This window comes from Paenibacillus sp. J22R67, assembly GCF_059692175.1.
The window spans coordinates 115,344-173,014 of the sequence record NZ_JCAUAX010000004.1 but is presented as its reverse complement, the minus strand read 5'-3'; the positions used below and the strand labels follow the sequence as shown (position 1 = coordinate 173,014).

General features: G+C 47.4%; 51 protein-coding genes (2 of these 51 cut by a window edge). 6 read left to right on the top strand and 45 right to left on the bottom strand.

Annotated features, from left to right (window positions below; translation table 11 throughout):
- Positions 1-37, bottom strand: the 5' end (the start) of a protein-coding gene (locus AC58VC_RS17090; protein WP_497369960.1) for a helix-turn-helix transcriptional regulator. It extends 932 nt beyond the left edge of the window; 37 of the gene's 969 nt are visible here — the first part of the coding sequence; its start codon is at positions 35-37; its stop codon lies beyond the left edge, outside the window.
- A 143-nt stretch (positions 38-180) separates the two neighbouring features.
- On the opposite strand from AC58VC_RS17090, the gene AC58VC_RS17085 reads away from it, so the two are divergent.
- The gene (locus AC58VC_RS17085; protein WP_497369959.1) at positions 181-660 is read left to right on the top strand and encodes a hypothetical protein; all 480 of its coding nucleotides are present in this window, start codon (positions 181-183) and stop codon (positions 658-660) included.
- 58 nt (positions 661-718) lie between these two features.
- Complete coding sequence (locus AC58VC_RS17080) at positions 719-1,195, top strand: GyrI-like domain-containing protein (protein ID WP_497369958.1); 477 nt, start codon at positions 719-721, stop codon at positions 1,193-1,195.
- Positions 1,196-1,277: 82 nt separating this feature from the next.
- On the opposite strand, the gene AC58VC_RS17075 is transcribed toward AC58VC_RS17080, so the two are convergent.
- From AC58VC_RS17075 to AC58VC_RS17050, 6 genes are all read right to left on the bottom strand, one after another.
- Positions 1,278-2,522, bottom strand: a complete 1,245-nt coding sequence (locus tag AC58VC_RS17075; RefSeq protein WP_497369957.1) for an MFS transporter — start codon at positions 2,520-2,522, stop codon at positions 1,278-1,280.
- A gap of 135 nt (positions 2,523-2,657) precedes the next feature.
- Positions 2,658-4,136: a sulfatase family protein gene (locus tag AC58VC_RS17070; RefSeq protein ID WP_497369956.1), complete on the bottom strand. Its 1,479-nt coding sequence runs from the start codon at positions 4,134-4,136 to the stop codon at positions 2,658-2,660.
- A gap of 27 nt (positions 4,137-4,163) precedes the next feature.
- Entirely contained in the window at positions 4,164-5,000 is an 837-nt protein-coding gene (locus tag AC58VC_RS17065; RefSeq protein ID WP_497369955.1) for a carbohydrate ABC transporter permease, read from the bottom strand.
- Complete coding sequence (locus AC58VC_RS17060) at positions 5,000-5,941, bottom strand: carbohydrate ABC transporter permease (protein ID WP_497369954.1); 942 nt, start codon at positions 5,939-5,941, stop codon at positions 5,000-5,002. The genes AC58VC_RS17065 and AC58VC_RS17060 overlap by 1 nt, the downstream gene beginning before the upstream one ends.
- Before the next feature lie 84 nt (positions 5,942-6,025).
- Positions 6,026-7,507 carry an ABC transporter substrate-binding protein gene (locus tag AC58VC_RS17055; protein ID WP_497369953.1) on the bottom strand — a complete coding sequence of 494 codons (1,482 nt, stop codon included), beginning with the start codon at positions 7,505-7,507 and terminating at the stop codon, positions 6,026-6,028.
- A gap of 163 nt (positions 7,508-7,670) precedes the next feature.
- Entirely contained in the window at positions 7,671-9,056 is a 1,386-nt protein-coding gene (locus AC58VC_RS17050; protein WP_497369952.1) for a response regulator, read from the bottom strand.
- 91 nt (positions 9,057-9,147) lie between these two features.
- On the opposite strand from AC58VC_RS17050, the gene AC58VC_RS17045 reads away from it, so the two are divergent.
- Positions 9,148-10,809 (top strand): sensor histidine kinase, encoded by a 1,662-nt coding sequence (locus tag AC58VC_RS17045; RefSeq protein ID WP_497369951.1) that lies wholly within the window; start codon positions 9,148-9,150, stop codon positions 10,807-10,809.
- Positions 10,810-10,889: 80 nt separating this feature from the next.
- On the opposite strand, the gene AC58VC_RS17040 is transcribed toward AC58VC_RS17045, so the two are convergent.
- From AC58VC_RS17040 to AC58VC_RS16930, 23 genes are all read right to left on the bottom strand, one after another.
- The gene (locus AC58VC_RS17040) at positions 10,890-11,342 is read right to left on the bottom strand and encodes a hypothetical protein (RefSeq protein WP_497369950.1); all 453 of its coding nucleotides are present in this window, start codon (positions 11,340-11,342) and stop codon (positions 10,890-10,892) included.
- Positions 11,343-11,378: 36 nt separating this feature from the next.
- Positions 11,379-12,344, bottom strand: a complete 966-nt coding sequence (locus AC58VC_RS17035) for an ABC transporter ATP-binding protein (RefSeq protein ID WP_497369949.1) — start codon at positions 12,342-12,344, stop codon at positions 11,379-11,381.
- Complete coding sequence (locus tag AC58VC_RS17030) at positions 12,337-13,320, bottom strand: ABC transporter ATP-binding protein (protein WP_497369948.1); 984 nt, start codon at positions 13,318-13,320, stop codon at positions 12,337-12,339. Before AC58VC_RS17030 ends, AC58VC_RS17035 begins: the two co-directional genes overlap by 8 nt.
- A gap of 14 nt (positions 13,321-13,334) precedes the next feature.
- Positions 13,335-14,207, bottom strand: coding sequence for an oligopeptide ABC transporter permease (opp4C, locus tag AC58VC_RS17025; protein ID WP_497369947.1), 873 nt, complete (start codon positions 14,205-14,207; stop codon positions 13,335-13,337).
- Positions 14,208-14,222: 15 nt separating this feature from the next.
- A complete protein-coding gene (locus tag AC58VC_RS17020; protein WP_497369946.1) occupies positions 14,223-15,176 on the bottom strand; it encodes an ABC transporter permease in 954 nt (317 codons plus the stop codon).
- Positions 15,173-16,906, bottom strand: coding sequence for an ABC transporter substrate-binding protein (locus tag AC58VC_RS17015; protein WP_497369945.1), 1,734 nt, complete (start codon positions 16,904-16,906; stop codon positions 15,173-15,175). The genes AC58VC_RS17020 and AC58VC_RS17015 overlap by 4 nt, the downstream gene beginning before the upstream one ends.
- A 207-nt stretch (positions 16,907-17,113) precedes the next feature.
- Positions 17,114-18,025 (bottom strand): ArsR family transcriptional regulator, encoded by a 912-nt coding sequence (locus tag AC58VC_RS17010; protein ID WP_497369944.1) that lies wholly within the window; start codon positions 18,023-18,025, stop codon positions 17,114-17,116.
- 253 nt (positions 18,026-18,278) lie between these two features.
- The gene (locus AC58VC_RS17005) at positions 18,279-18,509 is read right to left on the bottom strand and encodes a hypothetical protein (protein ID WP_497369943.1); all 231 of its coding nucleotides are present in this window, start codon (positions 18,507-18,509) and stop codon (positions 18,279-18,281) included.
- Between the two features lie 6 nt (positions 18,510-18,515).
- On the bottom strand, positions 18,516-18,701 hold the full coding sequence (locus AC58VC_RS17000; RefSeq protein WP_497369942.1) for a hypothetical protein: 186 nt from the start codon (positions 18,699-18,701) through the stop codon (positions 18,516-18,518).
- Between the two features lie 99 nt (positions 18,702-18,800).
- Entirely contained in the window at positions 18,801-19,094 is a 294-nt protein-coding gene (locus AC58VC_RS16995; RefSeq protein WP_497369941.1) for a DUF2325 domain-containing protein, read from the bottom strand.
- A gap of 169 nt (positions 19,095-19,263) precedes the next feature.
- A complete protein-coding gene (locus AC58VC_RS16990; RefSeq protein ID WP_497369940.1) occupies positions 19,264-20,241 on the bottom strand; it encodes an aldo/keto reductase in 978 nt (325 codons plus the stop codon).
- Positions 20,242-20,265: 24 nt separating this feature from the next.
- Positions 20,266-21,651: an LLM class flavin-dependent oxidoreductase gene (locus tag AC58VC_RS16985; RefSeq protein WP_497369939.1), complete on the bottom strand. Its 1,386-nt coding sequence runs from the start codon at positions 21,649-21,651 to the stop codon at positions 20,266-20,268.
- Between the two features lie 32 nt (positions 21,652-21,683).
- Positions 21,684-23,912 (bottom strand): SfnB family sulfur acquisition oxidoreductase, encoded by a 2,229-nt coding sequence (locus AC58VC_RS16980; protein ID WP_497369938.1) that lies wholly within the window; start codon positions 23,910-23,912, stop codon positions 21,684-21,686.
- 13 nt (positions 23,913-23,925) lie between these two features.
- Positions 23,926-25,305 (bottom strand): LLM class flavin-dependent oxidoreductase, encoded by a 1,380-nt coding sequence (locus AC58VC_RS16975; RefSeq protein ID WP_497369937.1) that lies wholly within the window; start codon positions 25,303-25,305, stop codon positions 23,926-23,928.
- Between the two features lie 17 nt (positions 25,306-25,322).
- The gene (locus AC58VC_RS16970) at positions 25,323-25,988 is read right to left on the bottom strand and encodes a methionine ABC transporter permease (protein ID WP_161409806.1); all 666 of its coding nucleotides are present in this window, start codon (positions 25,986-25,988) and stop codon (positions 25,323-25,325) included.
- Entirely contained in the window at positions 25,981-26,751 is a 771-nt protein-coding gene (locus AC58VC_RS16965) for a methionine ABC transporter ATP-binding protein (RefSeq protein ID WP_497369936.1), read from the bottom strand. The genes AC58VC_RS16970 and AC58VC_RS16965 overlap by 8 nt, the downstream gene beginning before the upstream one ends.
- 18 nt (positions 26,752-26,769) lie before the next feature.
- Positions 26,770-27,657, bottom strand: coding sequence for a MetQ/NlpA family ABC transporter substrate-binding protein (locus AC58VC_RS16960; RefSeq protein WP_497369935.1), 888 nt, complete (start codon positions 27,655-27,657; stop codon positions 26,770-26,772).
- Positions 27,658-27,703: 46 nt separating this feature from the next.
- Positions 27,704-28,987, bottom strand: a complete 1,284-nt coding sequence (locus tag AC58VC_RS16955) for an acyl-CoA dehydrogenase family protein (RefSeq protein ID WP_497369934.1) — start codon at positions 28,985-28,987, stop codon at positions 27,704-27,706.
- A gap of 45 nt (positions 28,988-29,032) precedes the next feature.
- Positions 29,033-30,190, bottom strand: coding sequence for an FMNH2-dependent alkanesulfonate monooxygenase (gene ssuD / locus AC58VC_RS16950; protein WP_497369933.1), 1,158 nt, complete (start codon positions 30,188-30,190; stop codon positions 29,033-29,035).
- Between the two features lie 96 nt (positions 30,191-30,286).
- Positions 30,287-31,744 (bottom strand): 4-hydroxyphenylacetate 3-hydroxylase family protein, encoded by a 1,458-nt coding sequence (locus AC58VC_RS16945; RefSeq protein WP_497369932.1) that lies wholly within the window; start codon positions 31,742-31,744, stop codon positions 30,287-30,289.
- A gap of 186 nt (positions 31,745-31,930) precedes the next feature.
- The gene (locus tag AC58VC_RS16940; RefSeq protein ID WP_497369931.1) at positions 31,931-32,530 is read right to left on the bottom strand and encodes a TetR/AcrR family transcriptional regulator; all 600 of its coding nucleotides are present in this window, start codon (positions 32,528-32,530) and stop codon (positions 31,931-31,933) included.
- 323 nt (positions 32,531-32,853) lie between these two features.
- Positions 32,854-34,596, bottom strand: coding sequence for an ABC transporter ATP-binding protein (locus AC58VC_RS16935; protein ID WP_497369930.1), 1,743 nt, complete (start codon positions 34,594-34,596; stop codon positions 32,854-32,856).
- 419 nt (positions 34,597-35,015) lie between these two features.
- Complete coding sequence (locus AC58VC_RS16930; RefSeq protein WP_497369929.1) at positions 35,016-35,219, bottom strand: Ger(x)C family spore germination C-terminal domain-containing protein; 204 nt, start codon at positions 35,217-35,219, stop codon at positions 35,016-35,018.
- Between the two features lie 14 nt (positions 35,220-35,233).
- On the opposite strand from AC58VC_RS16930, the gene AC58VC_RS16925 reads away from it, so the two are divergent.
- Positions 35,234-35,566 (top strand): GerAB/ArcD/ProY family transporter, encoded by a 333-nt coding sequence (locus tag AC58VC_RS16925; protein WP_497369928.1) that lies wholly within the window; start codon positions 35,234-35,236, stop codon positions 35,564-35,566.
- Positions 35,567-35,680: 114 nt separating this feature from the next.
- Here AC58VC_RS16925 and AC58VC_RS16920 read toward each other — a convergent pair whose 3' ends face one another.
- Complete coding sequence (locus tag AC58VC_RS16920) at positions 35,681-36,253, bottom strand: beta-class carbonic anhydrase (RefSeq protein WP_497369927.1); 573 nt, start codon at positions 36,251-36,253, stop codon at positions 35,681-35,683.
- A 418-nt stretch (positions 36,254-36,671) separates the two neighbouring features.
- Here AC58VC_RS16920 and nfsA point away from each other — a divergent pair, with 418 nt between their 5' ends.
- Together nfsA and AC58VC_RS16910 are read left to right on the top strand one after the other, a co-directional pair.
- On the top strand, positions 36,672-37,409 hold the full coding sequence (gene nfsA, locus AC58VC_RS16915; RefSeq protein ID WP_497369926.1) for an oxygen-insensitive NADPH nitroreductase: 738 nt from the start codon (positions 36,672-36,674) through the stop codon (positions 37,407-37,409).
- A gap of 13 nt (positions 37,410-37,422) precedes the next feature.
- Positions 37,423-37,722 (top strand): hypothetical protein, encoded by a 300-nt coding sequence (locus AC58VC_RS16910; RefSeq protein WP_497369925.1) that lies wholly within the window; start codon positions 37,423-37,425, stop codon positions 37,720-37,722.
- Between the two features lie 215 nt (positions 37,723-37,937).
- On the opposite strand, the gene AC58VC_RS16905 is transcribed toward AC58VC_RS16910, so the two are convergent.
- From AC58VC_RS16905 to AC58VC_RS16840, 14 genes are all read right to left on the bottom strand, one after another.
- On the bottom strand, positions 37,938-39,281 hold the full coding sequence (locus AC58VC_RS16905) for an ABC transporter substrate-binding protein (RefSeq protein ID WP_497369924.1): 1,344 nt from the start codon (positions 39,279-39,281) through the stop codon (positions 37,938-37,940).
- A 40-nt stretch (positions 39,282-39,321) separates the two neighbouring features.
- The gene (locus tag AC58VC_RS16900; RefSeq protein WP_497369923.1) at positions 39,322-40,293 is read right to left on the bottom strand and encodes a carbohydrate ABC transporter permease; all 972 of its coding nucleotides are present in this window, start codon (positions 40,291-40,293) and stop codon (positions 39,322-39,324) included.
- A gap of 30 nt (positions 40,294-40,323) precedes the next feature.
- Positions 40,324-41,187, bottom strand: coding sequence for a carbohydrate ABC transporter permease (locus tag AC58VC_RS16895; RefSeq protein ID WP_497369922.1), 864 nt, complete (start codon positions 41,185-41,187; stop codon positions 40,324-40,326).
- Complete coding sequence (locus AC58VC_RS16890; protein WP_497369921.1) at positions 41,184-43,442, bottom strand: DUF5696 domain-containing protein; 2,259 nt, start codon at positions 43,440-43,442, stop codon at positions 41,184-41,186. The genes AC58VC_RS16895 and AC58VC_RS16890 overlap by 4 nt, the downstream gene beginning before the upstream one ends.
- Complete coding sequence (locus AC58VC_RS16885) at positions 43,439-45,580, bottom strand: YIP1 family protein (RefSeq protein WP_497369920.1); 2,142 nt, start codon at positions 45,578-45,580, stop codon at positions 43,439-43,441. The genes AC58VC_RS16890 and AC58VC_RS16885 overlap by 4 nt, the downstream gene beginning before the upstream one ends.
- A 48-nt stretch (positions 45,581-45,628) precedes the next feature.
- Complete coding sequence (locus AC58VC_RS16880; RefSeq protein ID WP_497369919.1) at positions 45,629-46,531, bottom strand: carbohydrate ABC transporter permease; 903 nt, start codon at positions 46,529-46,531, stop codon at positions 45,629-45,631.
- Positions 46,528-47,520: a carbohydrate ABC transporter permease gene (locus AC58VC_RS16875; protein ID WP_497369918.1), complete on the bottom strand. Its 993-nt coding sequence runs from the start codon at positions 47,518-47,520 to the stop codon at positions 46,528-46,530. Before AC58VC_RS16875 ends, AC58VC_RS16880 begins: the two co-directional genes overlap by 4 nt.
- Positions 47,510-50,497, bottom strand: a complete 2,988-nt coding sequence (locus tag AC58VC_RS16870; RefSeq protein WP_497369917.1) for an extracellular solute-binding protein — start codon at positions 50,495-50,497, stop codon at positions 47,510-47,512. Before AC58VC_RS16870 ends, AC58VC_RS16875 begins: the two co-directional genes overlap by 11 nt.
- A gap of 21 nt (positions 50,498-50,518) precedes the next feature.
- Positions 50,519-51,628, bottom strand: a complete 1,110-nt coding sequence (locus tag AC58VC_RS16865; protein ID WP_497369916.1) for an ABC transporter ATP-binding protein — start codon at positions 51,626-51,628, stop codon at positions 50,519-50,521.
- A gap of 86 nt (positions 51,629-51,714) precedes the next feature.
- Positions 51,715-53,040: an LLM class flavin-dependent oxidoreductase gene (locus AC58VC_RS16860; RefSeq protein WP_497369915.1), complete on the bottom strand. Its 1,326-nt coding sequence runs from the start codon at positions 53,038-53,040 to the stop codon at positions 51,715-51,717.
- 25 nt (positions 53,041-53,065) lie between these two features.
- Entirely contained in the window at positions 53,066-54,391 is a 1,326-nt protein-coding gene (locus AC58VC_RS16855; protein WP_497369914.1) for an ABC transporter substrate-binding protein, read from the bottom strand.
- 17 nt (positions 54,392-54,408) lie between these two features.
- A complete protein-coding gene (locus tag AC58VC_RS16850) occupies positions 54,409-55,761 on the bottom strand; it encodes an LLM class flavin-dependent oxidoreductase (RefSeq protein ID WP_497369913.1) in 1,353 nt (450 codons plus the stop codon).
- Between the two features lie 24 nt (positions 55,762-55,785).
- Positions 55,786-57,186, bottom strand: a complete 1,401-nt coding sequence (locus tag AC58VC_RS16845) for an LLM class flavin-dependent oxidoreductase (RefSeq protein ID WP_497369912.1) — start codon at positions 57,184-57,186, stop codon at positions 55,786-55,788.
- Between the two features lie 295 nt (positions 57,187-57,481).
- Positions 57,482-57,671: the 3' portion of a sulfatase family protein gene (locus AC58VC_RS16840; RefSeq protein WP_497369911.1), read on the bottom strand. Its footprint extends 1,334 nt past the window's final position; 190 of the gene's 1,524 nt are visible here — the last part of the coding sequence; its start codon lies beyond the right edge, outside the window — the gene reads right to left on this strand; the stop codon is at positions 57,482-57,484.

The window sequence follows — 57,671 nt, the reverse complement described above, 5'->3', positions numbered from 1 at the left end:
AACGCATGATCAGGTTCACTCGTTCTGTTTTATTCATAATTTTATTATATCAAAAATGCAGCATAAAATATCAGCACTGACGGAACATTTTCTGTTTTCGATAAACAGTATCAATTTTTGATACATTTGGCAAATAGAATCAGTCTTGTAAAGAATAAATCCCACAAAGGAGAGAACAAAATGACGAACTACTCCATCAAAACAATCTCAGAAAACTACAAAATGACTGCTTTCGGTGTTTCATTTGATGACTACAACGACTGGGGAGGCAATGCAGCAAAAACTGCAGCTAAAAAAGCTGAAATCACTGAAAACGGCAAGCTTGCTGAACTTCTCGCACTCGCTGACGGGCAAGAATATCAAATCAACTACAACCTCGACCGCAAGCCTTGGCGCGGCTTCGGCGTAATGGGTGAGTTCAACGTGGAAGGTGCGGTCGTCCTCGATTTCCTCGCTGGCGATTACCTCGTCGTGCCCGGGATAGGCGCTGACAAAGACCGCCTCGCTGACGAAATCACAGGCAAAGTTTTCGGCGGTCTGATCCAAGAAATCACAGAATACAAATACGTTGGTCCTGGTAATTCGACGTTCGTGAAAGCAAATGAAACAGGTGAATTCTACGGCGAAATGTGGCTTCGTGTAAATAAAGTCGAAAAATAATCCTTATCAAAGCTGACTAAATCAAAAAACCAGAAGTTATATTAAAAGGAGCACTCACATGGCAAATTACACGCTTGAACACAAGAAATCATTCACATTGACCGCTTATGGTTTTTCAATCCAGTCGAATTTTCAAGACATGCCAGCTTTGCAAAAAGAAAAAAACGAGTTTTGGGATAAACTCAAGGCTGACGGCCGTTTTAATAAGCTCAAACACGCCGCAAAAGATGATCGCGAATGGTCAGTTAATGAGGTTTATCAAGGAAAACCGTGGAATTATTTCGCGGTAGAAGCTGGCAAATCAGTGGCTGACGCAACACGCACCATCGAGTTTCCAGAGAGCGAGTACATCGTGGTCGCAGGAAATGGCGAGAAGGAAACATTGTTTGATCAGCTGACTTACCGCGCTTTTGGCGAAGTCTTGGCCCAAATCACTGATTATGCGTACATCGGTGGTCCAAATGCGACTTATCGCAAAGACAACGGTGACGGCACTTTCTACGGCGAATTTTGGGTGCCTGTGGTTAAAAAATAAGGGTAATCGGAAAACAGGCAGCCATCATTTAGACGGCTGCCTGTTGCGTTGTATTCAACTATCATTCTGCGAAGAGATTACCTCACATCTGCCCTTGCAGTTTCTGAGCCAGCTTGCCCTGCACGAACCACATATACACAGCAAACCCTGCCAGCAGCGCTAAGGCAGTTAACAAGAATGGCAAAGAGTAATGATTGCCAGCCAAAATGTACCCGGCCCAATAAGACGCAATCGTGTTGCCGATACTCCGTGAAACCGTCCGCATCCCGGCAAAAACATTGCGGTCTTCTTCGGCAACCGCGGACATGCATTCGCTATCCATCATGTTGTTCAGCATCGTAAAGCCAGTGCCTCGAATCATCAGCAGCACGGCAAAGACGGAGCTAGGCATAGTAAGCGCCATCAGCCCTACCACTAGGATGTTATACAGAAAGAGGAATACAAAGGCAGTGCGGCTGCCCATACGCTCCAAGAGGTACGGAACGAGAAGTGAACCGACAAAAAAGAACACACCAGAGAGCGCTAGAAGCCCAGAGATACTGCCGTCCTCCATCCCAAATCTAAATTTCAGAATGACGTTGAGGAACGGACTCAACAGACCAAAGGTGAAGCCTGAATTAAAGATAAGCAACGCAAGCAGGAACATGAACGAATAGGCGTGCGCCTTCTTGTGCCTGACTGAAGAAGGAACTGCGGAAGCACCTGACTTCCCAGTTGCAACTGCTCGGTCGTTGGCAGACGGGAGCAGCAAGCCCCTAAGAATACCGGAGAGCCCCAAACAGCCGCCAGCCACGAAAAAGGCGTATTGATACAACGTACTGTGCCCTGGCAGCCACAACGGGAGATAACCTCCCAACCATGTGCCAATGCCGGTACATAAGGTAAAGATTGCAAACAGCAGCGAGTAGGCGCTGGTCTCTTCTTTTTTCGTGCGGCAATATTGAAAAATCAGTTGAATTTCCGAATTCACAATGGCGGTAATACTTAGTGACCAAGTGAGCTGTGCTGTGGTAATCATGCTGACACTGGTGCCGCATCCAAAGATAATCAACGCTAAAAAAGCCAGCAGCATACCGATAACGAGCATCGTTTTACGGCCTATGTATTTGACGATGATGCCTGCCGGGAGACTGGTCAGTCCCACGGTCAGCGCTCCCAGCGAGGTGATACGCCCGATGTCCTCTTTGGAGAAGCCCAGGTCCAGCAGATGTAAGTTTAAAACCAAGTTAAAAATGCCAGCGCCGATGCCAAATAAGCTTTCGGTTGCAATAAATCGTTTGACGCCAGGGGATAAATCACGGAATAAACCGACTGTATACGACCACATAGCTGCTCCCTTCCTCCTGCTGTATGAACCTATCTTACATGCCAGGGGCACATGGTTCAACACGCTAAGAGAAAAGACTATCCTATGCCCGCCCTTCCAGTCGGCTGTTTCGCGCCTTTCAAGATGCTATGAAAACTAAAAACGGTGGTTGGTCTTATGCGGAACCACATCCGCCGTCTCCTGATAAAAGGTCAGCAGCCGGTCCTTCAGTTCAGCGAGCACGCCGGATAATGAAGGTTCGTCTATCCGATTAATCGTTTCGCCGGGATCGCTTTGCAGATCGTAAAGCTCATCCGACTCATATAAGCGCCTTACATACTTATGCGTTTTGGTGCGGCACATGACGGCCTTCGTATGCTCCGATCCTTCACTCTGCTGCAAGCCTACTCTCGGCCAATATAAACCGGATGGTGTCGTCTGAGAGACGCTGTCTTTCTCCATGCAGTGAATTTCGCCATGAATTCTGCCGCCTTCGCAAAAGACAGCATCACGATGCTCGTCTGTTTCCCCCGCCAGGAGCGGCAGAAGCGAGCGTCCGAAATGGGTGTGCTCCGGTTTCAAATCAAGTAACGCCTCGACCGTAGCGGGAAAATCGATCAATTCCACCAGTGCATCGCTGACTCGCGGTACAACGGGAATATGCTTCGGTGGTTTTACAACAAAAGGTACCCGGGTTAACGTATCCTCAAACGTATTCTGCGTCTTCTCCACGATTCCGTAATCTCCGGTGAAGTCACCGTGATCGGAGAAGAAGAACACCGCCGTATCGTCATAAATACCGGCTTCCTTCAAAGCATCGAGAAGCAGTCCGAACTGATGATCCACTCGGGAGCACATACCGTAATAGGTCGCTCGCAGCTCGTCCCAGCGTTCCTCCGTCCATGTTTGAAGATTCTGCCTTTCGTAAATCCCCTTAAGCAGACTTGGCTTGCCGTCCCAATTATCAGGTGCCGGAATCCTTGGCGGCAGCTTCTCCCTGTCAATTTGACTAAACCAAGGCTCCTCCACGCCGTAAGGCGGATGAGGGTAAAGCAAGGGCAGATACAGGCAGATTGGCTGATCCTCAGGAGCATTCTTAATAAATTCGATAGCCCCTAACACATTCGCCCAATCGTTGTCATAATAAGCTTCCTCGGCTGGGTCTTTTTCAAGTTTGCCGGCGAAGAAGGAGTAATAATTGTCCTCCTCGGGCTCCCCCCTCCACCGATCATAACCGTGAAGGTTCGTTTCCGGGCGCGGCTGCTTCTCCGGTTTATACTTGATATCGCAGTAAGCGTCATAGCCATTCTCCGCTGGTACCAAGTCGTTCTTCCCGCCCCACCATACGGAGTAGCCTTGCTCTTTTAATGTGCGGAGCAGAACCGGTTCATCAGGCTGCATCATATGGAACATCGTGCGATGGCCCCGTACATGCGGATACCAGCCGCTCATAAACGAGCATCGGCTCGGCGTACACACCGGGTTTTGGCAAAAGGCGCTGCGAAACGAGACGGCTTCGGTTTCCACCAATCGGTCAAGCACCGGCGTTACAGCCGCGGCGTTACCAACATGTCCGAGGACGTCTCCCCTCCATTGATCAGGGTTGAATATAACGATATGCGGTTTTTTCTCCATTCAGTGCAGCCTCCCTGGTTACATTTATTATCCTTTGACAGAACCGGAAATACCTTCTATGAAATACTTTTGGAATGCAATAAATACGAGGATGACCGGCACTAGCGAAATGGATGCGCCCGCGGCCATACCGGACCAGTCTATTGTATGCTCGCCCGCAAACGAAAACATGCCGACTGCAAGCGTACGTAGTTCGGGTTTATTCAGTGTAAAAACCAACGGAACAAAAAACGAATTCCAAGTCCAAATGAACTGCATAATGACCGTGGTCGCGATAATTGGCTTCGATAGCGGCAGCATAATCTGCCAAAAGATCCGGAAAAAGCCGCTCCCGTCCATCTCCCCGGACTCCTCCAGCTCCTTTGGCAAGCCGTGGAAATAAGCCATGAACAACAGAATGAACAACACATGGGCACCGGAGGATTCCGCTAAAATGACACCGGGCATCGTATTGAGAAGTCCCAATTGTTTCACGATCAAATACACCGGAATAATGGTGTATCCCTTTGGTATAAACATAGTAGCGCTGAAGATAAATACGAGCAGCTTTCTCCCCGGGAAGTTGACGCGACCGAGCGCATAGCCGGTCAACATGCACAGCAAGGTAACAATAACGACCGTCGATACCGTCACGATCACCGAGTTTATGAAATAATCGGAGAAGTGGCCAACCTTCCAAGCGCGTACATAGTTCATCCACTGCATGGATTCGGGAAGGAGCTTTAAGCCCGAGGTGATATACTCCTGATTCGTCTTCAAAGAAGAGAAGATCATCCAAATAAAAGGGTAAATCCAGATGAGGCCTAAGACCGTTAGCAGGATATGAAGAAATCCGTTCGTCAGATGACCTTTTTTTCTTCTCATCATCCCCTGCCTCCTGCCTGCTGCAGCCACTTCACAAGAAGACCGAGAAGTGCAGTCAAAATAAATATGGCAACGCCAAATACAATACCAGCCGCCGACGCATATCCGATCTGTGGGAAGCCACTTGTGCTGAAAGCGAAATTATAAATATACAGATCCACCGTCTCTGTCGCGTAGAAGGGGCCTCCGCCGGTCAAGGTTTTGACTAAATCGAATACATGCATACTGTTAACTACCGTCAGCAAAAGAATAACAGCGCCCACCGGGGCAAGCAGCGGAAGCGTAATATACCGCAGCGTTTGCAGTCCGTTCGCTCCATCCGTCTTTGCCGCTTCGTAAACGTCCTTTGGCAATGTTTGAAGTCCGGCGAGCCAATAGACTAGCACCATGCCGAAAAATTTCCACGAGCCGATCAGAATCAGCACGAGCATTGCGGTATCGGCCTGACCGAGCCACGGAATCGGATTGGAAAGTACCCCCAGCTCCATCAGTGCCTCGTTGACTAACGCATTTTCGTTGCCGAAAATGAATTTCATGACGATTCCCACTGTCGATGTAGTTGTTACAACCGGCAAAAAGTATACGGTCCGGTAAAATACCTTGCCTTTAAATAGTGCCTGATTCAAAACGAGAGCAAGCATGAGCGTAGTCGGCAATAGAATTAAGGTCTTAGCCGTCATATAGATTAAACTGTTACGAAATGCATTCCAGAACGCTTGTTCATGGACTAGTTTGATAAAATTGTCCCATCCAATAAAATTTTCGAGGGGACCGAATCCGCTCCATTCGTAAAAGGAATACACGTAACTCATCACGATAGGATATACGGTAAACGCGAGGAAAAACAGAACCTGCGGTCCGATCAGGGCGTAGGCCCATAAGTAACGAATTCGCGTCCGGCGGGAAGCCGGCCATCGAATGACGGAAGCAGTGCGACTCAAGGATGTTCCTCCTTTCGGGCTGCGGCTCACCGCAGTACTCAGGCAGTCTCGGACGCGAGCCCTCCACTGCCTGCTGCTTGTCGTTTATTTTTTCAACTCGTTATACTTGTCTGTCGAATAGGGTTGCAGCGGAACCCAGTTGGGGAATTGGTAGTCCGTCTGCTGCACGGGTGTTCCAGATTTGTTCACTTTGTCTATCGATTCCTGCAGCGCTTTGTTATAACCTGATGTCAATTGCGAAAGCTGGGCTTTCACATCCTTGACTTGACCTGCTAAATATCCCTCCAAAATTTTACCGACCGTTTCCTTCGGCTTCTTCCCATTCAGCTCCGTATTTACTTGAACCGCTGCACGGTTGCGTGTATAGGGATGTGGCGAAAGAATAAACGTTTGGTCTTGAATTTTCTGAGCCTCAACGAATGGCGGATTGTCAATCTTCACCGTTTTGTTCTGATCGATAATCGGTGACCCCTCGATGCCAAGTTCCAACTGTTTGGTGTAGTAACGATCCATGTAAAACTGCAGGAACAGCTTGACTTCCTCATAGTGCTTCGTATTTTTGCTTACATGCAGCGTCGCCTTCGTTTCCCCCTGGAACGCATAATATTGAGGCTTTCCGTCCTTCGTCGGCAATGGTGCGACGCCAAAATCGTTAAATTTGTTATTTTGCTGAAGCTCCGAGGATAGAAACGTGCCGTCAATGACGAAAGCCGCCTTGCCCCCGGCAAACAAACTGGATGCTTCCCTGTAATCGATAACCAGACTGTTCGGATGAAGCAGCTTATCGTCCTGAAGCTTTTTAATAAACGCAATGCTCTCCACGAAACCCGGAGAATCGAATTCATACTGTCCTGTTTTTAAATTAAAACCATCATTGGGAACGACCTCCGGCTTAATCGCCGTAGCCATTTGGCCTAAATAACCGCTGGCCAGCCAGTCCGTTTTAATTCCCAGAATTAATGGATATACGTCGCTGCTGCTTTGTTTGATTTTGGCTCCAACTGCAACGAAATCTTCCCAGCTCTTGGGCACGTCGCTTTCGGATAAACCCGCGTTTTTCAGCACATTTTTGTTGTAATAGAGTACGTGAGCGTAACGGCGTGGCGTGAAATGAGGCAATGCATATACCTTCCCATTCAACGTAGTAAAGCCCTCGGTCCAAGTTCCCTCGTAAAACTTATCTTTATAACCTTGTACAACATCGTCAATATCGCGAATGAGACCAAGCCGATTCAATTGATCGACGGGAACCGCATTGCTGTTGGCAAAAATATCCGGCAGGTCGTTGCTTGCCACAGCGGCCTGCAACTGGGTAGCATATTGAGAGGACGCGATTGCGGGCAGCTCCACCTTAATATTAGGGTATTTCTCCGAGAATTCTTTGATCGCCTGCTCCAACGCTTGCTGTGACTCCGGCCAGCGGTGCCAGAACTTAATCGTAACCTGCTCTTTGGATTGACCTTCTATCTTCTGCTCGGTTCCGCTTGTTCCATTATCCGAGCAGCCGCTGATAGCCATCCCTGCAGCCAGCAGCAATGCCAAGCTAGTTAACCCTCTTTTTCTCATAAATCCTAACCCCTCCGACAAAAGTTTTCACATCGCCGGTCTTCCGGTAGACATCCTATTAAAACACATTGGTATACTTGGTTTTAATGTAATTCCATCATACGGTATTTGAAGGCTGTTAACAGCGAGAAAAATTTAGCCCATAGGCGAATTTTTTAGCCGTTTATTTTTCTCCGACGCTCGATCCATGCTGTTTCCGGTAGTCCCCTGGCGTCATTCCCCACTCATTTTTAAATAAAGATGTAAAATAGCGATGATCTTGGTAGCCTAAACTTTCGGCAAGCTTCGCAATCGACTTGTCACCAGATATCAGCAGTCGCTTCGCCTTTTCCATTCTCTTCCGCGTTAGGTACCTGACAAAGCTTAGCCCGGTTTGCTGCTTGAACATTCGGCTAAGCGTGACCGGGTGCACACCGGACTCCGCAGCCAGCGATTCCAAGGTAATGTCCATGTCTGCGCGCTGTTCAAGAAGACTCAGCGCCTTCTCAAACCAATCAGCGGAACCTTTAGGCGTGTAGGCTGGATGCAACTGGTCAAAACGCTTCATCACCCACTCCTGCAGCCAGGTCCTCAGCTCCGGCCAGCTCGGATAGCGCTCCACTTCCCGCACCCATATCTCTTTTGGCCCGTATTCCAAAATGGTAAAGGTTTGCCCTTCGGTTAAGTCCGAATCAAGTAGAGAGACGAGCTTCGCGCATTCCTCCCGAACCACATCGACCTGCAGTCTCTGCAGCTCCTGGAACCATAGGGACAGATCTTCATCCAGCTTCTCCCGATCCGCTGTCTTCACCGCTCGAACAATACCGAGCCTACTTCCGCCTGCCGAGTCCGCATTCGACCTGTAACGTCCTTTATGCACAGCTCCGTTTCCGTAAAACCGTTTCGTTTCCCAGGCCTTCCACTCTACGGGCCATATATGCGTCAGCTGGCCCGAATCTCGGAAGCCTCCCCCACTGTAAGCGGGCTCCGCCGCCACAATCAGGACTCGCTGCCCTTGGCATTCAAAACCGCATATAGTGTTAGGATGAGTTTCGGCACGAATAGACCCCTCTTCGAATTCTATCGACTTCAGCACCCGGTCATCAAACCAATGAGAGACGTTCCTAAAGAATATACCGTCGATCTTCATTGCCTCCAGCCGAGCACCCTGCAACGCGCCCCTTAGCTCCATTCCCAGTCGTTCGGCCAATCGCTCATAGGTTGTGTGTACGAGCTGCTTTAATTCATCTACATCGGCGGGTTTAAGCAAATAATCGGAAGCACCGAAATGTACCGCCTTCTTCGCATACTCAAAGTGGCTGTAGCCAGTCAGCATAACGACTTTCGTCTTAGGCAGCGCGTTCATCACCTTCGCCAGCATATCGAGGCCATCCAGTTCAGGCATTCGGATATCCAAAAAAACGAGTTCGGGACGTATGAGCTTGATTTGCTCCAGCGCCTCAAACCCGTAGCCTACATCAAAGACGTTCGCATAGGGGTGGGATTCCGTCAATTTCAGGACGATGCTGTGCCGAACTTCCTTCTCATCATCTGCTACACATATTTTCATATGAACCCACCTCAACCGATATTTTTATTGTAAAATAACAAAGAATCTGAAGCTGATACCTACAAATAACCTCCCGAAAGGAGAATGCTTCGTGCGCAGCTCGCTCCGAACCCTGCCACTTTCGCTAAAATACAAAATTTTAGTGATTGTGCTTATTATCACGATCGTACCTATTCTGCTTGCCAGCCTTAGCTGGCACTATCAAATGGTTCGCTCCAGCCTGCTCCATTCATCTGCCGTATCATCGCAGTTCGCCCGGTATGCAGCCAGAGAAGTCTCGCAATCGGTTCAAGAAATTAACCAAGGCTTAGACCCGCTTCTTATTGATTCGAGCTTTCAGAAATACATCAATATCCCAAAGGACGATATCGTCAGTCAAGCTGATAGCATCCTTACCTTTCGGCTCAAACTCGACCCGCTGCTACAATCCCATCCGGAAATTGAGGGCATCGTTTATTACGACAAGGAAGGTAAGATATTATATAATTCCAATCAGAAAAGTATGAATTATAGTTATAACTTTACTTCCGATCCGCTTTTTAAGAAAGTCGTCTCCGTGAACAAACCCCTGCTGAGCCAGGTCCATCAAACATTTTATACGTTAGGTAATCCTCAGGAAAGCCTCTCTCTTATTAGGCCAGTCACTTACTTAATTAGCGGAGAAGTTGACGCGTGGCTGATCGTCGATATCAAAACCGAGCATTTCCGAACCCTTATGAATGAAACCTATGAGGCTGGCGACGGTCAAATCCTATTATATCATCCCACTAGCGGAACCGTCATAGCCAAAGAGAAGATCTCCGAAGAACTTCAGGATAATCTCAATCATGTCCTTAAAAAAGGGAGACTGCCGGGAGAAGAACTCTTATTTGAGTCCGAAGGTGAACAGTACGAGGTTATTGCCCAAGAAATAATGCCCTCAGGATGGCAAATGGTGCTGTTGACCCCATTTGATGCCATAACGCAAGGCGTTAAAGAGTCCAGGCTGTGGACCCTGCTCATTGCCTGCCTAAGCATCATTGCCGCTTGTTTCATCGCGTTTCCGCTGATTTCCGGGTTGCGAAGAGTCGAACATCAGTTATACGAATCCAAGGTTAAGGAAAAAGAGAAAGCGCTCCTGCTGCTGCAGGCGCAAATTAATCCGCACTTTCTCTTCAATACTCTGGAAACGATTGAATCTTTGGCCATGAAGTTCAATGGCGAAGCAGTCCGCAGCATCGTGCAGAGTGTATCACGAATGATGAGATATAACGCAAGGAGTGATCATGGCTGGTCTACCCTGCGCGAAGAAATCGCTTTTGTTACCCATTTTTTATTAATTCACCGCTATCGAAATGGTGTGGAGGTCACGTGCAACTGGGAGGTAAGTCCAGATCTGATGGATTTGCCTGTCATGAAGCTCGTGATCCAACCGTTTATCGAAAATGCTCTTAAATACGGCTGGACTCCGGCTATGAAGGCCGATGATTTTATTCTGACCGTTAGCATTCATAGGCAGGACGCTGAGCTTTTCTTTCGCATTGAAAACACAGGTAACTCCATACAGGATACTGATTTGGAGAAAATCAACAAGATGACTCGTGGAGAGTTTGACCTCAATGATCCTTATTTTCATCAGCACACCGGGGTATCTAATGTTTACCAACGGCTCGTACTCTCCTATGGCGACTCGGTCCTGATGCATTTCTCTAAGTTGTCTGACCGGGGCACCGCCGTGGAATTCCAGATTCCGAATCATCGAATTTCACAATAACCATGGACAACAATTCCCATCGTTTCATCACAAAAAAAACGTATGCTGTGATACCCATCGGGTAACAAGCATACGTTTTTTTATACATGCTGAAGCTCAATATGAACTTTAACTATTTCTTCACCAGCTTCACTGATGGATGGCGTAAGACTCATTTTCCAGTGGTTCGGGACAAGAGATCTAAACAGCTGAAATTGCTCCGAGCTAAGTGTCAAATTCCGAAAAGTAGACTCTACAATATCATAGTCTGCATCCTCTAGTTTATTAAACCTGATTGCAAGTAAATTCTTGATACCTCCAAACGTTATAAAGCTGAATTGGTATCCATCGTTTATTGCCGACACTAAGGTTTCCTTATACTCGTGCCGGTAAGTCATAAAACCTTTCCAATCGACCTCTGAATGGATTAACTCCTTAAACTCTGCTTCATTGTACCCGACTGCAATCTCTATCATTTCAGTTTTCGAATAGCCTTTTGCGCGTAACATTTCCAATCGCAGCGCGTAAGGCTGCGGAAGTTTAACTATCGGCATGTACTCCCCTCATTTCCCATGCATAAATTGAATCCTTTAAACGAAGTGACAAGCAACGAAATGGTTTCCACCCACATCTCTGAATGCAGGCACTTGCTCCTTACATACGGCGGTTGCATAAGGGCACCTTGTATGGAACTTGCAACCTGAAGGCGGGTTAGCCGGGTTTGGCATATCACCTTTTAACAAGATCCTCTCCCGCTTCAATTTAGGAATGGGGATGGGAATAGCGGACAGCAGCGCTTTGGTATAAGGATGCAGCGGATTACGGAACAGTTCGTCTCGGGAAGCTGTCTCTACCATGGAACCAAGATACATGACGCCAATCCGGTTGCAGAGATGCTCGACCACGCTTAGGTCATGAGAAATGAAGAGGTAGGATAAATCCCGCGTCTCCTGCAGTTTGCGAAACAAGTTAATGATCTGCGCCTGAATGGATACGTCCAATGCTGAGACGGGCTCGTCGGCTATTATCAGTTCCGGTTTCAACACAAGTGCACGAGCGATGCCGATCCGCTGACGCTGCCCTCCGGAGAACTCATGCGGGAAGCGATCAACATGATAGCTCGACAGACCGCAGGAGTCTAGCACTTCGAGCACACGATCCCTGATTTCTTCCTTAGGAACGAGACCATGATCAAGCAGCGCTTCTCCGATTGCATCGCCAACCCTGACTCGCGGGTTCAATGAGCTGTACGGGTCTTGGAAAATGAGCTGCATCTTGGGACGCAGCTTTCTCAGCTCATCGCTTGGCAGCTTGTACAGATCAATCCCCTTGAACTTCACTTCCCCGGCCGTCTTCTCTGTCAGACGAAGAATCGTACGTCCAACCGTGCTTTTTCCACTGCCTGACTCGCCGACAAGACCGAATGTTTCTCCCGGTTGAATCTCTAAACTGATCCCATCAACAGCTTTCACATGTCCGATAGTTCTGTTCAATAATCCCGACTTGATTGGAAAGTATTTTTTCAAATCATGCACACTTAACAGTGGCTCAGACACTATGCATCGCCTCCTCATACAGCCAGCAGGCGGCTTTTTGCCCTTTAGCAACTTCCTTTAAAGGAGGCGACTTTATCCGGCAGATGTCCATGCAGTGTTCACAACGGTCATGAAAATAACACGATTCTCTCAGGTCCAGCGGATTAGGCACTTGTCCTGGAATTGAGTATAGCTCCTCTTGCCGTTGATTAATAACTGGCTTCGATTTTAAAAGCCCTCGTGTGTAAGGATGCTGCGGATTCTGAAATAGCTCAACAACCTCTCCTTCTTCGACGACTTTGCCAGCGTACATAACGACCACATAGTCTGCCATCTCCGCAACAACACCCAGATCATGCGTAATTAAGAGAATGGACATTTGTGAATCTTCTTTGAAAAGCCTTAGCAGATCCAGAATCTGCGCTTGGATGGTGACATCAAGTGCGGTCGTTGGCTCATCGGCGATAAGCAGCTTCGGACCACAGGAAATCGCGATCGCAATCATGATGCGCTGCAGCATCCCGCCGCTTAACTCGTGCGGATAACTCCCGAATATTTGCTCAGCCCGTGAAATCCCGACCTTGTCGATCAACGCTATTGTTCGCTGTTTGGCTTGCTTCCTGCTTAACTTCTGATGCTCAATAAGCGGCTCCATCAGTTGTTGACCTATGGTCAACACAGGATTAAGCGAGGTCATTGGCTCTTGGAAAATCATGGCGATTTCTTTACCGCGGATCGCTCGAAGCTGACTTTTGTTAAAGTTCAGCAGATCCTCGCCTTGGAAAGAAATCTTACCGCCAGCGACCTGGCCCGCCGGTCCTTCAATTAACCCCATGACAGACAAAGCGGTAATGCTTTTGCCACTTCCGGATTCTCCAACAATACAAACGGTTTCCCCTTGCCTTACATGCAGGCTCACATCGTCAACCGCTTTGACGACTCCACCTTCTGTTTGAAAATAAGTTCGTAGGTGTTCAATCTCAAGCAGATCACTCATCGGATGCAGGTCACCTACCTTTTCTGTTTCGGATCCAGCACATCACGCAGACCATCACCGAATATGTTAATGGCTATAACTGTAATAAAAATCGAGAAGCCTGGCGGGATCCACAACCATGGCCGCTCCTGAAAATCGATCAAATTATTCGCCGCATCGATCATATTGCCCCAAGTAGGGGTTGGCGGCATAACCCCGAGTCCGAAGAAGCTAAGCACCGATTCGCTTAGGATGGCTCCCCCAATGTTCAGCGTAGCGATCACGATGAGCAGCGGAATTAAATTAGGCAACAAGTGATTAAACAATTTACGGCGATCTCGCAAACCAAGAACGACCGTAGCTTGCATGAATTCTCTTTCCCTAAGACTGAGCATTTGGCCACGAATCATGCGGGCAAGGCTCGGCCAACCAACGATGCTAAGCATCAGCATAACAATATACATACGGCTGCCTGTAGGTACCTTCCATTCAGAAAGTAGTGCTCCAAAAATGAACAACAAGGGCAAGTGCGGTATGGTTAACAGCAAGTCAGAAATCCGCATAATGATTTGATCTGCTATCCCTCTGTAGTAACCCGCTATAGCTCCAAGAAGCGTACCAATCGCCACAGACAGTACCATTGACGCTAGTCCAACCGTTAACGAAATGCGTCCGGCTTGCAGCACTCGCGTCAATACATCACGACCTAGTCCATCGGTTCCGAGCCAATGCTTCAAGCTTGGGGCCTTATTCATCATCGCCATATTAATTTTGCCATTCGTATAGGGTGAGAATAATGGCCCCAAGAAGCAGGCTAGAAACATAATCACGACGACAATTAAGCCAAATACAGCTAATTTATTTCTGAGTAAACGCCTGAAAGATTGTCTCCATAATGATGATGGCATAACGATGTTCCTCCTCTATAATCGGACTCGCGGATCGGCGATATGATACAAAATATCCGATATCAGCGTACCGATGACGGTGAGTACAGCGATGAACATCGTGAAGCCTACCAGAAGTGGATAGTCTCGCAACGAGAAAGATTGGATATAGAGCTGTCCAATACCTGGCCAATTGAATATTTTTTCCGTGATTAACGAACCCCCGAACAAAGCAGGCAGTTCAAAGCCAACCAGCGTGATAGCCGGAAGCAGCGCATTGCGAAGGGCATGAGTAAATAGCACCTTGCCTTCTTTCAACCCTTTTGCCCGAGCTGTACGGATGTAGTCTTGCTTAATGACTTCGATCATATTGCTGCGGAAATAACGAGTTAGTGAACCTAGACCAAGTAACGTCAAGACAATAACTGGCAGCAGCATATGATGGAGGACCTCTGAGTAGTAGGCAAAACCAGTTGCATTGCTGCCCGTCGTCAACATGCCTCCCGGCGGCACCCATTTCAGGTCTACCGCCAATATTTTAATCAAATAAAGCCCGATAAAAAACGATGGAATCGACATGGCAGCGAAGATGCCGATCATCACCAGCGTATCAAACCATGAATACTGTTTATAGGCTGCAACAACACCAACAATGACAGCAATAAACCATGTCAGGAATGTAGAGACGATAGCTAGCAAAAACGAATTCCATATATACTCATTGAAAAGTTTGAGTACCGGCTTCTGCTGTGCCAGCGAGAATCCAAAGTCGCCATGGAACGCATTTTTCATCCATAGGCCATAACGCTCCAATAGCGGTTTGTTCAGTCCGTAGATCTCCCGCAGCTCCGCTTTCCGTTCTGGTGATAGTTTGATATTACCGCTAATGAAATCCCCCGGGGTCAGGGCATACAAGCTAAAAATCAGAAATGATGCAGCAATCAAAATGACAATCATGTAGACAAATCTTTTCGTTAAATAAGTACTCATGGTTGTTTGCTCAACGACCAATTCGGCAAGCTCGTGGAAAGTCCATTAAACGGACTTACAGATAGATTCTCAATTCTACCGTTATAGCCATAGACCGTCTTCTTGTAGTTCGTGAAAATGACCGGCAACTCGTCATTCATCAGCTGATAAACTTCTTTGTACACTTTTTTGCGCTCTTCAATATCGATAGTTGCCAAGCCTTTATCATATAATTCTTTGAATTTCGGGTTGTTATAGCCTTTAATCTCACCGTCTACGAATGGCTGTAAACCGTCCGATGGATCGGTAATCAAAGAAGTAGAGAAGCTCACCATATCGTAATCCCCGCTCTCCACTTTGGAAACAAGTGCGTTGAAATCGGCAAATACCTCCGGTTGGAACTTGACGCCAAGCGTTTTGAACGATTCCGTCGTTATAGCAATAAAGTTGTCCGTCTGCGCACTCTTGGATCCGAGGAAATGAATCGACAATGGTTTGCCATCTTTCTCACGAATACCGTCTGCGCCAGGTTTCCAGCCCGCTTCGTCGAGCAATTGCTTTGCTTTTTCAACGTCGAACTTGTAAGGGTTAATCCCCTCCTCTGTATAGGACCATGAAATCGGTGATGATGGGATATTAGCAATTTCTCCTGCGCCCTGATTAGCGTCGACATAAATACTTTGACGATCAATGCCATAGGCAAACGCCTGTCTAACTTTTTTGTCTTTCAGTTGGTCATGCTCCAAATTCACTTGTATGTAGCCATATGTGCTCGGTGTATAAGGAATAATGTTGACAAAGCCCATTTTTTTCAGCTTATCCACGTTTTCTTTTGTTGCGCTGAACGAAGCATAGTCCACTTCGCCGGTTTCAAGAAACTGCCAAGCGTCGCCTTGCGATGTTTTATAAATAAAATGCTCTGTTTTCGGCTTGCCGCCATAATAATTCTCGTTCGCCACGAAGCGCACTTCTTGCCCTGGCATGAATTTCTCAAGCTTGTACGGACCCGTACCTACTGGCTTTTCGTGAAGCTTCTTAATGTAATCCAGCTGGCCGAATTTATAATCCTTGCCATAATAGGCCTTAGATAGGACATCGGAACCGAGCGTCAGAAGCGCTGTTGCATTCGGTTGTTCTAAAGTAACAGAGATCGTTTGGGGATCGATCACTTTAATGCCCTCTATACTAGTGGCTTTCCCCTCTTTGTATGCTTTGCCGCCTTTCACGTGCAAGACATCGACTTGCATATCACCGTCGTACGCTTTGTCGTGTAGAATGGTCCAGGTAAATGCAACATCTTCGGCGGTAATCGGAGTTCCGTCGCTAAATTTCAAGTCTTTGCGAAGATGGTAGGTGTACGTTAAGTTGTCCGGGGAAACATCCCATTTCTCTGCAAGTCCAGGCGTAGGAACACCTTTGTTGTCCACTGTGACTAGTGGCGTGTATAGCAAAGATGAGACATTCCCGTCATATCCACTTTGATGGAAATAAGGGGTGAATGCGCCGCTTGGATCTGTAAGGCCGACGATGATCGTATCCGTGCGCTGTTTGGCGCTGTTCGGCAATTTGGACAAATCCGCCGCTTTAACCTCAGCCAGTGCACTAGCCGGTGCAGCTGTTTGGTTTGCATTTGTCGCTGCTGGTGTGCTACCGCCTTGTGTCGGCGTAGTCCCTTGATCATCCGAGCAAGCGGATAAAAGCAGCGAACCAACGGTTAATAAGGTAGATAAAACAATAAAGCTTTTTTTCATAATAAACCCTCCCATGAATTAATTCCGACTAAATCGCTATGAATAAGTTAATAATCATATTATAAAAACGAATTGCAGTTCTGTAAAGAGAGAACCGAAAAATATTTCTCACACAAAAGAAACATGTGTTAGTTAATTAGAAATAAAAAAAATCATTTCCACTCCGAAGACCGAAGCGAAAATGATTTCTTGATAGTTCTATTCCTGTTACTCGTGTTTGATATAAGAGGTTAGTTTGTTCTGAAAGTGCAGCAGTGCATCCTCTCTTAAACTGTACTCCGTTAATGTCTCCCCTTCGAAATGTGCGTAAATGAGCCCTGCACTCCGAAGCTTGGAGATGTGATCGTGCGTAATTCCTTTCGATAATTTAAGATGACGGACGATTTCAATAAAACTTCGCGGCCCCTGATGCAAATATCTTAATATTTTCAGCCGACTCATCTCCGCTAAGCTGCGAATAATACGGTATTCATGAGGGGGTAATTCCTCTTCATCATTGAAATAAATCCTTGCCGAATAATTGCAGATCGTTAATTGACGAAACGAAGAAATGACATTAATAGGCTGAAAATGGTATTGGGGAATTAATATTAATTGTTCCAATCCTTTCATTGGCTTAAAACATAACCCATTCGTCGTCTCATCGACAAAATTGTCTGACTTCATTGTTGGCTGTATAGCTTTGCGATGGTCAGCCTCATCTTGAAGCCTTTGTATGATCAGGGGGTCAATATGCTGAAAATATAGCTCGTTCCATTGGGAGAAAAGGGATAACGTCTTTGATCTGAAAGCGCCCATATGATCTGGAAACTGGCTAATGTAGTCCGACATCAATTCATATAAATCACCTGGACTCAAACCCTCCAGCCATGAAAGAAATTGATCAGCATGCTTTTTTTCCGGGCATAAGTGGACAAGCAGATATGTCAATTTCCAATTGGAATCAACTTCCGTTTCATCAAGCAGCGAGGCGAATTCGGGAGTTAAGCGCTTGCGGCTTTCCTTAGCCCATGCGGAAGTTAAATCGATCTTCTTATAGGATTTACGGCAAATATAGGTATGTAGACTGTTGATAAGCTCATGTAATGGTTCAAATGTTATATCTATTTTGTAATCCACTGTTCTACACCCCTTTTGTCTCTTTATACTCTATTATAGCTACAAGTCCAAATAGTTGAAAACAAAACTTAGAATCGCTCTCTTGATTTCGTTCTCTTATTCGGTAAATATAGCATGAAGAATGCCAGACTAGGGTATTTAAATCGTTTATATCTGACTCGGAAAATGGGCTTGGACGCAAAAAAAAAGTACACTCTCTCCATGAAAACAGGAGGAAATGCACCTATTTCTGTGTACCTCTATTGAACATGGATTACCACGTCCTTCTTCTTTTAAAAATGGGAATTATGTATTTATTTCCTTCGCTTGCGTGCAAAATAGCCTCCGAGTTATATAAATCAATGCACAAAGGCTCCTGAATGGATGCCAACGTAATTTTGTTGAGCTTTAATGCAGATAATAGGGATGGAATCAACTTTTGAGTTGTACCAATGAAGTTAACAGGTACAGGAACTTCATTGTAAGAGATGTTAATTTGATTCATAGCGATTCATTCCTTCCTACTAGATAGTTTGGGATGGCTAACATGCCAGAATTCAGAATTAATATGAGCTTCGATCAGGGGACCATGATCCTCGATGAATAATTCCTCAACATGGTAGACATCATCTGGTGTTGTCTGTGTGCTGGATTTTTGCTTTTTGAGAAACTTAACGGTATCCAGTAATATTCCCATTGTTATCCCTCCTCTCGCATAGATGATGAATAGAAAAAAGCATGGATTCAATATCCATGCTTCCGGTTTTCCGGTCAGAATTAGATTTATAATCATCATTCAACTTAAATGTAAGGCCTTCTCGATCGCACCAGTAGCACCAAACCCATCATGGTAATCAATCTTCTTCCCCATTTTTTCTGCGAGTTCCCTGACAGCCCACATGGACGTATGTTTTATGGCACCTTTTAGGATAATAATGACATCTGCCTGATTAATAATTCGCTTAAAATAATTTTCAATGGAGCCTCCACCCGTTTTACCGCTGTGATGCTCCACAATTAAGCCTCGCTTCTCACCCATCTTTTTGAAAGTGCTCGTTTGACTGCCGCCAATAATCGCAACTGTTTTCATGGTTGACTCCCCCATTCCGTTAGAATGTTCGTTCCGCTGTTCAACAACCTGTTATCTATATCCTAACTGATTATACAAGAAAGTCAATAGGTTTAGTCGGAATTAATTTCAATAAGAGAAGAAGCTGTCCCAAAAGTCACCCAATGACCGAGGGCCAGCCTCTTATTTGCTAACTAGTAAACGTCTCCTCACTGCGATCTGTTGCGATGGGTGGATCAATCGACAATGCCGTGACTTCTTTACGCCATTCATTCGTGAAATCCAGATCCACTGCCGCTAGTGAGGGCTCTAACTGTTCCAAGCTGCGCGCACCGATAATCGGCGACGTAATTGCCGGGTTGCTAAGCACCCAAGCCACTGCTAATGTAGCTGGATGAACATCTTTCTCACGGGAATACGCTGCGAATCTATCTGCGATATCGTAATAGGCCTCGTCACCATAACGCTTCGTATAGTTGCTCTGATCCACCAGTCTGCCGGTTGCTGGCTTCTTGCCTATTCCGTACTTCCCTGTCAACAGTCCCCCGCCAAGTGGACTATAACTGATGACCCCAAGTTTCTCGGATTCAGCCAGCGGCAGGATCTCGACTTCTGCTTGTCGTTTGACAAGATTGTACATAGGCTGGATCAATTCAAAGCTTGCCAAACCTTCTTTGGCGGAGATGCCAAGCGCCTTCGCGATTTGCCAAGCAGCCCAATTGCTGACGGCGGGATACAAGATTTTCCCTTGCCGCCGCAAATCGTCCAGAGCGCGCACGGTTTCCTCAATGGAAACCAGCGAGTCAAAGCGATGAATAAAATAAAATTCAATGCGGTCCGTACGAAGACGTTTCAGGCTTTGTTCTACCGAGAGGAATAAGTGTCTGCGCGAGGCTCCGCGTGCGTTAGGATCGGAGCCAAACGGAAAGCCAGCCTTAGATGTAAGGACCAACTCGTTGCGTTTACCTTCGATTAGCTCCCCCAGTATTTCTTCCGATGCTCCGCTGCTGTATACGTCGGCGGTATCGAAGAAATTAATGCCTTTATCCAAACAGCGATAGAATAATTGTTTGGATGTTTCCTTGTCAGCGTTACCTCCAAAGGACATTGTTCCGAAGCAGAGTTCTGAAACTTGAATGCCCGTTTTTCCAACTGTCTTGTACTTCATAGGGTCTGTTTGTCCTCCTTAGATCTAACTAATGTGTTCAAGGTTTCTCCTATACTGCGCCGCAGGATGGCTAACCGGGAGCAGGGGTTTCCCCGATCCGAACAGCTTCTCCCTGAGCGTCCCAGGCTCATAGTCTAGTTGATATACGCCACGGCGCTGCAGTACGGGTACGACTCCATCAACAAATTCACGCAAGCTCCCTGGTGTAATCAGATGCGCAAGATTAAACCCATCCAGTCCAGTCTCCTCTATCTGCTCCTGCATGTAGTCGGCGATTTGATCTGGTTCACCCACGAGCAAGCGGCCCTGTCCCTTGTCTAAAGTCCCGATACGTTCCATTATTTCCTTTACGGTGAGGCGGTTCTGGACATGTTTGGTATACTGAGCCGCCCGGCTCTGGCCATGATCGGTAGCCCGATACGCCAGATAGGAATCAGGATCGAAGGCGGATAGATCATAGCCGCTAGAGCCGCCGAATTGCGCAAGCGCCGCCTCCGGGCTCCATAAGCCGGCGTATTCTCGCAGCTTCGCTTCCGCTTCCTCCTGGGTTGCTCCAACGATGACGTTCAAACCCGTAAACATCTTGATACTCTGCGGATCCCTGCCTAATTGCTCCGCTTTGTTCCGGATGTCTTGAATGTTTGCTTTCAGAGATTCCTTCGAGTTACCGCCTACGAAGACACATTCCGCGTGCTTAGCGGCGAACGCCCGTCCTTTCTCAGAGCTTCCCGCCTGGTACAAAACAGGCGTCCGCTGCAAAGAGGGCTCGCTTAGATGCGGTCCAGGTACACGGAAAAACCGCCCTTCGTGATCAATCCGGTGAACCTTTGCCGGTTCTGCGTATACACCACGAGCGGTGTCACGCACCACCGCATCGTCCTCCCAACTGCCTTCCCACAGCTTATAGGCAACTTCCAGGAATTCATCCGCAACGTCATACCGGTCATCGTGCTTGATCATTTTATCCAGACCGTGATTCAAAGCCGCATTAGGCAAATAGGACGTAACGATATTCCAAGCCATTCGCCCGTTAGTCAGATGATCGAGTGTAGTGAATCGTCTGGCATGCGCATAGGGATGCTCATAGGTGGTTGTCACCGTAACGGCAAAACTCAAATTCTCCGTGACACTTGCCATCGCAGGAACAATGAGTGCAGGATCGTTTAGCGGCACTTGAACGGCATCTCTAATTGCCGGGTCTGCGCTCATTTTATAAACATCATAGATGCCAACGACATCCGCAAGAAACAGCGCATCAAATTTCCCGCGCTCAAGCAATCTAGCCATCTCCGCCCAGTAATCCAAGTCCGTATAGTGATGTCTTTCACTATTCGGATGTTTCCATAAACCGTGTGAATTGTGCATCGCACTATTCATATCGAATGCGTTCATAATGATTCGCTTTCCCATAGCCCGGTGATTCACTCCTTCCCTTATAACCTTTACATTTTATATTCATGATAAACCCCATTCAAGAACCACTTGCCAACGTGATGGAGTTTTAACCGAGCCGGATCATGCAGCGTATGAATGCGAACATTACGCCAATGGCGGTCGTAATTATGTTTGCGATCCATGGATGAAGTACCTGCAACCTCGAAGAGCGCATTCGTGATTTCGATCGCAGTCTCTGTCACGAGCCATTTGGCTGAATCAACCGTCAATGCAGCCTTGCCAGCGGTTTCTGCATTCAAGTCTTTGCGCGCCTGATCGATCGCATCGGCAGCACGGTCCAGCAAGGCTTCCGCCGCTTGCAGACGAATACCGAGCTCACCGAATCGCCGAATCAGGTCGGGTTCCTCACTCGCTCTCGCTGCACCGCTGCCGTAAGCCGGACGCGAGTGATCGCGAACATAGGAGGCAGCATCCTCCAATGCAGCCCTCGCAATACCAATATCAATGGCAGCATGCATAATTTGCCCGAAAGCTGAGAAGTATTGCGGTCCCTCAAATATTTGGAAATGGGGCAGCAAATAGTTCTCCGGCACCTTCACGTTCCTGAGCACAACGCTGCCGCTCGCCGTCGTCCTCTGGCCGATACCCGACCAGTCGTCGAGCACCGTTACCCCTGGAGCGTGTCTCGGAATGAAAGCCGTCATTCTTTGTTCATCTTCGTTCAGCGCGGTAACAGGGATCCAGTGTGAATAGAGTGCTCCCGTCGAATAGTACTTATTTCCATTTACTTCAAAGCTTTCTTCACCCTCCAGCTTACGAACAGTTGTTGTAAGCTTTCTTGCGCCTTTGCTGCTGCTGCGTTCTGCTAAACCATTGCCAAACTGAGCACCCTTCAATACTTCTCGGAAGAAAAAACTTTTCTGCTCCTTACTGCCAATCAACTCGATCGTTTTCACAAAGAAATGATGATTTTGTGGAATTTGACCGATGGATCCGTCCGCGTGCGAGATGATTTTAAAGATGTCCACAAGCGTCCGGGTGGAAACATCAGGACCTCCGTACTCTTTTGGCACGACGAGCCCAAGCAAACCTAACTCCGCCAATCGCCTTATCTCGCGCAGAGGCAGCTTTCGTCCGCGGTCCCGGTCAGAAGCTCCGGAACGAATTTCCTCCGCAAACAATCGCGCGGCTGCCAGCGCGTCCTCGTCCCCTTGGAGTACGTGAGCCCGTGGCCGCTCATTGAAGAAGGAGAGCGGCAGATCGCGCTCAGCGAATTGTGAGAGCGATTCCCGCTGAGGACGCTCCAGTTCCCCGCTGTCAACAAGCAATTGTGCGCTTTGTATGGTAGACAGAGACAGCGATTCTTCTAAAGAAAAGTCCCCTTGCAGACATCTGTGCGCTTGCATCTCCTTCTTGAGATTGACGAGCCTGCTCCATTTATCATCTGTAATGCTAACTCCAAATTGCTGGTGCAGGTGCTCGGAGAAAATTACAGGGATCGAATTCTCGGGGACTCCAAGCTGTTTTGCAGCGAGCCGGTGTGCTTCAGTGCGGTTCTGGGTGGCCCAATCGGCGGCTAGCGATAAATGGGCGAGCAATCGCTCGATCTCAGCTGAATGCTCTCTAAGCGATCCTGCTGAGACAGTCAGTACAGACAGCGCGGAAGTTTGGAAGCTGAAGCCTTCCAGTTCACGAATCCCCAAAAGTCGTCCAGACTCTGCGGAGAGTGCCCAGTCGGCATACACGGCATCTACTTCCTTGCTCAGTAAAGCTCGGAGCTCCCTCCTCCCAGCCTGAAATCCGTCCGCAGCATGCTCGACTTGAAGTTCCACCCATTTCGGCTGTCCTCCCTCAACTCCAACATTTTGGAGCGCAGCATCCACGTTCTTTGCCGCATCGAACTTTCGCATGTTATCATCTGGGCTGCTCTTCACGGCAATCCCAAGCTTGGCGCCGTTTAAATCCGCGGCTGTTCGTAACGGTGAATCCGAATGCACGAGAATGGCACCTCGCCGATCCTGATGCTGAAGTCCAATCATACGGACCTCTTCTTTCAAGGCTAACCGCCTAAGAACGACCGAGGCCGGTTCAATTCGGAGATCACATTCATCGGCTGCCCCTGCCTTAGGCCGAAGCCTGCCGGAGCCAGCATCCCGTAAGGCCGGGATGCCTCTTCGCCGCAAATCGAATGGCAGCTCTCCCAGCTCATAAGCGAGATCGATCGCATTCGGAATGTCAGTCGCTGGCTGCGGTAGAGCATCTATTTTTATTGACATACTTATCCTCCTATCAGGTCAAAGTAGGCTGCTTACGGTATGCGGCGCCGGGATGATCTTCAGGCAGTCTGCTTACGCCAACACCAAACAAACGTTCCCTAAGCGTTGACTCCTCATACTCTTCCCGAAACAAACCTCTGCGCTGCAGTTCAGGAATGACGAGCTCCACAAAATCGCGCAGCGTATCCGGTGACACAATCTGCGTTACGTTAAACCCGTCGATCCCCGTCTCCTCTACCCAAAATTGCATTTTGTCGGCTACCTCTTCCGGCGTCCCGACAACGAATAATCCCCGTCCACCCAGCGTCCCTAATGTTTCCATGACTTCCCGGACTGTCTTCGGACGGGGGCTGTCCTTTGTAAATTGGGCTGCTGCCGTCTGCCCATGATCCGTTTCTGTGTAGGCTAGAACGTCTTCCAGGTCGTATGCGGACAGATCATAGCCGCTTCCTCCACCGTAATGAGCCAGTACGCCTTCCAAACTATAGAGCTTTTGAAAGCTCTCAAACTTACGCCACGCTTCCTCTTGCGTTCGTCCAACAATGGCAATCAGACCCGTCATCAGTTTGATATGATTCGGATCACGGCCGAAGGCGGCTGCCTGTGCACGAATATCCGCTGCATATCTCTTCAGTGTCTGAACGTTCCCTCCACCAAGAAAGACGGCTTCCGCATGCTTCGCTGCAAATGCACGCCCGCGCGCTGAACTACCGGCCTGATAAATGACCGGCGTCCGTTGTATGGATGGTTCGCTTAAATGCGGTCCGGGTACTTTGAAATATTTACCCTCATGATGAATGTGATGCACTTTATTCGGGTCCGTATATACACCACTTTCGACGTCACGAATAACCGCATCGTCTTCCCAGCTGCTTTCCCAGAGCTTATAGGAAACGTCTAGATATTCTTCGGCAATTTCATAGCGGTCGTCGTGTTTAATCATTTGATCCAAACCGAAGTTACGGGCAGCACTCGGCAAATACGAGGTTACGACGTTCCAAGCGATTCTCCCCTTCGTTAGGTGATCTAGTGTCGACATCCGCCTCGCATGGCCGAAGGGCTTCTCATATGTCGTGGAAAAAGTGACAGCGAAGGCCAGATGTTTGGTCACAAGCGCCATCGGCGGTACGACAAGAAATGGATCATTGCAGGGAATCTGCACAGCTTCACGAATTGCTGTCTCCGGTCCTTGTTTGTAGACATCGTACACCCCGACAACGTCAGCTAAGAATAAGGCATCAAACTTCCCGCGTTCCAGCAACTGCGCTAGCTCCGTCCAATAACGGATATCTGTGTAGCGATGTCTTTCGCTGTCGGGATGCCGCCATAAGCCGTGTGCAATATGCCCGACGCAGTTCATTTCGAAGGCGTTGAGGTGAATTTTTTTGGGCATGTTGATTTCCTCCTTATTTACAACCGTTTATCCAGCTTGCGTACGATATAGTTGCCTGTGAATTGAAAAACTTGTACGAAGAGCACCATAATGACGATCGTAACGAACATCACATCCGTTTGATAACGGTAATAGCCATATCGGATGGCAAAGTCGCCGATTCCCCCGCCTCCGACTAATCCCGCAACCGTAGAATACGAGAGGAAACTAACGGTAACAATGGTGACCGCATTGGCAATACCGGAACGAGCTTCGGTGTATAACACCTTCCAAACGATCTGGAATTTGTTTGCCCCCATTGATTCAGCTGCTTCTACCACACCGCGATTGACATCGAGCAATATTTGCTCAATAAATCTCGCAAAATAGGGTACCGCATTGATGATCATCGGCACGGTGGCTGCTGTTGTACCAAGCGCCGTTCCCACCACAAGCCGGGTAAAAGGAATGATGGCAATCATCAGGATTAAGAAGGGAAACGAACGAATGAGATTGACGAATCCATTCAAAATGAGATAAAATTTGGGCCATTTGAGAAAAGAATCGGGCCGTGTCAGGAACAAAATCGTCCCAAGCGGAGTACCAATGGCAACGGCAATCGGAAGAGTCAAAATAAGCATGTATAGTGTTTCCAGCAGCGCCTGAATAAGTTCAGGCCAAGCAGTGGCTATGTTATCAAACATAGTTGGCCTCCAGTTCTCTCTCCAACGAGATCTCATTGTTGAACAAATACTGTGCAATGTTGGATTGAGGCACAATATTTTTCTCGCTCAAATCAAATTTCTCCACAATTTTCCCGTGCTCCATGACTGCAACTTTATTGCAAATTGCTTTCACGACGTTCATCTCATGCGTGACGATAACGATAGTGATGCCTAAATTGCGGTTAATTTCCTTCAGGGCGGCCAAAATACTGCCTGTCGTCTGCGGATCGACGGAAGAAGTCGGCTCGTCGCACAGCAGAATTTTCGGGTTGTTGGCAAGCGCACGTGCAATCGCGACCCGCTGCTTTTGTCCTCCGCTCAGCTTGGCTGGGTATGCCTTGGCCTTGTCGGTTAAGCCGACCATTTCGAGGCAGCTCTCGATGCGTATATGTCGCTGAGCCTTGGGCACCTTGGCAATTTCTAGCGGAAAGCTCACATTGTCATACACATTTAAATTATTAAGCAAATTAAAATGCTGAAAAATCATGCCAATGGAAAGTCGTTTCTTTCTTAGCTCGCGCAAATTGAGCTTCGTCAATTCCTCGCCGTCGACGATGACTTGACCTTCGTCAGGCCGTTCTAGCAGGTTAATCGTACGCAGCAGAGTCGATTTACCCGCTCCACTAAACCCAATCAGGCCATAAATATCGCCTTGCGCTATTTGCAGCGAAGCGGAGGATACCGCGTGCAGCGGTCCTCCGGCAGTTGTGAACGTTTTGCTAATATTTTGCAGAGTGATCATGGAAAGCCCTCCCCATCGTTATTTATTCAAACTTTCCAATGTTTCAATGGCGTCTCCGTATTTCTCCTTATAAAAATCTTTGATTGCCTGGCTCTCATAAGCTTTCTGCAGCGCTTTGACTTTAGGCGTGCCTAGCAGCTTGTTATTAACGGCCACAATGCCTTTGTAAGGCAAATCTTTTCCTGTCTCCAAGGCCAAAGCATCCTGTTTAGGTTTATAACCAATCTGAACAGCTGTTCCAGCGAACAAGAAACCGACATCAACATCATCAAGCGTCCTCTGCAGCATCAATTGGTCTACTTCTTTAAATTTGTACTTATGAGGGTTATCTGTAATATCCTTGAGCGTTGCATGGATAACATCCACGCCGTCCTTCAATTTCAGAAGCCCCAAATCGCGAAGCATGAAAAGCGCGCGTCCATTGTTGGCGGGATCGACTGGGATACCAAACAGGGCACCATCGGGAACCTCTTTGAAAGATTTATATTTCTTAGAGTACAAACCTGATGGGGTGAAGGTTGTGTAGAAAGCTCTCGAGATGTTCTTCAGACCCTGATCCTTCACGAATTGATCAAAATACGCCTCGTGCTGAAACGAATTCGTATCCGCTTGGCCGTCGTTAACAATTTTATTGGGTTGGATAATATCGTTTACGATAACATAGTCAAGCGTATAACCGTCCTTAGCTAATTCAGCTTTCAAAATTTTGACAATCTCTCCGTTGAACCCGGCGTCACTCATCACATGATGAATCACCTTATCTTCCGGATTAGCGGTCGCTGCAGCTTTTGCATCAGGCTGAGCAGCCGCATTCGTGCTAGATGTCTCCGTCTTCGAGCAAGCAGCCAGAAGGAACGTGAGGGCAGCGATAATGAGCATTGTGGTGAGAATGGTTGGTTTTTTCATCTTTTTTACCACTCCTTAATCTGAGATTTTTATGTTAAAAAAGAGACTAAGACGGCGGCTTCAGCCGAACATCGTTGTCCCCAGTCGTCTGGTCAGCATTTGATCGTGCATCTATCCCTGTTTGCCAAGCGAATGGTGGACGCGATCCGTTAACAGCATAATCGCCGACAATTCGCTCTTTATAGATCAAGGGGTTATGCGAAGTGATCGTCCGGGCGTTCCGCCAATAGCGGTCAAGCCCCTTCGACCTGGCAGTCGCTGAAGCGCCCAGCGCATCAAAAATTGCGGCAGTAGCTTCAAGTGTCAGCCTCGCAACAATCGTCTGTGCTTGAGCAACTTCCACCTCCGCTTCGACATTCACCCTTTCCACATATCCGGTATCCTCTGATGTCTTGGCCTCGTACGCTCGCTGCACAGCCTCAGCCGCCTTCAGTACGATCGTGCCCACAGCGTATGCCTGACTGTGCACACGTCCTACCACTTGCAGCACTTGAGGATCCTCGCCTGCCCGAGCGGCTGAAGCATGCGAGTACGTTCTCCGCCGTTCGGCGACTGCTGCCGCAACGTCTCTCGCTGCCGCTCTGGATATCCCTGCCAGCGTTGCAAGATGAACCATTTGGGCAAACGCAGTGCCGTACTTCGTGTACGTTTCTCGGTCGAACACTTCCTCTCTCTCGACCGGTGTATTGACGAACTTCGTCGTGCCGCTGCCAGTCAGTGTTTGCCCGAAGCCAGCCCAATCATCCACAATGTCGACGCCTTCCGCCGCAACTGGAACGATGGCTGAGACGATGTCGTCTTCTCCAGCCGTCGCGCTAACTACGATCCAATCCGCATAAATCGTGCCTGTGGAGTAAAATTTAATGCCATTTAATCGAAGCTGATCCCCCGCTTCTGACAACGTGGTCGCGATACTGCCCACCTTGTTTTCCCCGATCTCCGTCAAGGCATTCCCGACGATCTCCCCCTCTGCGATGCGCCTTAACCATCGGTCCCTTCGCTCTCCATCCGGCAAATTTAATATTCTCTCGACGAAACCGAAGTGAATCCGCAGCGCTTGCGTCACATTGGAATCTGCTTCTGACAATTCAATCAGCAGTCCAAATAATTCAGGGAGCGTAGCACCGAGCCCGCCTTCCTCTTGCGAAAGGCGGACGGTCCCGAACCCGCATGCCCTTAGCCAGTTGACCTCTTCATGAAGAAGTTTACGATTCAATTCCCGATTAACGGCTCCATCGCGAATTCGTTGAAAGATCGGCCGGAAACGCTCGGCTAGTCTCGTGTAGTTGTCTGATGGGCCGCTGCCCCAAACACCTTCATTTATTCCCATCTTCCTCCTCCTTGTTTCTGATCGATAGGGTACCCTCGTAAGCTCTCAAGAGGATGCTACCGACCTATTTTCCGCATTAGGCAAAATATCGTTTGCTACCATCTCGCCGAACGGACTTACGAACGCATATTTCTCTTTAGGTGCTTCCCTATGCTTAAGCGGAAGCTTGGGAAAAAGCAGTTCTTCGACTCGGAAAGCTTCTTCTAAGTGCGGATATCCAGACATGATGAATGTCTCAATGCCCATCTCATGGTACTCCAACATCCGCTCCGCAACCGTGTCCGGATCGCCGACCAACGCTGTCCCCGCACCGCCTCTGACGAGGCCGACACCTGCCCAGAGATTGGGGCTGATCTCCAGTTTGCTACGATCTCCTCCATGCAACTCTGACATCCGCCGTTGTCCGACGGAATCCATTTTGGCAAAGGATGCCTGCGCCTTGGCAATCGTTGCGTCATCCAAGTTCGAAATTAATCGGTTTGCTGCAGCCCAAGCTTCATCTTCCGTTTCACGAACGATGACATGCAGCCTTATTCCGAATCGAACCTTCCTTCCGCGTTTTGCAGCAAGCTCCCGAACAATCTCAATTTTTTCTTTGACTTGTTTAGGCGTTTCTCCCCATGTTAAATAAACATCAATATGATCCGCAGCGATTTGTTGGGCGATTGGTGAGGACCCCCCGAAATAAAGCGGCGGATAGGGTGCTTGAACCGGCGGATACATAATTTTTGCCTTATCCACCGTGATATGAGATCCATCGAAGTCGATCTGCTTCCCCTGCATAAGCTGTCTCCAGATGGTCAAATATTCATCCGTCAGCTCATAACGCGTATCGTGATCGAGCAAAAGTCCGTCACCTCTTGCCTCGGAGGTATCTCCGCCAGTAACGATATTGATGAGCAGCCTTCCTTGGGATAACCTGTCGAAAGTGGCTGCCATCCTCGCCGATAAAGTCGGTGACATGAGACCTGGCCGCAGTGCAATAAGAAATTTCAGCTTCTTTGTAGCCGGGATTAAGGCAGAGGCTGTTACCCAGGCGTCTTCACACGATCTTCCCGTTGGCAGCAATACGCCACTGAATCCAAGTGTGTCAGCCGCTTTGGCAATCTGGGTAGCATAGTCCAAATCTACCTCCCTTGCTCCCTCTCCCGTGCCAAGATATCGTCCATCTCCATGTGTCGGTATAAACCAAAAAATTTCCATGTGACCATCCATCCTTTCTGTAAATAAAAAGGAGACCTATGCCGCCCTATAGGGCAGAAGGTCTCCGGTTGTCCGGTTGACAGTTATTACGAACACTTAATTTCCGTTTGCAGCTCCTCGCTTTGCTGACTCTTTAATGAGTTTCCAAATCGGAGCGGTCAAGCTTTCTTTATCGTGAGTCAAATATTGATTGGCAAAACCACGTACAGGGTCCCCGGCGTAAAATCTCTCATACAGCTCATGTCTGGAACCAAGCGGGCTCCCCACTAAATCCCATGCGAGTTTGAACAATTGCACCTTTTTCTCTGCACTAACCGTAGCTCCCTCGAAATATTCGCTCATTAACTCCGATATGGTGCCATAGAAATCTTCAATGCTAGAGGGAACTTGAACAAACCCGCCACCGCCAATTTGTTGTAATATTTCAACGGCACGCGGATAAAACTTAGTCCCTATGTTTCTTGCTGTGTTTATATAGGACAGCTCCGGAACCAAAACGCCGTGATCGTCATATTTGGCTTGCGCCTCGGAAGCAATGACAAGCGCTTTGATGGTATCAATTTGCGTTAACAGCTCGCCAAGCTTTTCTTGAATGTGGAGAAACCCCCCTACACCAATCGCTTCCGCAACAGCAAACGTGACACCGGTAATAAATTCAAGCTTGGCCACATAACGTACGACATTTTGATGAAAAGCTAGTGCATTTGCCGTCGTATTCGCCCTAAGTGCCATAACCTTCTGGGCATCGCCATACATCAGTACGCGTTCCCATGGAATCAATACATCATCGAAAAACAACACGGCATCCATTTCGTCATATCTTGCGCTGAGAGGAGAATCGTGTGCTTTATCGCTCGCATACGACTGTCGGCAAACGATATGAAGGCCTGCAGAATTCGCTGGCACAATGAGGACATGTGCATGCTCACTATGGGCTTGTTCCAATTTGAGAAAGGAGAAAATAACAAAGTCATGCGTATATGGCGCACCAGTCGCAATCATCTTGGCTCCTCTAACGACGATGCCTTCACTTGTCTCCTTAACCACATGCAGAAAGCGGGATGCGATTCTGTTATCGTCCAATCCGCTCGATCTGTCAATTTGGGGATCAATGATGGCTGTCGTCAAAAATAGATCATTATCCCTAGCCGTTTCATAGTAAGCCGTTATTTTATGAGCAAAACCTGGTTCCAATCGATCAAACTCGTGGCGTGCTGCATACCATCCGGTAATGAAAGAGCGAGCATAATCAGAGAGCCGGCTCATCATGCCGTTGCATTGTTTAGACCAGAAGGCGAAGGATTGACTTCTCTTTGCAAGCTGCTCCGGGGTATGAGGAACAAGGAAGGAACTGTGAGCATAAGCTTCCCTGCCCTTGATTCGATAGCCTACCTGATCTCGAACCAGGGGATCGTCAAGCGAATCAAATAGGTTTCGTATGGTAAATAATGTTCCACGAAAAGCTGGATGTGTATCGAGATGGGTAACTTTATTGCCATCCAGCCATACCGTTCGCCCATCATTCAAACTCTTTATAAACCTTTCGCCTCTCAAGCTCTCACTCCCACCTTTCGAAATTCAATAATTCCGATGAATTAACTCAGGTATTGAACTAATCATATCCATCCAACGAAACATGGTCAACAAACAAAATGGGATAAAATGAAGCTTTTCGGACATCTAGCTTTTTTTTGACCAGTATTTTTCAGCAAAATAAACACAATTCGTTCAATTGTGCACCTAAAGGCTCATAGCCTGATAAAAGCCAATTGAAGCTATTCGGCTTAATTGAATTGCCATATAGTTGGGTGAGTAAATCATCCCTTGTTTCAACCAGCTAAGGACCATTCCGCCAATCCAAGACGACATGCTTACCAGCAAAATATCAAGTGGAATCGGCTGCTTCTGGTCCATTCGGTTGTTGTCAACCCGTTGACCTATCGTGTGCTGTATAGCTTCCATCATGCGATCGCCAAACCGTGAATCTGGCAAATGAAACAACAGAACACGATAAATTGGAGCTTGCTCGGATAAATGCACGAACAGTAGCAGGAAGTAGGGGTCAGGGACTTCATGATGCGGTACATATCCCAATATTCGCGATTTATTGTTTTCATATAAATTTAATAACTCGGTAAGCTTATCTTTCATGATTTGTTCAAGCAAGTCGTATTTGTCTTGGAAATGAGTATAAAAGGTGGATCGACTAATATCCGCAGCATCAGTTATATCCCTAACGACAATTGTTTCGAATTCCTTCTTTTCACAAAGCGACAAGAATGCACGGGTAATATGTTGTCTCGTTTTATGAACTCGGCGATCTGATCGTAAAATAGTCATGCTCATCTCCCACCTTTACATATAAATAGTTGACATTTGAACTAGTTTTGTCTGATAACAGACATTTCCTGTCATTATGTTTCCTGCCTGAATTTGTTACATGTAATCATAAAATACAATACCAAGTTAATCAATTGGAATTATAAATTTTAATCAGCCAGATTTGGGTTCTCCCCAACTTTAATAATTTATGTTGGCTCCATGCGAGAGCGAAAACAACACTGCTTGCTCTGTATCCATTCAACTAACGTTTGGGCATGTAGAAAGCGAAAAAAATCGGTTCCCTTCTTTCGTTAAGGGAATCCGATTATTGGTTTGTGAGCTTATAATTGTAATTCAAACTGCTTGGAATACAGTTGTGCATACACGCCTTCGCGTGCCAGCAACGCTTCGTGCGTACCTTGTTCCACAATACCGTCTTCAGTTAATACGATAATCCGTTCCGCATTGCGAATCGTGGAAAGTCGATGGGCAATTACGATCGTTGTACGCCCTTTTGCTAATGATTCAAGTGATTCCTTGACAATGCTCTCACTTTCGTTATCAAGTGCGCTCGTTGCCTCATCTAAAATGAGAACGGGTGGGTTCTTTAAGAATACGCGAGCGATACTAAGCCGCTGCTTTTGACCACCAGACAGTTTGACACCTCGTTGCCCGATCTCAGTGTGGTAGCCATTCGACAAGTTCATGATAAAGCTATGGGCATTCGCGCGTTTGGCGGCCTCGATAATTGCTTCTTCGCTCGCGGCTGGATTTCCGTAGCGAATATTTTCCATTACCGTTCCCGCGAAAAGGTAGATATCTTGCTGTACGAACCCGATGTTATTTCTTAATGTCCTCAGATCGAGATCCCGGACGCTGATCCCATCTAGTAATACGTCCCCATTGGTTACATCATAAAAGCGAGGGATGAGTGAGCATAATGTAGTTTTCCCACCACCAGACGGCCCCACTAAAGCAACATACTCTCCTGATTGCACACGAAGCGACACATTTACCAATACATGGTTCAAATGGGCATCATAACGAAAAGAAACCTGTTTAAACTCAATTTCTCCATGTACCTCTGGAGGGATCAAGGCATTCGGTTTGTTTTCAATCGTCGGATTCACATTCATGATTTCCATAAAACGCTGGAAACCCGTTATTCCTTCTTGCAACTGAGCGCTCATATGCGTCAGTCGTTGAATGGGTTCAATCATAAAGCTGATATATAGTAAGAAAGTTATCAAATCCGCTAAATGGAGTGTATCGCGGGCCATACTGGCACTTCCAAAGATGATCACCGTTATCGTAATCAGCTGGATGATCGTTTCGACTGCATTGTAAAAATACGCTTCAGCCTTGTATGTTTTCTTTCGGCTATCGAGGAAATGATTATTTGTCCGGTCAAACTTCTCGATTTCGATATGCTCGTTTGCGAATGCTTTGACTACACGGATTCCCGATAGACTATCCTCTACTTGAGCGTTTACGTCTCCGATTCGTTCTTTGTTATTTCTTAATGCATTGTTCAATTTCTTATTGAAATACAATGAAAAGGCACCTAAGATCGGAATGAAACAGAATATGGCAATAGTTAAGTTTGCGTTAATCGAGAACAAAATGAAAAATGCTCCAATAAAGCGGACAAAATATTTGACGTAGTCTTCTGGCCCGTGATGGTATAGCTCAGAAAGCAACAGCAAGTCATTCGTTATTCGAGACATGAGCCGACCTGTCTTTTCCTTATCGTAAAAACCAAAGGAAAAAGTCTGCATGTGCGCAAACAACTCGCTGCGCAAATCTCTTTCCATACGAGCTCCAACTTCATGACCTTTGTAGTCAACAAAGTAATTTCCGATATTCTGGACCGCGACTAAGACAATCATCAGCCCGCCAATTCTATACACGCTGCCAAGCGCTGCGGACATGTCTCCCTTCAAAACATCTTTCGTAATATGCTGAACCAGCAACGGAAACACCAATGTCGCAGCAGAAACGATAAAGGAACAGGCCAATACACTAAGAAACAACGATAGATACGGTTTGTAATAAGACAAAAACTTTTTCACTGGAAAACGCATGGTCTTACCCCTTTTTCGTGTTATTTAATTAACACATATAAGGTGTACACCGTTTACAACTTAAGTAAGTGTTCCTCCCTTATATGTTGGTACGGTAGTGTATTTCGTTAAATTTCCCATGTAAATTGCCCCCTTTATTCGTTCATGCTTTGATTATAAGCGATATCTTTCAGGAACAGACCCGTATATTTTAGTTATATACATTTATTACTTATTTCATTTTTGCGAAAATAACTATGTCACCTTAGATTGTAGTATCTAATGTCAAGATTCGTAGGAAGTCCGGATGACAAGAACTAGATTTCATGACCATAATTTTACAGATATTATTATTTATATTTCTACAAGATAAATTGACACTCGATGTTTTTGAAACCTCGGCCTTTTCTTATTTTTCAAGAATCTGACCAATAGCCATATCATTCTTTCTTCACCTTTTCTTTCGGCCTATTTACACTAGTTGTAATCATTCCAGGCCTATGTATTTTAGTAGTAATAGCAATACTTACGTCAATCTCGGGGAATTTTTCATCCCATTGATCTTTTATCTCTTCCCATTCCTTTGGATACTTCATATGAAAAGCTTCCGCAAAATCGAAGATTTGGAGGAATAACAGGTTCATTTTCGTTTCCCGTTATGAATGCAGTAAGATATATTCATATTGCAGAATTCATTGAACATGTAGAATCGATTTTAATGGCCATTTGGGTTATGGGGGCTTTTCTTAAAATCTCCGTTTGTTATTACTCCCTAGTTCTTGGTTTTGCTCAATTGATTAATTTACCTAGTTATAGATCGATTGTTTTTCCGATCGGATTAATTATTACTGTTTTTACCATCTGGATATTTCCCGGTTCAATAGAGATGTCCCAATATTTCAAAACCATTGCTCCATTTTATGATTGTAAAAAATATCCGAGTAAGCAAGTCTGCATAACTGTGCGAAAAAACCATGTTACAATTTTTTGACATCGAACATAAAAAAGAAAGAGCTGCTTCTTAGCGGCTCTTTGGAATTAAACAGTCGTTTCTCGCCAGAATTTCGTTTCGTGATCCATATAGGCTTCATTCAATTCGATTTCCCTACGATTCCTTATGTTTATAACCGTCAACTATTAAATCTAACTTTCCTGTTTCCGGATCGATTACAAGGCCATGAACGGGAATGGCTTTTGGCAGAAGGGGATGGTTTTTGACCGTTTGCACGCTTCCTTTGACGGAATCTTCAACACTGTCGAAACCGTGTAGCCACCGTTGCAAGTTGATTCCGGAACTTTCGAGGGTGTCGATAATTTCGGAAGATATGCCGTTCTCCTTCATTTTATTAATCGTTTCCCCGGGGTCAATACAGCTCATCCCACAATCATGATGTCCGACCACAAACACTTCATCGGCATTTAATTCATACACAGCGACAATTACGCTACGCATAACGCTGCCAAATGGATGCAAAACAATCGCTCCAGCATCTTTAATGATTTTGGAATTTCCATCCTTTATATTTAATGCTCGGGGAAGGAGCTCGGTAAGTCTTGAGTCCATACAAGTTATAACAACCATCTTTTTATCTTTGTATCTAGATGATTTATATTTTTCAAATTCCTTCTTCTCTACGAACTCCGAGTTAAAGTGTAACATATCATAAAGTCTGTCCAAGCTTCTCACCTCAATTTCTCTCTTGTTATCTTATAATCTTATCATAACCAGTGAAGTACCCTCAACATACCAAACCACATGCTTATCGATACTTGGTTCTAACAACCCAAAGCTTCATAATCGCATGCTCCAGAAGACATAACGTCGAAGCAATACCAGACCAACCTACAAAATCCTTTTTGTCGGCATTCCCCGAATTATCGTTATCTAAACCCGTTATTTTCCAACGGCGGTTGCTGTTGATAACCCTAAAACAAGGTTTGACATCACTAGGAGAAGATGTTAAATTTAATACTAAGTATTCCAATAAGTTTAGTTTTTATATATCGACTACCGGATAACCGGAGACCAGCCTTGCGCTGCGTTTCCGGTTTCTTTGCGATGGACTGCTTCAGATATGTGAAAGGAGAGTTCCAGAATGAATCCAATAATCGAACAATTGAAGCTTCACCGCTCTATCCGCAAATATAAACCGGATGCCTTGAGCGATGAACACTTGCAAAGTATTCTCGAATCCGCTCAGAAAGCCTCCACCTCCAGCAATATGCAGGCATACAGCGTAGTGGGTGTTACCGATCCGGAAGCCAAGAAGAGGCTGGCGCATCTAGCGGCCGACCAGCAGTTTATCGAGGAATGCCCTTTGTTCCTCATTTGGTGCGCTGATCTTCTCCGTCTCCAACACGCCTGCACGCCCATAGAGGAGGTGGACATCCCGTCTACCACCGAAATCTTCATTATCGCCACCGTCGACACGGCTCTGGCTGCACAGAATGCTTCCATAGCCGCCGAATCGCTTGGCCTCGGCGTTGTCTATGTCGGCGGTATCCGCAACAATCCCAAGGAAGTATCCGAGGTTATCGGACTTCCCAAGCTGGTTTACCCCGTATTCGGCATGTGCGTAGGCTACCCGGATCAAGAACCGACCCAGCGCCCACGCTTGCCTCTGGAAATCATCTATCATAAAGAAAAGTATTCTACCGACGCCTATACGCAAGGGATCGAAGATTACAACCGTACGCTCTCGGAATTTATGCTGACCCGCGCAGGAGGAACAAGGGACTCCAACTGGTCCAAAGAAATGGTCAGACGTTTAAATTCCCGGCACAGAACGCATATGCGAGAGTTTTTATCTGAGCAGGGCTTTGAGCTGAATTAACTCTAAACGGAAAGTGGAGCCGTCTATTCAGCCCGCAATATCGTGCGAAGCCGAGCTTATTTATCGGAGGGAAGCGGCCAACTACAGAGAAGGCAATACCGGACGAGAGCTCATTCAGCTAGGCGAAGATTTCTACGGATTGACTGACGAGCACAAGCGGGAGCATCGAATGAAGAAGCCCGGCAGCGCTGCCGTCCTTCTACGGTCGGCCTCCGGATTCCGGATTAAGCTTGCCCTCGTCCCCTTCCTTCATCCCCACCCTTGCTTCCTACAGTCATGGCCCAGCCTTTGGCTTTATCGCCGGTCTCGGTAAAGCATGCCGCACGATCATTCCGCGAATAAGCGTCACAAAAGCCGCCGTTCGCTGAATACTCGAGCTGGATACCCCTCAACAATAAAAAGCCGTACATCCGGATAATCCCGTGATGATACGGCTTCTTTCAGCTTCGTTCCCATCCTGTACAGCGGTACGCATGGTCCACTTTGATCAAGTGACCTCTTCGACTTACAGCTCCCGCCTTTTCCGTATTATTTGTTGTTCTTCTGCAGCCTTTCCACTTCTTTATCGATGCTCTCGGAGGCTTTCCGGACCGCTGTATTAACGTCTGTGCCTGTAGCTATGCTTTTTGCGGCATCGGTAACAAATTTATTGATATCCAGCTCAAATTGATGAGAGGTATGCTCCTGGAGAGGTTGTGCGGCAAACACATTTTGTACCTTCTTTCCTTTCAGGACAGGAAGATCCGCACCATACTCCTTCTCCAGCTCAGGGTTGATGATGGAGGGCACCCTGCCATTGCGGGATAAAATCCGCTGCACTTCATCCGACAGGATGTGTGCGATCGCCTGAAATGCCTCATCCTTGTGAGTACTCTTCGTAAACACGGAGAGTGTATGATTTTGCGCTTCTCTAGCTTTGCCCAACTGATCGCTAAAGGTCGGGACTGGCGCAATATCCCAGTTGACCTCCAGCCCCTGCTGACGGAGCTCCTCCAATGGGCCTACCATGTTGGCCAGCCAAGTAGGACGCATTGCCAAATTCCTGTCCTTCATAAACTCATCGCGACCATACACATATTTATTGTCTTTTCCAAGGTAGCCCGGGATATCATAATTTTGTTTGGCAATGTTGAATACGCGAAGCCATTCCGGGGAGCTTAAAAGCGATTTTCCTGTTTTCACATCAATGACGGGTAGAGCCAAATTTTTGGCAATTCCAATCGGCCCTTCTGCATCGATCCCGATATAGTTGATGCCGTTTTCGGTTCTCGTCAGCTTGCGGCCTAATTCCAAAGCCTCTTCCCATGTCATCTGCTTATCTGACGGGTAGGGGACTCCAAATTTATCGAAGATATCTTTGTTGTAGTATAAGATATGCTGGTTGGAATTGAAGGGAAGCTCCAAGAGCTCGCCTTTATCCGACAGTTCTTTCGCGTAGCTAAGCATACTTGGCTTAATGCGGCTTAAATCGAAATTATATTTTTTGACGTATTCATTTAAATCCAGAAGAACACCCAAGCTAATGATTTTTCGGTGCGAGCTGGAGCTGGAGTAGATAATATCCGGTGTTTGACCGGAGGAGAAGAAATCTTCGGGTGTCGTTCCGGTAGGCGGCTCCAATCTCTCAATCGTGATATGAGGATATTTCTTATGGACAGGGTCGGCGATAAATGTTTTAAATTCAGTATTCGTAAAGGTGCCGCTGCTGTTATAGAAGGTCAGCTTGACCGGCTTGAGCTCGGCAGGAGCTGAAGTCTTATCACTCGCGCCGGAATCCGGCGTAGAGGCTGTCGTTGACTCTCCTAGTCCGTTGGAGCAAGCCGGAAGCAGCAGAACGCTAAGTACAAGTAAGGAAGGCCAAATGTTTTTCACTTGAATGATATACCACCTATCATATTTATTAGGGTTCACATTATTCCACCAGTCCCGTGCGCTCAATCCCTTCAACAAACCACCGCTGCGCAATCGCGTAAACAATCAGCACCGGAGTAATAATCAGGAAGGACGCCGCCATCTTGATAGGTTCCGCAAAGATGCTCGTTCCTCCTTGAGCGGCTTCCGCGCTTAACGAAGTGGCCAGCTTCGCCAGACTAATTGATAACGGAACGTCCTTGGAACCCGACATATACATCGAAGGTAAATAGAAGTCGTTCCAATTCCATACAAAAGAAAACAAAAAGACGACGATAATGGCCGATTTGGATATAGGCAGCATAACTTTGAAGAAGAAGCGAAACGCGTTCGCTCCGTCCATTCTTGCAGCCTCCTCCAACTCTTTGGGCAGTGTCGAAAAAAATTGTTTGAAAATGATAACGAACAGCGCGCCTTTCAGTCCATGGCCGAAAAGCGCCGGCACAATCATGGGCAGAACGGTGTTCGCCCAACCGATCTGCTTAAACATCAAGATCGACGGAAGTATCGTCAACTGGGGAGGAAGGATGAAGGTAAACACAAGCGCTACAAACCATAGCCTTTTGAATGGAAACTCCAGCCTGGCAAAAGCGTATCCCGCGATAGCACAGGATATAATCTGCAGCACCGCTACAGTCAAGGAAATTGACACCGAGTAAAAAAAACTGGTCTGGTACTGCAGCAGCTTGAACGCTTCCTCTAGGTGACCAGTAAAGATTGAACGAGGAACCCAGATCACTGATGGGTCGAGCATGTTCGTCGCGTCTTTGACCATAGTGCCCACCATATATAAGATAGGCTTCAAATAAATAAAGGCTGTATCGATAAGGATAATGTACAGAAACAGCCGGAACAGAAACCCTTTATCCGCTTCCTTGCCAATGAGGAAATATTTCCCTGATACAAGCCATTCTCTGACGGTATCCCCGTTCAAGGTGAGGCGCCTCCTTATTAGCCGGATCATACGCTCCATGGTGTCAACCTCCTATAAGTTTCACTCTGGTTATCTCTTTGGTCCAAACGCTTTATCCACCCGGCTGAACACCAACAGAACAACACCGATAAAGGCCAAAACAATAACGAAATAAATCCATGCCAGCGCGCTGGAAAGCCCGTAATTGGCCGTAGTAACTTTGCTGATGATGGGATTCGTCGGAAATGTGAATAAGTCGATAACCGTAAAGATCATATTTAGAAAAATAAAGGGGACCAGTCCGGGCAGCGTAATTTTCCAGAACGTATTCCAAGGATCGGCTCCGTCGATCCGCGCCGCCTCATAAACGGACGAAGAAATCGTCTGCCGTCCTGCCAGGAAAATAAGAATCTGCACCCCCGAATACCACAACACGAGCACGAAGGAGCTGATTACATGATTAATCGGCTCCGCCCATGAGGCTGGCACATATTCCATGATGAAATAATTGATTCTAAGTGATTCTACGAAGGCAAGCTGGCCTTCGCCTTGTGAAATAAACTCCATAATAATTTGCCCAGAAGAGAAGATGACCGGCAGGAAAAAGATAACCCGGAACAACGTCCTCCCCCAAAAACGCTGGTTCAACAAAATCGCTACTATTAAGGAAAAAATCAGGATGATAGGGATCATGACAATCGCCTCGCGGAGGAACGGAATCAAGCTATCGTACAGCAATCCTCCGTCAGCGAATAAAATCTCGCGATAATATTCCACTCCGTTGGGAATCGTTTCAATCCCCGACACCGTGACTTTTACTCTATGAAAACTCATGTACAAGGAAAAGCCCAGGGGAAATGCGACAAAGGCGAAAAAACCGAAGATCCACGGCGATATAAAAAGGGTCCCTTCCCATTTCCGTAAAGTGGACGCCTGCAGCCTCCATCTGCTCACATCTTCAAACCTCCCTTCAGCACAATGAAATCCTGCGCCGGAACGCGAATCCGTCCATCCGAATATTCCTGCTCATTATAATTCACGATGATTGTCTTTCCGCCTTCATATACGGTTTCTCTCACCTGCGGCGCTAACGTCCGGTGTTCCGTAATAAACTGAGCCTGAACATCGCCAAGCGCTTCATTGAAGCGTTTATATTCCTCGACCGCTTTGTCGAGCCAGGAGCGGTAATTCATACTGTAATACCAAATGGAATACGCCCCTTTCATACTTCCCGAATCAGAAGCTGTAAAGATATAAGAGGGATAAGAGCCGAATTCGATACTCCGGAGAAACTCGTTCCGGTACTGCTCTCGCAGGTTGGACCATTCCGAGGAATACGTAATCAAACCATGGAGAGCTATTTGTGTAAACGGAATCTGATCATCTACAAAAATATCGTATGAGTACGTGTCCGGCAACCGGTGAATATGCCTAACTTCATCGATGGCGTAAGCATTGGCATTCTCCACACTCACACCTCCGAGCGTTTCCCTTGTCTTCTGCAGCAGCTCTCTCTGGCTGTTCAGCACTTCGCTGCGGCCCGCTAAATAGCGGGTGTTATAATCACTGTTCAAGAATTGCCCTATTCCTTCATTGAAATAAATACCATCCGCGCCAAGTGCCTTATAAGCTTTCAAATCCTTCGTTACGGTTTCGACGCTGAACCTCGGACTGACCAAGGTCGTCATCTCCCGGTTGGTCTGATTTTCGAACTCCAGCACGGTACCCGAAAGATCCCTCATACCGTCAAAGATCGGCCAGAAACCATCGCTCCCCGTATTGTTCAAGGTGTAATTCGCCGTCAAATACACGGGGATATTCTCCGAATGGGCATAATCGATAAACTGCTTCATTCCTTCATTTCCGCCAAGTCTGGAGTCAACTGGAAACAGACCGCCGTACGAGCTATAGCCACCATCCTGCCAGCCCGCATATTGAACCGTTACATTTTTGATACCGCGTGTCAGAAGATTATCGACAATCCCTTTAGCCTCAGTGGTCGTCGTCCCTTGCAAATATTTGTCCCACACCAGTCCCTTCTTAATATCCGCCCCGACAATATCCAAGTAGAAAGGTACCTCGCTGCTTTTGGGCTGCAGCGGTTTCATGCCTTTTTCTTTGGTTAGATAGGTCCGGTATTTGTCCGCCATCGCTACATAATCGTTTTTACCGGGATCTAGCAGATAATAGCGGGTTTTACGCTCCGGAACATTAAATCTTTCTTTGCTGTAGGTGAAAAAACCGGTTTCTGTCTTTTTGCTGGTACTTTGAAAATATTTGGTACGGTATTGCCATTCCGGCGTGACCCAATTGTACTGCCCGAATGCACCGCCTGGCGCTGCAAACAGCTTGGCGTATTCCTCTCCCGCAGTCATCACACCGACAAAAGCCTGTGTACCCGACTTTAAGCCGAATACCGGAAGCCGCAGCGGATTGCGGTCCGTACGCTCATTGAAGAAAGCCGTGTCCGCACCGTACACATTAGCCCGATAAAACGATTTGTCATTGGTCAGGTTGGGCTTGAACCGGATTAGCGCTCCGGGGCCGTCCGGGACCAGCATATAACCTTCTTCGTTCTCCTTATACGCTCTCGCACCAAACAGCGGAAATAGCTTGATATTTAAGAGGCTCAGCTTGCCTTCCTGAATGCCAGGGTCATAAATAACCGTTTCAACGTAATCCTCTTGCAAGCGGAGTTGCACCGGAATTTTAAACTGCGTTCCCGTAAAAGAATAAGTCGCCTTAAACCCGTCTGCTGTCGCTTGAAAGCCCTCCAGAACGCCTTTATCCTCCAGCCAACTTATCGTTTTGGCTTGAGATTTGGAATTCGACGCATCGATATATTCCACCATGATGGGCGAGAGCAGATTGTTTCTCCAGTTGCCAGTAATTGTTTCTTGAGCCCACTGCTCCGGGTCTGGATATGATCGCCAGACTTGGCCGTTTTGCTTATGTTCGACCTTGAAATGTCCCGTCTTATCGTTCACCCACAGCTTTAGGCTGGATGATTCGGCAATGACCCGGAAGTCCGCTTCATTGGGAAGGGCCAGCTGGGGCGGTGCTCCTGTACTCGGGGTCAATGCTCCGGCAACGGGCGTTTTCGCATCGGCGGCAGACAACGAAGCATGAGGTCGAATCAGCCATACTGCCAAAGCCACAAGCAGAACTATCGCTGCTGCAGCCGGATATATCATACGCTTTCGGATCATCGGATCGTTACCTCCTGGAATACGGAGTAGAAGAAATCCGTCAATTCCTTTGTCAGTCCGATTGTAATGAAGACCAATACTCCGCAAACCGTCATCGTAAATAAGGATAAGGCTACATTAATAGCTGTTTCCCCCACTGTGTAATTTTGCAAACTTTGAACCTTCCAGAACAGCAGTAGCCCGATCCATGCAAACAGGCCAAAATAGAGAAAGCTGAAGATGGAGCCCTCGCTTAAGGTCATGACATTGGATATAACAGTTATCGGCAAGCCCAGCAGCACTAGAGGAAACAGGGCGTAAGAGCTGCCGTACACCACATCGCGGAATCTTCCTTCACCACGGTAGATCGTACTGATTAAGTAATTAGAGACGACCCAGCCCAACCAAATAACCAGAAATTGAATGACTACGATCAGTAGATTGACTTCAAGGATGACATCCGGGTTAAAGATAAAGCTAATTCCCGCCCTCATCACGCAATAAGAAGCTAGAGCCAGGATGAAGATAATCGCACTGCTTAACAGGCTGCCTTTTTGTTCATACCGCAGGGATCCAAATCCTTCCAATGGATGCTTCAAAATAGTAAAAGCTATCTTCAGCTGCCCGACAAGCCGGTGCTCGCCTGACCGCCTGCTGCGATATATACGGCCCCATCCTGATCTTCCGCTCCATTTTTTCGCTATAAACAAAACGGCTAGGCCCGCTAAAACAATATTCATCAGCCACCCGAAATGCCGCTGAAACCAGACCAGCCGGTTTTGCCAGAAGGAATCGGAATAGCCTTGAGCATGACCTGCTTCCAGAAACAGCATTTGTGCTTTTTCATATTCCCCTTTTTTATAGGCGGCTTTAGCGAGTCCAGCAATAGCCGGTGTATAATAGGCGTTCAAACGGTTTACTTCTGCCCACGGGGCCTCGCTCTCCTCGTATTTTCCGTCTTGCGTCAAATGATTGGCTCTATGGACAAGCGCACCAAATTCAGAAAGCCGGAAAGCTTGCACCAGATTGTTTTCGCCATCCAAAATAAACAGCTCATTCCTCGAATTATTAGCTATAGCTGTAGGCGTTTTGACCAAACCAAGCTTCGTGGTCACCGCACCGTCGTCCCCCCACCAAAAAAACAACAAATTGCCGTTGCTGTCGTACTGGTTGACCACTTTACGTTTGGAGTCGATAGCTGTGATATTCCCGTCGCTGTCTACCGTCAAATCTGTCAAAGTTGGTATCGAATGATCGTAATTGCTGAAAGCCAATTCGCCAAAGGAGGTTTTTTCCCCTGGCTTCGTAAATTCGCCTTTATGGGCCAGCTGATCCAACCCTGCAATATTCAGCTTTTTGATTTGTCCGGTTTTTGCATCGCTGGACACGGTATAGATCAGTCCGTCTTGATCCGTCGTAACACTGGCTATCGCGCCGGGAAGCTTACTAATTTCCTTCTGATACATTTCCCGTGTGTACATGAATCTTTTAAACATATCGATAATGGAAAAGCTCGTAACGTTTGCTCCAAAAAATCCTTGAAATTGCCCCTGCGGATCAATCTCCAGCAGCCCTTGATAACCTCCGAGAATGGCAATATACAGAAATCCCCGCTTATCGACAATGAGTTTTACAGGATCGTATTTAAAGGAAGCCGGAAGAAACTTTGATTCTGGACGTTTGAATTCCCGCAGCAGTTTACCATCCTTATCCAGACGAACAACTCTTTTATTACCGGTATCCGCAATATAAATATCCCCGTTCCTATCTACGAACACACCCTGCGGCTTGTTGAGAGGATTTTCCTTCAGGTCCAAAATACGTAGTAGTTCCCCTTCTTCATTCAAATGAATAATCCTGTTATTACCGGTGTCTGCAATATACAGCTCATCCTTGCTGTCGATGAACAGATCCTGCGGTTGTTTTAACGGCGAGTAGATGCGTTGGCCGGGCTTCTTAGGATCGGGAATATAAATTTCACGCCCTAATGCTCCCACAGGGTTGTAAGCTGACTGGGTCCAAACCAACTGCCCGTAACCATCCTTATAATTAGTGCTGTAAGGCGTGTAGGCGTATGCCCCCTCCGGTCCGCACAAGACGGGCCAAATAAGAAGAGCTAGGGCGATGATAAGAAGCTGTTTTTTCAGATTCGGCCGCACAGCGTGGTCCTCCTTCAAGTTTTCGCAAGATCTGCTCGGCAACCCCCATTATTTGATTCCCGAATGAGCCATGGTGGCAATAACCTTTCCCTGCAAAAAAAGGAAAATAATTAGATTCGGAACAAACATAATTAAAGCGGCTGCGGCTGCGGCACCTTGACGGGCGACAATATTCGTTTGATTGTTCGTCAAGGTGGTTAAGAAGAACGGGAAATTTTTCATCTCATCGTCCTGCATAAATAATGACGAGGTCTCCACATTTCCCCATGAGCCTTGAAAGGTCAGAATCGCAACGGTAGCCACAGCTGGCATGCACACCGGAATGACCATCCGCAGGAAAATCTGGACTTCCCCTGCCCCATCAATTCTTGCCGCTTCCAGAAGCTCGTTCGGCAGCTGGTCGATAAATTGTTTGAGCAGAAAGACACCCACCGGCATCGCGAGAATAGGTAGGATATGTCCCCAATATGTATTCATAATTCCCAGATGACTCACAACTAGATATCGAGGTATTTGCATAACCTCGGGAGCGAACATAAGCGTCAGAATAATCAGCGAGAATGTGAAGCGATGTCCCGGGAATTTATGCTTGGAGATCGGATAGGCGCACATGGCGCTGATCAAAGTAACTCCTATGACCGAAATAAAAGATATGAGAATACTGTTGAACAAATATCGGGAGAGCGGAACCGTCAAATTGGAGGCCACCACCATAAGTTCAACGAAATTTTGGAGTGTAGGCTCTCTAACGATAAAATTCGGAGGATACACGAACAGCTCATGGTATGGCTTCAGCGCATGGTTGATAATATAAACAATCGGCAGAAGCATGAATGCCGCCAGGATCGTCAACCCTATAATTAACCCGATCTGAAAGCCGTCTATCTTCTTAAGCCGGGGTCTACGTCTCCAGAAAACGGCCGGTTTCCAGGGAAGCACTATTCGTTTCATTTCTCATCCTCCTTGGAACCGAACAGACTCCAGCTTAATTTGTTGCACACATACATCAGCACGAGCAGAAAAACGGAAATTGCGGAAGCGTAACCCATCTCAAATCGGATAAACCCATAATCGTCAATATGATTGATAATCAAATGACCAGCATATTCAGGCGTCGGGTTCATTCCGGATAATTCCTCGCCAATAGCTCCTGCCTTAAAGGTGGAAACGATGGCCATTACCGCTCCGAACAGCATCTGCGGTTTCATCGACGGAATGGTGATGTGCCATATCTCCTGGAGCCTGCTGCCGATCCCGTCCAACCTTCCCGCTTCGTAAAGCTCCTTGTTTACATTTAGAATACCCGCAAGCATCGCTAGAAAGCCGACTCCCATACTTGACCACAACGTCACTACGATCATCGAATTCATTAAGTAATCTTTGTCGGTCACCCACAGTTTGGGCACATCAATAATGCCCAACTGCAGGAGAGTGCTGTTCAAATAACCTATCCGGTCGCCAGTCAGCATAGGAAGCCAGACAATGGACATGGCGATTCCTATCGTCAGGCTCGGCGTATACATGGCGAGGGCAAACCATCTGCGCAGCGCATTCGGCAGCTGGGTAATGAGCCATGCCAAAATAAAAGCGGCGATGTACCCCCCGGGGCCAACCAGCAACGCGAACTTGAACGTATTCGGCAGCGCATACTTTAGAAACAGCAAATCCTGTGAAATCAGATACTGAAAGTTTTGCCAGCCAATAAAGCGAGGAGCATGAATGGCATTAAAATAAGTAAAGCTCAATCCTATGGCGGCAAGCACCGGCACCAGAATAAATGCGATAAAGCAAAGCATGAAAGGAGCAATGAACAAATAGGAAAGGCGATACGCCCATATGTCCGAAAGCACGCTTCTGAGCCGGGTTTGCTCAGTTTTGACTATCACTTCTTTCGTAGCAGTGCGGACTGCCACATTGGTGTTGGACAGTTTACTTAACATAAGCGTCAACTCCTTCCCACGGTTTATTCACAACCGGCAAATCCAAAGTTCGAGCGGTTCGCCCGTCCTGATCCACAAATCCGAACTCCTGCTGCTTGCGTTTAAGCTCTCTATCAATATCCATCACCGCTGTTTCCAGAGAGGAACGGGAGTTCGTTCCATCCACAACCGTTCTAAGCCATGCGTTCTTGATTTCCCTCTCCAGAAAATAACCCCCGGGAAGGTTCGGAACGTCCTTATACCAGCGCCACTGCTTCAGAATGACATTGGCATCCTCCTGCTTCCACGGAAGCTTGACAAACGCTTCGGCGACGGAAGTGTTCCAACGGAACGCGACACCGTTCACCGCTTCGATATCGTTGCCGTATCTGGCCTGAACCTCGGCTGAATTCCACCATTTCAAGAACTTCCAGGCTTGATCTTTCTTCTTGGATTTCTCGAATATGACTCCCGTCCGCTGTCCGCCTCCGGCCCACCTCTCGATCGTTCCGTCCGGCTGTTTTACCCCCGGAATTTCGGCTATACCCCAACGACCGTTTAGTTCGGGGGCCGCTGCGGACAGCTGGACGTACATGTTGTAGTCTGAAACGCCGATGGGCATCGTGCCTCTTCGGAAATGCTGGTAGAAGCTCGGTACTTCCTTCTCCACCGCGTAAATGTTAAACAGATCGGTCCACTGCTTAAACGATTTGAAGCCTTGCGGCGTATTCAAAGATGTGCTCAGCCCGTTGTATTCGAAAAATTCCGCATGGTTCTGATAGAAGAACGGGGTATAATCCTTATAATTTGAATAAAAATTTAGCGAATTTTGCTGCAGCGTCGGAAGCAGTGCATACACATCATCCCATGTTTGCGGAACTTCCAGATTCAGCTGCTTCATGATGTCTTTTCTATAAAAAAGCACCTGAAACGATTGCGTTTCCGGAATCGCATAATAGCCTTTGTTATAATACAACGGCAGCCACGAACCAGGGCTGAACCTTGCATACACTTCCTGAAAATCAGGAAACTTCGACAGCTCCACTACGCTGCCCCGAATTGCATAATCAACAGGCAAATCCTGCGTCAATCCGAGCGCAATATCCGGTTGAATGCCCGCAGCATTGGACATGACAAGCAATTGGGAGGTCGGCAGCAGGTTCACCTTCACCTTAATCCCCGACTCCGGGGTGAACGCCTCGTCCGCCAGCTGCTGCAATTGGTCTACATAATCCCGACCTCTCTGTACCCATACGTTAAGGACTCGGTCATCCAATTTACTTAAATTGTCCCGCGTCTGGAAGGAATAGAAAAAATTCGTAACCGTGCCCACAATCTCTGACAACCAGGAAGCTTCCGTTTTCGGAAAAGGCTGCTCCACGGGAGCGATATATAATTCATCCAACTGCAAAGACTGCTGCAGCAGCGTTTCGATAAAATTGCTTATTTTATCGATTATTAAATTAATCTGATCAGAATAGTAGGGAATATCGTCAAGCTTTTCCAATAACTTAGTGATATCCTGTGAGGATGTACCAAGTCCCTGACTGCTGCTGTCTTTGCCGCCATTCACCTGCTGAAGCTGCTTTGATAACTCGGCCAATCGTGCTGCCACCTGAGTTAATCTTTCCTCCAGATCCGGGAGTTCCTCGCTTACCTTCCAAGTCCTGTTCCGATCCACCAAACCTCCTGTAAGCGACCGTAAGTCGTGTTCAACGGAACGCAGCTTAAGGGACACTTCATCAATACCAAGCAAAATCGGCTTAAGAGGTGCATGGGTAACCGCTAAGGACACCGTATGCTTGCCTTTTTCCAAATACAGCTCATAAGGCTTCTTATCCGGTGTCTCTACCGGAGTCCCCTTCCAATCCGAGTCATACGGAAAGCGATAGGCTAACCACTCCCGGAAAGGAACCTTTCCATCCAGCTTTATATTCCTGAAGGATGATTTCTGGGCAAACTGGTTCTGCAGCGTCCTGAGTCCAAGCTTATATTTCCCTGTCTCAGGTACCTCAAAGCTCCAGGAAATCTCCTGATTCTGATAAACCCATCTCCTGCCGCCTACCGTATTGTAAGTGATGCGGCCTTTCGCCAGCGGAACCGTGCGAGGATCCGTATCGGAAAACAGCTTGATCGAGGTATCGTTTTTATAATCCAGATCTTCAGCCTGCAAGATCAGAGCTCTGGCCTGCACGGGATTACTCTTAGGATAGCGCGAGGAGACCTCGGCATACGTACGAGTGACTTGTGGAGCGGTCAACCTGAGTTCCTCCAGAGCAACGGGTTCACCTCCGCTTAACCGGATTGTGTGCGTCCCTTTCGATAAATACCACTTTAAAGGCTCCGCATAAGCCCCTTCCGAATCAATCAGCGGGCTTGTAGCCCAATCTGAAACCTCGATTGAACGTGGACGGACTTCATCCCCGTCGTCGTTTTTCAAGATAGGACGTGAATCCTTCCATTTCCGGTACAAAGTAATGGAAGAAGCCTCGCGAAAGGGGTGTTGGCTGTCCAGCATCACATCCCAAACAATGGCGTTCCCTACGCCGTTTCCTGCAAGCGGGCAGTAAGTGGCCTGTATTTCATACAAACCTTCCGTCAGCACCTGAAACTGGTATTCCACCCAGTTGGCCCCGGTTCCCTTCCACTGCAGCACATTCGGTTTGCCCTCGAAGCTCCCCGAAGAGAACAACCCTCCTTTGGAATACGCCGACGGGGATGAGGCCTGAATGCTGATTTCCGAAGCAGTATCCTTCATTCCCCGTTGCTGCCAATCTTCCAGGATGTCTGCATAATAGGGCTCCGCATCCGTAGGACCTGTTCGCTCTCGCACAGCCGGGGCCGATTGCGGTGGAGGCTTAGCTCCTTCGGCATGGGCTTGCAGAACTGTTCCCCAACCGGTCTGAGGATCCAGGCCGAGCACCACTGTCGTCAAGAGGATCAACACGAAACGTTTTTTTATATATTTGTTGAATGGAACTAACAACACTGTTGTCACACCCTTCCCGAAGACTTGCACTTACTCAGTGAACCTGACCCCGGTGTCCGTATGGAAAAAGATAGCTTTCGTCATGTCAGGAGCGAGCCGGACTTTCTCATCCTCCTGATATTGAAAATTAGGGTTGACCCGTACAACCAGCAGCTTGCTCTGCCCGATATCGAGATGGAGAAAGCGGTCGGCTCCCATTAATTCGCTGAGCTTATAAACGCCAGTAAGGATCGCATCTGAGTACAACCCTTCCAGGTTTATATGTTCCGGACGAAGACCCAGCGTCACTGTCCGGTTGATTTGTTTGTTCTTAGCCAGCACACTGCCAATATCGTGAGGAATTTCCAATGAAAAACGCGACGTGGAGAATTCAAGCTTCCCCGGCATATTTTCCACAATGCGGCCCTGCAGGAAATTCATCTGCGGAGAGCCGATAAAACTGGCCACAAATGTATTGCTAGGAAAGCGATAAATGGCTTCAGGTGTATCCACCTGTTGAATAACCCCGTCCTTCATCACGACAATACGGTCGCCCATCGTCATCGCTTCCACCTGATCATGAGTCACATAGATGAACGTAACTCCAAGCGATTTATGAAGCTTGATGATTTCCATGCGCATTTGGACACGCAGCTTCGCATCCAGATTGGACAGCGGCTCATCCATCAGGAACACCTTCGGATTGCGCACAATGGCCCTCCCGAGCGCTACGCGTTGGCGTTGTCCCCCGGACAAATGCTTCGGTTTCCGGTCCAAATATGGCTCAATTTCCAATACTCGAGCTGCTCGTTTTACAGCCAAATCAATTTCATGTTTGGGCAACTTGCGCAGCCGCAGCCCGAATGCAATATTCTCGTACACGTTCAGATTCGGGTATAACGCATAGTTCTGAAACACCATTGCAATATCCCGATCTTTCGGGGGCAGGTTATTCACCAGCGTGTCTCCGATATAAATCTCCCCTTCGCTTACATCCTCGAGCCCTGCTATCATGCGCAGGGTGGTCGACTTGCCGCAGCCTGAGGGGCCTACAAAAACAAGAAATTCCTTGTCTTTAATATCCAGATGAAAATCCTTTACGACTGCGTGCTTATCTTTTCCATATCTTTTGTATAAATGCTTAATTACGATTCCCGCCATTCTTCAATCACACTCCTCCGCTTAATCATCCTGACTATGGAAACACTCCTTTATCGTTTGGATTTGATCAAGTATTATGCCTGCCCCTAAATCGGGTTGGCGAAAGCGGTGCGAATATTGGCAGGCCGCACCAAGCCAAGGTTCTCCCGCAGCGTCCTTCCTTCGTAAGCCGTCCGGAATAGACCACGGTTTTGCAACTCCGGAATTACTTTGTTCACAAAAATATCAAGACCGCTCGGAAGAAGCTGCGGCATAATATTAAAACCGTCCGCCGCCCCGTTTGTGAACCAATTCTCGATGGCGTCGGCCGCTTGAATTGGCGTTCCCGTAAAGGTAAAGTGGCCTCGCGCCCCAGCAAGCCGATTAACCAACTGCCTAATGGTCAACTGTTCATTCCGGGCCAGTTCCACGATTAGCTCATGACGGCTCTTGTGCCCGTTAACTTCCTCCGTTTCCAAGGCGGCATGCAGCGGTACCGGGCCATCGATCGGATACTGCGTCAAGTCCACTCCGAATCGTACGGAAAGCCGTTTAACAGCCTCTTCCGTCGCCGTTAACCCATTCAGCTCTTCATCAATTTCGTGGGCTTCGGCTTCTGTATCCGCTAAGATCGGGCTAAAGCCCGGCAATATTTTCAACTGATCCGACTTACGGCCGTACTTCGCCAATCGCGACTTCACATCGGCGTAGAAGGATGCCGCTCCTTCAATGGTTTGATGGGCGGTGAATATGACTTCCGCCGTCTTGGCGGCCAGTTCCTTGCCGCTCTCCGAAGATCCAGCCTGCACCAGGACCGGGTAGCCTTGCGGCGGCCGGGGAATGTTCAATGGACCTTTGACGGAATAGTAGCTCCCTTTGAAGTTTATTTCATGCACCTTGCCGTTATCGAATTGGATGCCTGCGTCCTTGTCGAATACAAGTGCATCGTCCTCCCAACTGTCCCATAACCGTTTCGTAATTTCGACGAATTCTTCAGCGTCATGATAACGCTCCGAATGCTCCGGATGCTCCTCCCTGCTGAAATTAAACGCCGCCGACTGGGCCCCGGTCACGATATTCCAGCCTGCCCGACCTCCGCTAATATGATCCAGCGACGCAAACTTGCGGGCCACATGGAAGGGTTCGTTGTAGGTAGTGCCCACCGTCGCGATTAATCCGATATGCTCGGTTACCATCGCCAAGGCCGCCAATTGTGTGAACGGCTCCAGTTTATTCGACCTTCCCGCATAGCCGTCGGCCAAAAATATGGAATCCATCAGCCCGCGCTCAGCCGTCTGTGCCAGCTGCTGCGAGTAACGGATATCCAGACCAAGCTCCGGCTTCGCATCGGGATACCGCCAAGACGCCTCGTGATGACCGGTACCGTATAAAAATGCATTTAAATGAAGAAGTTTTTTTTCCTTAGCACTCATTTCTCATACACCTCATCCGCTTCCATTATTGGTTCTTTCTCAACCGCTCGACTTCTTTATCAATTGCTTCGGATGCTTTGCGGATAGCCGTATTCACGTCCATGCCGTTAGCCAGGTCCACGTTAGCTTGCGTGACGAATTTGGTCACGTCTCCTTCAAACTCATGAATGGTATGATCCTGCAGCGGCTCCCCGGCGAAAATATTCTGAATCTTTTTCCCTTTCAGCACGCCTACTTCCGCTCCATACTCTTTCTCCAAATCCTTATTGATAATCGCTGGAACTCTGCCGTTGCGGGCAATGTTCCGCTGGGATTCATCCGATAACAAATAGCTCATTACTTGAAACGCTTCATCTTTATGCTTGCTTTGCTTCGTCAGTATGACCGAATGGACTTGGGCTTCTCTCGTTTTGCCTAGCTTGTCTTCAAAGTTCGGCACAGGCGCAATATCCCAATTCGATTCGATTCCCTGCTCCCGAAGCTCTTCCAATGGTCCTACCATGTTGGCCAACCACGCGGGCCTCATCGCCATGGTACGATCCTTCATAAATACGTCGCGGCCCCACAAATATTTGGTTTTGTCCTTTGGCAAAAAGTCGGGGATATCGAAGGTCTCTTTAGTTGCATTAAAGACACGCAGCCACTCCGGACTCGTTAACAAGGATTTGCCGGTTTTGGAATCAATAATTGGCAGTGCCAGGCTTTTGGAGAAGCCGGTCAATCCTTCGACATCCAGACCAATGTAGTTTACGCCGTTCTCTACCCGCGTCAGCTTCCGCGCCAATTCGAATGTTTGCTCCCAAGTCATTTGCTCATCCGAGGGATACGCTATCCCGAATTTATCGAACACATCCTTGTTGTAATAAAGAATGTGCTGATTGGAGTTGTACGGAAGCGCGTAGATTTCGCCGTTATCGGAAGCCGCTTTGACATATCCCATTAAATACGGTTTAATTCGACTTTCATCAAAATTGTATTTTTTGATCCACGGCCGCAGATCCTCAATAGCCTGCACCTTTTTCAGCGGGTTGTAGTTGCTGGCAAACACAATGTCAGGGATGGTGCCCGATGAAAATAATTCCTGCAATGTCGTTGTTGCCGGAGGCTCGATCCGCTCGATTTTAATATTGGGAAATTTCTTTTGGACGGGTATTTGAATCTGGTTTTTAAACTCGGTGTTCGTGAACGTTGAACCATTGGACATAAACTTTAAGGTAACCGTCTCGGTACTCGGCGCTGCCGGGACAGCAGTTCCAGCGGCATCAGCAGGTGCAGACTGCTGGCTGGAGCATGCCGCCAAGAGCAGGCATCCCGCTAACAAAACAGTGAATGAAACGGATATGGATTTCATCGGAAGTACTCCTTCTCTTATATAAATACTGGATTTTCAATCCTTTGCCCATTAGCTGCCCAAACCTGGTTATGGCTGTTACTGGGTCTGGCGAGACCCAAGTTTTCGCGGAGCGTCGTCCCTTCATAGGCGGTTCGGAAAATTCCGCGATTTTGCAGCTCCGGAATGACCTTGTCGACAAACGCTTCCAAGCCTGCGGGAAAAATAGGAGGCAGCAGATTAAATCCATCCGCTCCGCCTTCATGGAACCATTTCTCGATAAAATCCGCTACCTGCAAAACAGAACCCGTATACGTAATATGTCCATGGCCACCTGCGCTGCGGCTCACAAATTGCTTAATCGTAAACTTTTCCCTAATTGCGGCATCTATGATGACGTCGCGCCGAGAGGTAATTCCGGTCCTGAACAGCTCTGCGGGCTTCAGCTTGTCGATTGGCACGGGAGCATCCAGCGGATACTCGGACAAGTCCACTGTAAAGAATCGGGACAGATTATCCAGCGAGTGCTTATCCAGCAGTTGGAACAGCTCCTCTTCGAGGTCTCTGGCTTCCGCTTCCGTATCACCGATAATCGGGCACAATCCGGGCAATACGAGCAGTTGGTCCGGCGTTCTTCCGAATTTGGCCATTCTGCTTTTCAAATCCACATAAAACTCCTGCGCTGCACCAAGCGTTTGCTGAGCGGTAAAAACAGCATCGGCCGTTCTCGCCGCAAGCTCCTTGCCTCCTTCAGAGGATCCCGCTTGCACGAGTACCGGGTAGCCTTGTGGCGGGCGCGGAATGTTGAGTGGGCCTTTGACCTTGTAATATTCGCCTTGAAAGTCAATATGGTAAACTTTGTTCGTATCAAGACGCTTGTCGGTCACTTTATCGTAAACGAGCGCATCCTCTTCCCAGCTGTCCCACAGCTGCTTAACAACATCGACAAATTCCTCGCCAACCTTATACCGTTGCTCCACCTCCGGATGCTCCTCACGCCCGAAATTGTGGGCTGCGGATTGAGCGCCCGTGACGATATTCCATGCCGCACGCCCTTTGCTGATATGATCCAACGAAGCAAACTGCCGAGCAACATGATAAGGATCGTTGTAGGTAGTTCCTACCGTAGCGATAAAGCCGATATGCTTCGTCAGTGCCGCAATGGCGGAAAATAAAGTAATTGGCTCAAATCGACGGGATAATCCTGCATAGCCATCCGCCACAAACAACGAATCCAACAATCCACGTTCAGCAATGCGCGCTTGATTAACAAAATGCCCCAAATCCAATCCTCGATCAGGGAAAACTGAAGGGTGTTTGGAGGAAGCGGCATGATGTCCGGTTTCGCGAATAAATACATTAAAATGGGCTTTTCGGTTAGCTTTAGTCATTTCATCCACCCTTATCTTTTACATTTAGTTTGCCGACTCGGCTGCGCTTACCTGGACAGCCTGGTATTTAGCTGTCCATATTTTCCGATTGTGATTCTCGGGACGGGCAAGCCCTAAGTTTTCCCTCAACGTAGCACCTTCGTATGCTGTCCTGAAAATTCCGCGATTTTGCAGTTCAGGAATTACCTTATTTACGAATATCTCCAAACTGTGCGGCACCACCTGCGGCAGCAAATTGAATCCGTCAGCTCCCCACTCCCGCAACCATGTTTCAATGAAATCCGCTACCTGTATGTAGGAACCTCTGTACGTTACATGCCCATGTCCCCCGGCGCTCCGGTTCAAAAATTGCCGGATCGTCATATTTTCTCTGCGCACGGCGTCGAGAACGACCTCCCGCCTGCTGGTAATGCCCCCAAGATTCTTGTCATCCGGCTTCACCTTATCCAGCGGAACCAGGTCATCCAGGGAGTACTCCGACAAATCGACGGAGAAAAACCGCGAAGCCTGTTTTAACGAGCTCTCAAGATTCAACAAGGAGAACAGTTCATCTTCCAAATCTTTGGCTTCGGCTTCCGTTTCACCGACAATCGCGCCAAGTCCAGGCATAATGACCAAATCATTCGGATTTCTTCCATATTTCGCTAATCTTGATTTCACATCGGTATAAAACTCCTGTGCTGCACCCAGCGTCTGCTGTGCCGTAAAGATGACTTCTGCGTGCTTGGCCGCCAGCTCCTTGCCGTCTTCCGAAGAGCCAGCCTGTACAAGAACAGGGTAACCTTGCGGGGGACGAGGTATGTTTAATGGCCCTTTCACATTAAAATAGCTACCTTTAAAATCAATCTCATGAATATGGGTATGATTGATTTTTAAATGCCTTTCATCGATGCTTTCTGCGCCTTCTTCATCCCAGCTATCCCACAGCTGCTTCGTTACTTCAACGAATTCATCGCCGATTTCATAGCGTTTGCTAGGCTCCGGATAGCCACCCCATCTCGTAATATTGTCCCCGTCCTCAGGTGAATGCCCTGTTACAATGTTCCATCCCGCCCGGCCTTTACTTAAATAGTCCAGAGAAGCAAATTTCCTAGCTACATGAAACGGATCATTATAGGTGGTGCTTACCGTTCCGATTAATCCGATATTTGTCGTTACAGCAGCAAGCGCCGATAGCAGGGTGAAAGGCTCAAGCCTTCTTCCAGTCCCCGAATAATTATCTGCGGTAAATAATGAATCGAATAGTCCCTTTTCAGCCAATTGCGCAAGCTCCACATACTTATCAATGTCCAAATCCCGCTGAGGCTCCGCTTCCGGATGCTTCCATCCTCCGGCATGATGGCCTGATATGCGTACGAATACATTAAGGTGAATCTTCCTCTCTTTTTCGCTCACGGTTCCCACACTCCAATCAATAATTTTCATTTATCTAACCGTTTCACCATCTCCATACCGTTTCGGGCAATAAAAAAACCAGAAACTGATGAAGTCAGTTTCCGGTGGTCCGGTTTCCTAAACTTACATATTTATTTTCTGTTGCCTTCCGGTACTTTAAAATAAAATCGGTTCTCGGTATCCCCTGCAAACAAAAATGGAGACAAAAATCTCAAGAAATATATTCTCAAGAAATTGTCTCCAGCAGACTGGTCGATTAATATTTAAATTCCATTTATACCCATCATTATACTCGGTATAATCTATAATTCAATACTTTTTTTATTTACTCATCTTGCCCCAATGCCTGAATACCCTGGTTGTCATAAAAGAAAGGCCCGCGTGTCCAAGTACACATTAAATGCATCAGAAGTTCAGTGACCATTCGTTCTCGAGTCATGGCCCAGCGTTCATCTTGGTATACATTGTCCCACTCGTTGGGATCTTCCTTCAAGTGATACAATTCCCCTTTTATC

Excerpts from the sequence above, each read along its gene's own strand:
- AC58VC_RS17085 (WP_497369959.1), top strand. The coding sequence starts at position 181 with ATGACGAACTACTCCATCAAAACAATCTCAGAAAACTACAAAATGACT.
- AC58VC_RS17080 (WP_497369958.1), top strand. The coding sequence starts at position 719 with ATGGCAAATTACACGCTTGAACACAAGAAATCATTCACATTGACCGCT.
- AC58VC_RS17075 (WP_497369957.1), bottom strand. The coding sequence starts at position 2,522 with ATGTGGTCGTATACAGTCGGTTTATTCCGTGATTTATCCCCTGGCGTC.
- AC58VC_RS17070 (WP_497369956.1), bottom strand. The coding sequence starts at position 4,136 with ATGGAGAAAAAACCGCATATCGTTATATTCAACCCTGATCAATGGAGG.
- AC58VC_RS17065 (WP_497369955.1), bottom strand. The coding sequence starts at position 5,000 with ATGAGAAGAAAAAAAGGTCATCTGACGAACGGATTTCTTCATATCCTG.
- AC58VC_RS17055 (WP_497369953.1), bottom strand. The coding sequence starts at position 7,507 with ATGAGAAAAAGAGGGTTAACTAGCTTGGCATTGCTGCTGGCTGCAGGG.
- AC58VC_RS17050 (WP_497369952.1), bottom strand. The coding sequence starts at position 9,056 with ATGAAAATATGTGTAGCAGATGATGAGAAGGAAGTTCGGCACAGCATC.
- AC58VC_RS17040 (WP_497369950.1), bottom strand. The coding sequence starts at position 11,342 with ATGCCGATAGTTAAACTTCCGCAGCCTTACGCGCTGCGATTGGAAATG.
- AC58VC_RS17030 (WP_497369948.1), bottom strand. The coding sequence starts at position 13,320 with ATGAGTGATCTGCTTGAGATTGAACACCTACGAACTTATTTTCAAACA.
- opp4C (WP_497369947.1), bottom strand. The coding sequence starts at position 14,207 with ATGCCATCATCATTATGGAGACAATCTTTCAGGCGTTTACTCAGAAAT.
- AC58VC_RS17020 (WP_497369946.1), bottom strand. The coding sequence starts at position 15,176 with ATGAGTACTTATTTAACGAAAAGATTTGTCTACATGATTGTCATTTTG.
- AC58VC_RS17015 (WP_497369945.1), bottom strand. The coding sequence starts at position 16,906 with ATGAAAAAAAGCTTTATTGTTTTATCTACCTTATTAACCGTTGGTTCG.
- AC58VC_RS17005 (WP_497369943.1), bottom strand. The coding sequence starts at position 18,509 with ATGAATCAAATTAACATCTCTTACAATGAAGTTCCTGTACCTGTTAAC.
- AC58VC_RS17000 (WP_497369942.1), bottom strand. The coding sequence starts at position 18,701 with ATGGGAATATTACTGGATACCGTTAAGTTTCTCAAAAAGCAAAAATCC.
- AC58VC_RS16995 (WP_497369941.1), bottom strand. The coding sequence starts at position 19,094 with ATGAAAACAGTTGCGATTATTGGCGGCAGTCAAACGAGCACTTTCAAA.
- AC58VC_RS16990 (WP_497369940.1), bottom strand. The coding sequence starts at position 20,241 with ATGAAGTACAAGACAGTTGGAAAAACGGGCATTCAAGTTTCAGAACTC.
- AC58VC_RS16985 (WP_497369939.1), bottom strand. The coding sequence starts at position 21,651 with ATGGGAAAGCGAATCATTATGAACGCATTCGATATGAATAGTGCGATG.
- AC58VC_RS16980 (WP_497369938.1), bottom strand. The coding sequence starts at position 23,912 with ATGTCAATAAAAATAGATGCTCTACCGCAGCCAGCGACTGACATTCCG.
- AC58VC_RS16975 (WP_497369937.1), bottom strand. The coding sequence starts at position 25,305 with ATGCCCAAAAAAATTCACCTCAACGCCTTCGAAATGAACTGCGTCGGG.
- AC58VC_RS16970 (WP_161409806.1), bottom strand. The coding sequence starts at position 25,988 with ATGTTTGATAACATAGCCACTGCTTGGCCTGAACTTATTCAGGCGCTG.
- AC58VC_RS16965 (WP_497369936.1), bottom strand. The coding sequence starts at position 26,751 with ATGATCACTCTGCAAAATATTAGCAAAACGTTCACAACTGCCGGAGGA.
- AC58VC_RS16960 (WP_497369935.1), bottom strand. The coding sequence starts at position 27,657 with ATGAAAAAACCAACCATTCTCACCACAATGCTCATTATCGCTGCCCTC.
- AC58VC_RS16955 (WP_497369934.1), bottom strand. The coding sequence starts at position 28,987 with ATGGGAATAAATGAAGGTGTTTGGGGCAGCGGCCCATCAGACAACTAC.
- ssuD (WP_497369933.1), bottom strand. The coding sequence starts at position 30,190 with ATGGAAATTTTTTGGTTTATACCGACACATGGAGATGGACGATATCTT.
- AC58VC_RS16940 (WP_497369931.1), bottom strand. The coding sequence starts at position 32,530 with ATGACTATTTTACGATCAGATCGCCGAGTTCATAAAACGAGACAACAT.
- AC58VC_RS16935 (WP_497369930.1), bottom strand. The coding sequence starts at position 34,596 with ATGCGTTTTCCAGTGAAAAAGTTTTTGTCTTATTACAAACCGTATCTA.
- AC58VC_RS16930 (WP_497369929.1), bottom strand. The coding sequence starts at position 35,219 with ATGAACCTGTTATTCCTCCAAATCTTCGATTTTGCGGAAGCTTTTCAT.
- AC58VC_RS16925 (WP_497369928.1), top strand. The coding sequence starts at position 35,234 with ATGAATGCAGTAAGATATATTCATATTGCAGAATTCATTGAACATGTA.
- nfsA (WP_497369926.1), top strand. The coding sequence starts at position 36,672 with ATGAATCCAATAATCGAACAATTGAAGCTTCACCGCTCTATCCGCAAA.
- AC58VC_RS16900 (WP_497369923.1), bottom strand. The coding sequence starts at position 40,293 with ATGGAGCGTATGATCCGGCTAATAAGGAGGCGCCTCACCTTGAACGGG.
- AC58VC_RS16890 (WP_497369921.1), bottom strand. The coding sequence starts at position 43,442 with ATGATCCGAAAGCGTATGATATATCCGGCTGCAGCAGCGATAGTTCTG.
- AC58VC_RS16880 (WP_497369919.1), bottom strand. The coding sequence starts at position 46,531 with ATGAAACGAATAGTGCTTCCCTGGAAACCGGCCGTTTTCTGGAGACGT.
- AC58VC_RS16875 (WP_497369918.1), bottom strand. The coding sequence starts at position 47,520 with ATGTTAAGTAAACTGTCCAACACCAATGTGGCAGTCCGCACTGCTACG.
- AC58VC_RS16865 (WP_497369916.1), bottom strand. The coding sequence starts at position 51,628 with ATGGCGGGAATCGTAATTAAGCATTTATACAAAAGATATGGAAAAGAT.
- AC58VC_RS16860 (WP_497369915.1), bottom strand. The coding sequence starts at position 53,040 with ATGAGTGCTAAGGAAAAAAAACTTCTTCATTTAAATGCATTTTTATAC.
- AC58VC_RS16855 (WP_497369914.1), bottom strand. The coding sequence starts at position 54,391 with ATGAAATCCATATCCGTTTCATTCACTGTTTTGTTAGCGGGATGCCTG.
- AC58VC_RS16850 (WP_497369913.1), bottom strand. The coding sequence starts at position 55,761 with ATGACTAAAGCTAACCGAAAAGCCCATTTTAATGTATTTATTCGCGAA.
- AC58VC_RS16845 (WP_497369912.1), bottom strand. The coding sequence starts at position 57,186 with ATGAAAATTATTGATTGGAGTGTGGGAACCGTGAGCGAAAAAGAGAGG.